The organism is Candidatus Zixiibacteriota bacterium (genome assembly GCA_040756055.1).
Lineage (GTDB): Bacteria > Zixibacteria > MSB-5A5 > GN15 > FEB-12.
Map to the genome: position 1 here is coordinate 519,044 of JBFLZR010000002.1, position 57,671 is coordinate 576,714.

Annotated in this window: 40 protein-coding genes (2 of these 40 running past the window's edge); 19 read left to right on the top strand and 21 right to left on the bottom strand. The window is 53.5% G+C overall.

The window, feature by feature from the left end; genetic code table 11:
- From AB1483_05565 to AB1483_05575, 3 genes are all read right to left on the bottom strand, one after another.
- Positions 1-138 carry the beginning of a methyl-accepting chemotaxis protein gene (locus AB1483_05565; protein ID MEW6411926.1) on the bottom strand. The gene continues 1,665 nt to the left of window position 1, outside the view, so 138 of the gene's 1,803 nt are visible here — the first part of the coding sequence; the start codon lies at positions 136-138; its stop codon lies off the left edge, out of view.
- 43 nt (positions 139-181) lie between these two features.
- A complete protein-coding gene (locus AB1483_05570) occupies positions 182-763 on the bottom strand; it encodes a chemotaxis protein CheW (protein MEW6411927.1) in 582 nt (193 codons plus the stop codon).
- 64 nt (positions 764-827) lie between these two features.
- On the bottom strand, positions 828-3,068 hold the full coding sequence (locus AB1483_05575) for a chemotaxis protein CheA (protein MEW6411928.1): 2,241 nt from the start codon (positions 3,066-3,068) through the stop codon (positions 828-830).
- 610 nt (positions 3,069-3,678) lie between these two features.
- On the opposite strand from AB1483_05575, the gene AB1483_05580 reads away from it, so the two are divergent.
- Positions 3,679-5,955, top strand: a complete 2,277-nt coding sequence (locus tag AB1483_05580; protein MEW6411929.1) for a sugar-binding protein — start codon at positions 3,679-3,681, stop codon at positions 5,953-5,955.
- 97 nt (positions 5,956-6,052) lie between these two features.
- Here the strand turns inward: AB1483_05580 and AB1483_05585 are convergent, their stop codons facing one another.
- Complete coding sequence (locus AB1483_05585; GenBank protein MEW6411930.1) at positions 6,053-6,460, bottom strand: hypothetical protein; 408 nt, start codon at positions 6,458-6,460, stop codon at positions 6,053-6,055.
- Positions 6,461-6,717: 257 nt separating this feature from the next.
- On the opposite strand from AB1483_05585, the gene AB1483_05590 reads away from it, so the two are divergent.
- Positions 6,718-8,868, top strand: coding sequence for a DUF2339 domain-containing protein (locus AB1483_05590; GenBank protein ID MEW6411931.1), 2,151 nt, complete (start codon positions 6,718-6,720; stop codon positions 8,866-8,868).
- Here AB1483_05590 and AB1483_05595 read toward each other — a convergent pair.
- The 4 genes from AB1483_05595 to AB1483_05610 all read right to left on the bottom strand — a co-directional run bounded on the left by AB1483_05595 (position 8,861) and on the right by AB1483_05610 (position 12,498).
- Entirely contained in the window at positions 8,861-9,772 is a 912-nt protein-coding gene (locus tag AB1483_05595; protein ID MEW6411932.1) for a hypothetical protein, read from the bottom strand. The genes AB1483_05590 and AB1483_05595 overlap by 8 nt on opposite strands.
- A gap of 129 nt (positions 9,773-9,901) precedes the next feature.
- A complete protein-coding gene (locus tag AB1483_05600; protein MEW6411933.1) occupies positions 9,902-10,309 on the bottom strand; it encodes a hypothetical protein in 408 nt (135 codons plus the stop codon).
- Positions 10,310-10,499: 190 nt separating this feature from the next.
- The gene (locus tag AB1483_05605) at positions 10,500-11,693 is read right to left on the bottom strand and encodes a metallophosphoesterase (GenBank protein MEW6411934.1); all 1,194 of its coding nucleotides are present in this window, start codon (positions 11,691-11,693) and stop codon (positions 10,500-10,502) included.
- A gap of 61 nt (positions 11,694-11,754) precedes the next feature.
- Complete coding sequence (locus AB1483_05610) at positions 11,755-12,498, bottom strand: hypothetical protein (GenBank protein MEW6411935.1); 744 nt, start codon at positions 12,496-12,498, stop codon at positions 11,755-11,757.
- Between the two features lie 372 nt (positions 12,499-12,870).
- On the opposite strand from AB1483_05610, the gene AB1483_05615 reads away from it, so the two are divergent.
- Together AB1483_05615 and AB1483_05620 are read left to right on the top strand one after the other, a co-directional pair.
- On the top strand, positions 12,871-14,121 hold the full coding sequence (locus AB1483_05615; GenBank protein MEW6411936.1) for a 4Fe-4S binding protein: 1,251 nt from the start codon (positions 12,871-12,873) through the stop codon (positions 14,119-14,121).
- Between the two features lie 47 nt (positions 14,122-14,168).
- On the top strand, positions 14,169-14,675 hold the full coding sequence (locus AB1483_05620; GenBank protein MEW6411937.1) for an isoprenylcysteine carboxylmethyltransferase family protein: 507 nt from the start codon (positions 14,169-14,171) through the stop codon (positions 14,673-14,675).
- 69 nt (positions 14,676-14,744) lie between these two features.
- On the opposite strand, the gene AB1483_05625 is transcribed toward AB1483_05620, so the two are convergent.
- Positions 14,745-15,062 (bottom strand): RNA-binding protein, encoded by a 318-nt coding sequence (locus AB1483_05625; protein MEW6411938.1) that lies wholly within the window; start codon positions 15,060-15,062, stop codon positions 14,745-14,747.
- 466 nt (positions 15,063-15,528) lie between these two features.
- Between AB1483_05625 and AB1483_05630 the strand changes: the two genes are divergently transcribed.
- From AB1483_05630 to AB1483_05655, 6 genes are all read left to right on the top strand, one after another.
- A complete protein-coding gene (locus AB1483_05630) occupies positions 15,529-15,741 on the top strand; it encodes a helix-turn-helix transcriptional regulator (protein MEW6411939.1) in 213 nt (70 codons plus the stop codon).
- A gap of 55 nt (positions 15,742-15,796) precedes the next feature.
- Positions 15,797-16,399 (top strand): hypothetical protein, encoded by a 603-nt coding sequence (locus AB1483_05635; GenBank protein ID MEW6411940.1) that lies wholly within the window; start codon positions 15,797-15,799, stop codon positions 16,397-16,399.
- A 232-nt stretch (positions 16,400-16,631) separates the two neighbouring features.
- Positions 16,632-17,924: a pitrilysin family protein gene (locus AB1483_05640; GenBank protein MEW6411941.1), complete on the top strand. Its 1,293-nt coding sequence runs from the start codon at positions 16,632-16,634 to the stop codon at positions 17,922-17,924.
- Complete coding sequence (locus tag AB1483_05645) at positions 17,921-19,240, top strand: pitrilysin family protein (GenBank protein MEW6411942.1); 1,320 nt, start codon at positions 17,921-17,923, stop codon at positions 19,238-19,240. The genes AB1483_05640 and AB1483_05645 overlap by 4 nt, the downstream gene beginning before the upstream one ends.
- 200 nt (positions 19,241-19,440) lie before the next feature.
- Complete coding sequence (locus AB1483_05650; GenBank protein MEW6411943.1) at positions 19,441-21,501, top strand: ankyrin repeat domain-containing protein; 2,061 nt, start codon at positions 19,441-19,443, stop codon at positions 21,499-21,501.
- A gap of 232 nt (positions 21,502-21,733) precedes the next feature.
- Entirely contained in the window at positions 21,734-25,042 is a 3,309-nt protein-coding gene (locus tag AB1483_05655) for a fused MFS/spermidine synthase (protein MEW6411944.1), read from the top strand.
- Between the two features lie 24 nt (positions 25,043-25,066).
- Here AB1483_05655 and AB1483_05660 read toward each other — a convergent pair whose 3' ends face one another.
- Together AB1483_05660 and AB1483_05665 are read right to left on the bottom strand one after the other, a co-directional pair.
- Positions 25,067-25,543 (bottom strand): NifB/NifX family molybdenum-iron cluster-binding protein, encoded by a 477-nt coding sequence (locus AB1483_05660; protein ID MEW6411945.1) that lies wholly within the window; start codon positions 25,541-25,543, stop codon positions 25,067-25,069.
- Positions 25,488-25,835 carry a DUF134 domain-containing protein gene (locus AB1483_05665; GenBank protein MEW6411946.1) on the bottom strand — a complete coding sequence of 116 codons (348 nt, stop codon included), beginning with the start codon at positions 25,833-25,835 and terminating at the stop codon, positions 25,488-25,490. The genes AB1483_05660 and AB1483_05665 overlap by 56 nt, the downstream gene beginning before the upstream one ends.
- 237 nt (positions 25,836-26,072) lie before the next feature.
- On the opposite strand from AB1483_05665, the gene AB1483_05670 reads away from it, so the two are divergent.
- On the top strand, positions 26,073-26,993 hold the full coding sequence (locus AB1483_05670; protein ID MEW6411947.1) for a DUF6599 family protein: 921 nt from the start codon (positions 26,073-26,075) through the stop codon (positions 26,991-26,993).
- Between the two features lie 23 nt (positions 26,994-27,016).
- On the opposite strand, the gene AB1483_05675 is transcribed toward AB1483_05670, so the two are convergent.
- From AB1483_05675 to AB1483_05685, 3 genes are read right to left on the bottom strand one after another with little or no spacing between them, the layout of a single operon-like run.
- Complete coding sequence (locus tag AB1483_05675; protein ID MEW6411948.1) at positions 27,017-28,243, bottom strand: aldo/keto reductase; 1,227 nt, start codon at positions 28,241-28,243, stop codon at positions 27,017-27,019.
- Positions 28,244-28,284: 41 nt separating this feature from the next.
- Positions 28,285-29,514 carry an aldo/keto reductase gene (locus tag AB1483_05680; protein MEW6411949.1) on the bottom strand — a complete coding sequence of 410 codons (1,230 nt, stop codon included), beginning with the start codon at positions 29,512-29,514 and terminating at the stop codon, positions 28,285-28,287.
- A 38-nt stretch (positions 29,515-29,552) separates the two neighbouring features.
- Positions 29,553-31,124, bottom strand: coding sequence for a hypothetical protein (locus AB1483_05685; GenBank protein ID MEW6411950.1), 1,572 nt, complete (start codon positions 31,122-31,124; stop codon positions 29,553-29,555).
- Between the two features lie 404 nt (positions 31,125-31,528).
- Between AB1483_05685 and AB1483_05690 the strand changes: the two genes are divergently transcribed.
- From AB1483_05690 to AB1483_05705, 4 genes are all read left to right on the top strand, one after another.
- Positions 31,529-34,576: a GAF domain-containing protein gene (locus tag AB1483_05690; GenBank protein ID MEW6411951.1), complete on the top strand. Its 3,048-nt coding sequence runs from the start codon at positions 31,529-31,531 to the stop codon at positions 34,574-34,576.
- 318 nt (positions 34,577-34,894) lie between these two features.
- The gene (locus tag AB1483_05695; protein MEW6411952.1) at positions 34,895-35,455 is read left to right on the top strand and encodes a sigma-70 family RNA polymerase sigma factor; all 561 of its coding nucleotides are present in this window, start codon (positions 34,895-34,897) and stop codon (positions 35,453-35,455) included.
- Between the two features lie 414 nt (positions 35,456-35,869).
- Positions 35,870-36,466, top strand: coding sequence for a penicillin-binding protein activator LpoB (locus tag AB1483_05700; GenBank protein ID MEW6411953.1), 597 nt, complete (start codon positions 35,870-35,872; stop codon positions 36,464-36,466).
- Between the two features lie 6 nt (positions 36,467-36,472).
- Positions 36,473-37,873, top strand: coding sequence for a hypothetical protein (locus AB1483_05705; protein ID MEW6411954.1), 1,401 nt, complete (start codon positions 36,473-36,475; stop codon positions 37,871-37,873).
- A 7-nt stretch (positions 37,874-37,880) separates the two neighbouring features.
- On the opposite strand, the gene AB1483_05710 is transcribed toward AB1483_05705, so the two are convergent.
- The 4 genes from AB1483_05710 to AB1483_05725 all read right to left on the bottom strand — a co-directional run bounded on the left by AB1483_05710 (position 37,881) and on the right by AB1483_05725 (position 43,324).
- The gene (locus AB1483_05710) at positions 37,881-39,638 is read right to left on the bottom strand and encodes a DUF2207 domain-containing protein (protein ID MEW6411955.1); all 1,758 of its coding nucleotides are present in this window, start codon (positions 39,636-39,638) and stop codon (positions 37,881-37,883) included.
- A 19-nt stretch (positions 39,639-39,657) separates the two neighbouring features.
- Positions 39,658-40,215, bottom strand: coding sequence for a LemA family protein (locus AB1483_05715; GenBank protein MEW6411956.1), 558 nt, complete (start codon positions 40,213-40,215; stop codon positions 39,658-39,660).
- 140 nt (positions 40,216-40,355) lie between these two features.
- Entirely contained in the window at positions 40,356-40,637 is a 282-nt protein-coding gene (locus AB1483_05720) for a DUF427 domain-containing protein (protein ID MEW6411957.1), read from the bottom strand.
- Positions 40,638-40,846: 209 nt separating this feature from the next.
- On the bottom strand, positions 40,847-43,324 hold the full coding sequence (locus AB1483_05725) for an FG-GAP-like repeat-containing protein (protein MEW6411958.1): 2,478 nt from the start codon (positions 43,322-43,324) through the stop codon (positions 40,847-40,849).
- Positions 43,325-43,772: 448 nt separating this feature from the next.
- Between AB1483_05725 and AB1483_05730 the strand changes: the two genes are divergently transcribed.
- Both AB1483_05730 and AB1483_05735 read left to right on the top strand, forming a co-directional pair.
- Positions 43,773-46,418 carry a S8 family serine peptidase gene (locus tag AB1483_05730; GenBank protein ID MEW6411959.1) on the top strand — a complete coding sequence of 882 codons (2,646 nt, stop codon included), beginning with the start codon at positions 43,773-43,775 and terminating at the stop codon, positions 46,416-46,418.
- A 136-nt stretch (positions 46,419-46,554) separates the two neighbouring features.
- The gene (locus AB1483_05735) at positions 46,555-47,544 is read left to right on the top strand and encodes a zinc-dependent alcohol dehydrogenase family protein (protein ID MEW6411960.1); all 990 of its coding nucleotides are present in this window, start codon (positions 46,555-46,557) and stop codon (positions 47,542-47,544) included.
- A gap of 17 nt (positions 47,545-47,561) precedes the next feature.
- Here the strand turns inward: AB1483_05735 and AB1483_05740 are convergent, their stop codons facing one another.
- From AB1483_05740 to AB1483_05750, 3 genes are all read right to left on the bottom strand, one after another.
- Entirely contained in the window at positions 47,562-49,304 is a 1,743-nt protein-coding gene (locus AB1483_05740) for a serine hydrolase domain-containing protein (protein ID MEW6411961.1), read from the bottom strand.
- Between the two features lie 160 nt (positions 49,305-49,464).
- Complete coding sequence (locus AB1483_05745; protein MEW6411962.1) at positions 49,465-53,118, bottom strand: PAS domain S-box protein; 3,654 nt, start codon at positions 53,116-53,118, stop codon at positions 49,465-49,467.
- Between the two features lie 169 nt (positions 53,119-53,287).
- A complete protein-coding gene (locus AB1483_05750) occupies positions 53,288-54,637 on the bottom strand; it encodes a replication-associated recombination protein A (GenBank protein MEW6411963.1) in 1,350 nt (449 codons plus the stop codon).
- A 429-nt stretch (positions 54,638-55,066) separates the two neighbouring features.
- Here AB1483_05750 and AB1483_05755 point away from each other — a divergent pair, with 429 nt between their 5' ends.
- Both AB1483_05755 and htpX read left to right on the top strand, forming a co-directional pair.
- Positions 55,067-57,274: a cation:dicarboxylase symporter family transporter gene (locus AB1483_05755; GenBank protein ID MEW6411964.1), complete on the top strand. Its 2,208-nt coding sequence runs from the start codon at positions 55,067-55,069 to the stop codon at positions 57,272-57,274.
- 188 nt (positions 57,275-57,462) lie between these two features.
- Positions 57,463-57,671, top strand: the start of a protein-coding gene (gene htpX / locus AB1483_05760) for a zinc metalloprotease HtpX (protein MEW6411965.1). Its footprint extends 661 nt past the window's final position; the window shows 209 of its 870 coding nt (coding positions 1-209); the start codon lies at positions 57,463-57,465; its stop codon lies beyond the right edge, outside the window.

The following is a 57,671-nucleotide window of genomic DNA, read 5'->3' on the forward strand; positions in this document are numbered from 1 at the left end:
GGTGACGAACATCGGAGCGGCCACAGAAGCAAGAATATTTTCGAGCTCCCATACTTTTCTCGCCGCGTTGGCCGTCGTTTTACCCTTCGCTTTGCTCTTGACGGCACGTCCTGACTTGGGTTCTGACTTTCGAGACATTTCAATTCTCCTTTTAGTCTATTTATTCTCTTGCTCTTTTTCGTTACTGTGCCGATTCAGCGGCTTCTTCGGCAACCATGCCGCCTTCGACAGCCGGTGGCGCCTGATCGACTTTGTCCGCAATCGCGACATCGCTGGCCGTAAGGACCTTGTCGATATCGAGTAGAATTTTTACTTCATTCTTAACCTTCCCCATACCAAGAATGAAATCGGTATTTACGTTGCCTCCGAAACTCGGCGCTTCCTCGATGTCGCCATCCTGGATGTCCAGAACTTCAGACACGGCATCGACGAGGATTCCCATTTGAACGGAACTGTCCTTCCCCACGACCTCCACCACGATAATACAGGTTTCTTCGGTGTCAGCCCTGTTGTCCATACCGAACTTGGAGCGAAGGTCCAGTACCGGTATGACTTTACCTCTTAGATTGATGACGCCGCGGATATAAGGCGGCGTTCTTGGCACCTTAGTGATATCCATCAATCCAATAATTTCACGGACCTTGAGGATCTCCAGGCCGTATTCCTCCGCGGCCAGACGGAAGGTAAGGTATTTGCCGGCCTTACTTTCCGCACCTGATGAGGCCGCTCTGAGGGCTCCGTTTACATCCTGTGCCCTTGCCATTAAGTTTTTCCTCCTTTTGCCACGTTGGCTTTGCTGTATTTTAGATCCTGTGCTGTTTGCCGCACTACGTCTGTTCCATTGCCGTGGTGGTGGGCACGGTGCCTGCTTTGGTCAGACTCCCGTGTCCGGTCATACCGGCAAGCTCCATCAGTCCACTTATATCGATAATCAATCCTACATTACCGTTCGAGAGAATAGCGCCGCCCGATATCCATTTCTGTGTCATAAATATCGGACCGAGGCTTTTGATGACTGTTTGTCTTTGGCCGAGAAGTTCATCGACTATCAACCCTACGACTTTTTCGCTCTCCTCCACCACGACAACGACGCCTTCGGTAAACTCGCTGCTTTCCGGCTCCAGGCCGAACAGATCGGCGGTTTTCACCAGTGGCAGCGGCTTGCCGCGCCAGTCGATCATCTGACTGCGCCCACAGACGGTGAAGATCATATCCGGTGTCAGATTCAAAGACTCGATTATCGACATGGTGGGTACGATGTACCGGTGCTGGGCTATGCGGACCAGCATGCCGTCGATAATCGCGAGCGTGAGAGGCAGCTTGATGGTGAATTTCGTGCCGTCACCCGGCGAAGATTCAATCTCGACGTGTCCGCGCATGGAGTCGATGTTTTTCTTAACGACGTCCATGCCGACGCCGCGCCCGGATATGTCCGTTACCTTTGCAGCGGTTGAGAAACCAGGAAGCATAATCAGGTTATAGATTTCACGGTCGGTGAGATCCCGTCCGGTCGGAACGAGTCCTTTTTCCCTGCCTTTGGCCAAAATCTTGTCTTTATCGAGCCCGCGTCCGTCGTCCTCGATCTCCATGCAGATATTGCCCCCCTTGTGGTAGGCTCTTATCCAGAGATTGCCCTGAAGCGGTTTCCCCACCCGGGCTCGCTCATCGGCGGTTTCCAAACCGTGGTCGATAGAGTTGCGGACCATGTGCATGAGAGGATCACCGATCTTTTCGACGATGCTGCGGTCGACTTCGGAATCCTCACCGGAAAGATGCAGGTTGACGTTTTTGCCGGATCTTTTCGAGAGATCCCTCACCGCGCGGGCAAGTTTCTGGAAGGTGGATTGTACCGGCACCAGTCTCATGGCCATTCCCATTTCCTGGAGTTCGCGCGTAATCTTGTTCAGGTGAGAGATGTTTTTTATTACCTGGGTGGACGCGACGGCCAGTATCTCTTCGTTCTGACTTATCATCGATTCGGCTATTACCAGTTCGCCGATGGTGTCCACGAGTCGATCCAGACGACGGGTGTCGATTTTCACCTGTTCTTTTACGGTGGTTCCGCGGCGGGAACGCTCCTGATCCCTCAGGGCGTGAATTACCGCTTTCGAAGAGACCTTCCCCTGTTTGACCAGAGTCTGACCGATCTTTTCATCGGGTGATTGTTTTCTTGCCAGCGCGTCGTCGATATCGGCCTGGGACAACGCACCCATGTCGACAAGAACGTCACCCACCCGATCGGACAATTCCGCTTCAATAGAGTCGAGGTCAGTATCATTCTCAGCGTTCGCGATCAGGTACTTGAGCTTCTCAATCAGTGAAATTACATTGCCGGCGGCATCGAAAGATTCACCGGATCGCATAACATCCCTGACGCCGGTTAACATCGCCCGCATGGCATCAATGGAACTCAGGATGGCGTCAGCTATCTGTCCTTGAATGATTACTGTTCCCTTCCGGGCAAGATCAAGGAGTGTTTCCGACTCGTGGGCCAGCATGGAAATCGGCTTTAGTTCGAGAAAGCCGGCGGCGCCCTTGATAGTGTGAAAGCTTCGGAAAATGGCATTAATTGCCTCGGCGTTACCGGTGTCGGATTCGAGATCCATGAGCATTTGTTCCGCGGTAGCGCAGTGCTCTTCGGCCTCGATAACAAAATCCTCAATCAGCGAGGTGTTGGTGCTGTCGACGGTTATAAGCAACGGCTCGGACTTTGCTTCGTCTGCCTGCGGAATTTCGGTCTTTTGAGTAGCCTGATCCGGACCGAAACCATCCGGAAACTTGACTTCGGACAGGTCGCGTTTTTCGACGATAATTTGCTGGAGGGCGTTAAGGGCTTCGCCGACATTCGTCAGACAGTCCGACCGGTCAGGGACATCGTTGAGAATTATCTTCTCCAACTGCTCGGCGCATTTCTGCGTCGCCGATTTGACCGCATCGGGGCTATCTTCCACGTGTGTGAGGAGGGTGAGGAAGTCTTCGTGCAACCTGGCCAGCGCCGGTAAATCATCGACCGATGCCAGTACCAAATCAGATGCAAGCGATTCGACCCGTGTTTCCAACTGGTCCATTTTTTACCTCTCGGATAAATGTCCAGCCACACTTGGTCATCTTACTAACGAAAACGACTAGCGATAAAAACCTGAGTCCTTCTTAGCCGGGGAATTTTGCTCTTTGGTTCACTGTTGTTCGCCGGGCTGTCTTCAAAGAACCAGTATATCTCTCATGTCGCGCATAGTACCCTCCACCGAGATGTCTTCAAGGTGGACCTATGTGCCTTATGCAGAGTCTTCGTCACTTGAAACAAGAACTTAACGATTTTCTAACGAATTCTTAACAATCAAGACACTTTTCTTGCATCCCCACCGTCCAACTGCTCAGCATTGAGAAAGGCTCAATTGAACAAACTAACCGGTGTCGCGATAATCACTTATCGAGCCGAACCTGACGGCCCATTATTAATGTGGAGAACTCTGGCGTGGCATTTCCTTGAGACGTAATGTCGGACGACTTGCCGGGATCTGCGACGGCAAAGATTGCGAGGGCCGCAACCGTTGCCGGCTGTGTCTCGTAAGGCTAAAAAGAGCAGAAAGTTGACGTCAACAGTGGGCGGTCTTTCGCCGATTGTGTAGTGAGTCGCGAAGGACCGAGTTTTTCAGTACCGAAACATGGAGATCCAGCATGTCAAGAGTATGCGTAGCGGTCGTGTGTCTGCTTCTGATAGCATCGACCTCACAACCTTCCTCGGTGATAACCGAAAGCGATTTCGTTCCACAATTCAATCCGACACTGAAAGCTCATCGCGTAAATGGTGAGATTAAAATCGATGGTCAGTTAAATGACGCCGGATGGCGGGGGGCACTGCCGGCCGGCAATTTCACCGAACACTCTCCCGGCGATGAGATCGCTCCGCCGGTTCGGACGGAAGCTTTCGTGGCATACGACGAGGACAATCTTTATCTGGCGGCTGTCTGCTATGCGGATTCGAGCAAGGTGCGCGCCAGCATGTGCGAGCGAGAACGCATCTTCGATGATGACAATATCGGGTTCTTTTTCGACCCGTATGGCGACGCCACCAGGGCATATATCATTAACATAAATCCCCACGGCATACCGTACGACGCTCTGTGGTCAGCCAGCTACGGAGAAGATGACAATTTTGACCTGATGTTCGAATCGAGAGGAATTGTGACTGACTCGGGTTATCAGGTGGAACTGGCTATTCCCTTCTCAAGTCTTCGCTTTCCCAACAAGCCGGTGCAGCAGTGGCGGTTCGATTTTTACCGCCATCACCTTCGCGAAGTACACTATTCGATGTCGTGGGCCACATATGATCAGAACCAATCGTGCTGGCCGTGTCAATGGGGTACGGTTACCGGCATCGAAAACGTAAAACCGGGCAAAGGACTGGAGCTTTTGCCCAGTTTCGTGGCGCATCAGTCAGGATCGGTGGCGGACGCCACTTTTCCTGATACCTCGTTTGCCAACGGAGATATCTACGGTGATTTGTCCATCGGCGGCAAATATGCCGTATCTTCGAATGTAGTGGTCGAGGGAGCTTACAACCCTGATTTCAGCCAGATCGAAGCGGATGCCTCGCAGGTGGATGTCAATACAACCTACGCGCTGCAGTACGAGGAGAAGCGCCCCTTCTTTCAGGAAGGGATGGACCTCTTCCTGACCTATTTTAACGCTGTCTATACCCGATCAATCAACAATCCGGATTATGCGGCCAAGGCCTCGGCCAGATTCGGTCGTACGGCATTTGCGGCGCTCTCGGCCCACGATGAGCAGAGCCTGAGTATTCTTCCTTTCGAAGAGCACTCGTCGTATGTTCCCCTTAGCAAGACCCTGACGAATATGTTTTCGCTCAGACAGTCGATCGGCGCCAGCAGCTACATTCGGGGCCTGATGACTGACCAGCGCGTGGACGGCGGCGGTTCGGGAACGCTATCGAGTTTCGACACGAAGTTGCATTTGAACAAATCGGTTTCACTGCGCGGTCAGTTCATGGCAACCCACACCGAGGAACCGGATGATACGTCGATGACCAGTCATCTGGAAGACGGCGCTACTTTTGACGACGGCAAGCACACGGTTGCTTTTGACGGTGAATCGTACTGGGGCATCGGCGCTCTGGCGGGGGTCATGTACAATGTAAAGAATTTCTATGCTTACAGTCGCGTTTACGAAAGAACACCCACCTATCGCGCCGCCAATGGTTTTCAGCCGCGCAATAATGATCGGCGCTGGATGACCGAGGCCGAATATACGATCCGCCCATCCGGAACGATTTTCAGCAGTATCGAACCGGGGGTGGACTTCGCGCGGATATGGAATTTTGACGGTTTGCGCAAGGATGAATGGATAAGATTCGATTGCGAAACGCAACTCCGCTTCGCCCAGGGCTCTTTCTGGGCCGAGTATCTTTTAAGCCGGGAGCGACTGGGTGGAATCGATTTCCGCGATATTCGTGTCTTCACCATAAGCGCGCAAGCCTGTCCGGTGAGGCTGGTCGAAGGCGGATGGACTCTCAGTTACGGCAACATGATCGCCCGCAACTATCTGAGGATGGGACGCGAAACCAATGTCAATGCGTGGCTGAAGTTGCGGCCAACCGACCGCGTGCTGGCTGAGGTCGATTTCACTTACAATAAGAGCCACGATGTTGAGACCCGGGAAAAATTCTTCGAAGGACACATCTTGTGGACCAGGCTGGGTTATCAATTCAATCGAGAGCTGTCATTCAGACTGGTGACGGAATACAACGGTTTCGGCGACCGGTGGAGTGTCGACCCTCTGATTACCTACCGGATCAACCCCTTCTCCACCTTTTACGCCGGGGCCACTTACGATTATGACAAGTATCTTGACTGTGGCGTGACGAATGACAGGACCATGACCTGCCTTTCGCAACGTCAGTTTTTTATCAAGATACAGTATCTTTTCCAGACGTAAGAATTTCCATCGACCCCTTTTCTGTATGATATTGTGGCCGCCTTGGACGAGGCGGCCGCGGCTATTTCGGCGGATTGTTACTGGTAGGCTCAGAGAATCATTGTTTTTTGACGCGAAAACTGACCGTGCCAGTGAAGTCTTCCATGGCCACCACTACTGTCCATGAACCCGGGTTGCCCGGTGCGGAAACATCGGTGACACCCGATTGAAGATTTGCCTGGTACACCTGGATACCATCGTTGTCCAGCAGGATCAGCGCGGCAGAGCCACCCAGGCGAGCGCTGGAGTGATCGATGAGGGCGGAGGTGCCGGTATTGGTCCAGCTATAGGTCAGGCGGGCGGTAACGGTGTACAACTCGCCTGCCCAGAAGGAAAACGTATCAACCTTGCTGAGAACCTCGGGGTCGAGATTGTTGGTGTCTTCGTCGGTGGCTCCACATCCAAAGAGCGCCAGTATCACTAAGAGGCTTACAAGGAGTATCGAAATCCGAAAAAAGGGGTTCATTTCAAAGGTTCCATCTTCAACGCTGTTCAAATAGTAACCGAAAAAGTCGGGTATTCTGTTGGTGAATATAACACATAATCTTGCTTTCGCCAATTTAACAATTATACAGTCCAAAACAGCCAGTGGCTGACTGGTTTCAGGGAGTTTCGAGATGCTGGAGCCGTGTCCGGTTACCGCTCTTGATTGTTGTTGATTCAGCGACTTCAATTGTCGCAACTTGATAGTGGGAACAACCTGTAGCCAATAAGGAGTGGGGGATGGAGAATAACGAAGACAAGTCACTGGACCAGAGAGTCCTGCGTCTTGAAAAAACTGTTGCAGACCTGAAACTGATGATCGAGCAACTGCTTGCCGGGCAGCGTCAGCAGCAACCTCAATACAGCACGCAGGTTCCCCCTCCACCGGCATTCACTGCCAAACCGGCGCAGTCTGCCACACCGCCCGTAGCGTCAGCCGCTCCGGATACGACACCGAAAAGACGCAGCCCTGCCCTGTCTTTCGAACTCCCGGATCACATGAAGAAGGTCGAGTTCTGGCTCAACAAGGTGGGCATCGGATTGCTTTTGTTCGCGGTAGCTTTTCTGTTCAAGTACTCAATTGATAAAGGATGGCTGACACCGTGGGTTCGGGTTGCCTTCGGTCTGGGGCTCGGTGTCATTCTTGTGGCGCTGGGGTTTCGCACTTACGAAAAGCGACGCCATTTCAGTCTCGTGTTTATGGGCGGCGGGATAGCCACTTTCTATATCACCGCTTTTGCGGCTTTCCAGAGGCTGGCGATTGTCTCACACACCACCGCCTTCGCCTTCATGACGCTCGTAACCCTTTTTGCGCTGCTGATTTCATTGAGACAGAACGATTCGATACTCTCGCTCATTGGAGCGGTTGGCGGGTTTGGAACACCTTTTATGCTTTACACCGGCAGCGGGAATATCCCGGCTCTCGTTCTCTACAGCAGTATCCTGGCAGCGGCAACGAGCGCCATCTACTTTTACCGCGGCTGGCGATCGCTCATGTGGTTGACTGTCATCAGCGGCTGGAGCATACTGCTCATAGCCCTGATCAATGGTGTCTATGATGTGTCTTCAGTGGCTCTTGCCGACCAGAGGGCTATTCAAGCCGGAGTACTTTTCGCCGTCGTAGTTTTCTGGATCGTGCCATTGTTGCGACAGGTGATGCGTGGAACCACTCCAGCCGCTCTTTCAATGCCCGAGGGGAAATTGCCAACGCTGAAGCAGGTCTTCGGGGCGGTATCTGACGGCCAGACTCACTGGCTGACGATTTCGACTCCCCTGATCGCCCTGGGAATGTCGCGGCTCACCTGGCCGGAGCCATCCGATGTGTACTGGGGATGGGTCACGATGGTCGGCGCGGCTGTGTATTGGATCGTGGCTTACTACCTGAGCCGGACAGAAAGACTGAAAGATATTTCATACATTCACACCCTCGTGGGTGGGCTTTTATTTACGATTGCCCTGTGTCTTCTTTTCGACGGTGACACCTTGTTCTTCGCCGTCGCCACGGAGGCAGCCGTGCTGCATCTGATTCACCATCGCACGGGGAATCTCGGCGCCTCGGTGGGCGGACACGTCCTGTTTGCCATTCTGGCGATGCTGCTCATACAAAGAATAGCCGAGCCGCTTAGAGACGCCGCGCCGCTTGTGAACGCAAGGGCGCTGGCTGATATCTGGACCGTTGCCCTGGCAGTGGGACTCTCCTACGTATTTAAGCCGGTCATTCTAAAACGGATTTATTTCATAGCCGGAGCCTTTTGCCTGGCGGGATGGTTCCTCAGGGAACTCACCGGCAGTCTTCCTTTCGTCATCATAACCGTCGAGGCCTTCATATTCCACATCGAGGCAAAACGCGTCGAGGATGAGACTCTCCGGATGGGAGCGCACGTATTCGCGGTCCTTCTCGGCCTGTGGCTGATTGGTCGTCTGGCCGGAAATCACCCCGACACAACCGCTGTATTCAGCGCCTACGCGCTCAGCAACCTGCTGGCAGTAGTAATGGCCGGTGTTGTCGCATGGCTCTCGAAGAAAAGGGTAACGCGAGTTTCGTACGGTCTCGCCGCTCACGCCCTCTTCATGGGCTGGCTTCTCAGTGAGCTGGTAACACTTCACGAAGGACAAGGGTACGTGACAATTGCCTGGGGCGTCTACGGCGCGATACTTCTTATACTCGGGCTCCGGCGAGCCACGCCCGGACTTCAAACAGTGGCGCTGGTGACATTGCTGGTAGTGGTCGGCAAACTCTTTCTGGTGGATTTGGCGCACCTTCAGGCGATATTCAGAATATTTCTCTTTATGGGGTTCGGCGCCGCATTTCTGGCGCTGAGTTATTATTTCAGGGCGCTCTGGAAATCTGATAAAGACAAGGGGGGAAATTCGAGCCGGACGCCTACCTGATGCGTTCTTTCAACCAGTCTATTTTGTCCTGCGGTCCTTTCAGGCGAGTAGGCCAGTCTTCACCCATATTTTCTGAGGAGACGACGCATCTCAGGGTGACAACATTTTCGATTGAGTCGAAAGGTCTGACGGCACCGTACTGCTTTTCGAAAAAGACGGGATAGTTGTAGCTTTCAGGAAGTTGCCGCATTTCATCACGATTGATGCTATTGAGCACAGCCCCGGTTAAAGCTGTCTGGTGGAGGAAGACATTTTTGGTTCGGTCCGAGGCGCACATCTCCGCGAGAGCCTCGTCGCGACACAGTTTTTCAAAATCTTTGACCCATCGGCGTAGAATCCCGCACTGCGGTCTCACCACTGCCAGACCGCAGTGGAAATACGCGCGGATCGTCTGCTGGTCAGCCGGAGTGACCATCGGAAAGAGCATATCATCGGTCAGTCCCAGCAGAGTATAAATGCGGCCCCAGAAATCATCCGGCGGAGCGCCATACAGCGAGCCGGACCGATTGTGCATGACCGGAACATAGGCGAGTTTGATGTCCGGTGCGAAAGAGAAGTCATCCGGCTCGGATAGTATTATCGTGTCCTCATCCATCCATATTAAAACGGACTTTCGTCTCTCGGCCTCGGCCTCGGCCTCGCCCGCCGCATAGACTTTCCCGGCGTAGAAAAGCTTTCGGGCCTGCGCCGGTACGGCGCAGGCGGTGCTTTCGATACCAATCCCATCCAATTTTTTCAGTGAGTCGCTATCAATCGAGGCGTGATCGGGATAGTATATGCTTATCGGTGTACCCTTGAACCCACCGCCAAATTCATTGAGACTGTCAAATAATCGGATGATGTTTTGAATGTCCGACTGTGTTTCGATATACGACGCCAGCATGAATCGGTCCGCTGTGGGCACACTTCCTCCTCAGCCGTTGATTGGTGGCATGACTTTATATACAATAGTCGTGATATCCGGGCAAGTTGTGCATTACAAATCGTTGCCCGTGTCCGGGCAACTGGCCGCTTGCGTCGCTGACAGCTGAAGCTACAACTTCTCGGCCCGGAAATTCGAGGTACCATCGAATTTGACGAATGTTACCCTGATCGTCCAGGCGCCGGCCGCTCCGACCGAGGTCGTCTCCACCCCGCTCGGTTTCAGAGCACTGGTGTAAACCTGCACACCATTGGCGTCCAGGATGGTTACAGCCGCGCTTCCGTCCACGGTCGCTGTCGAATGGTCGATGGTTGCGCTAGTACCCGTGTTTAACCATGAGTAATTCAAGGTTGTGCTGACATCGGTAGCCGCGGTGATCTGAAATTCGAAAGCATCCTGGTTGTTGACGATTTCCGGTTGAAAGGCGCTGATCGGATTTGAGTCGTTACATCCCGCCAGCAACACTACCGCCAGCAAAACCAGTGGTGCCGTCACGATTGCTGCTAATTGCTTGTTCATACTTAGTCCCTGCCTGAATTAGAGGTTCCACAACTTCTTGCGGTGCGGCAACGGCCACAAATTGGACCGGCCAAGACCACTTTAGTTTATATAACAACGGAATGTCAGCGGTGGTGCCCGGCCGACCAAAGATGACACGTAACAGATTGTTTAACTGCGGGTTAGATCGGCGGCTCGGGCGCGGATTTTTCTATGCTCCGACGAGGGTGTGGACGGTGATTTCGGAGCGGGCCCCGATCCGAATTTGCGGGCCCCAGTAGCCGGTTCCACGGCTTACGTAAATGCGAGTGCCGTTGAAGTCGTGAAGACCCGACAGGTACGGCTGGCTCATTCGAGTCAGGAAGTGATACGGCTCGTACTGTCCGCCGTGAGTGTGGCCGGAGATGACATAGTCGTATCCGGCTTTCGAGGATTCGAAGATACTCTTCGGCTGGTGGGCCAGAAGAATTCGCGGCAGATTAACCGGAGCGCCGGTTATCGCTTTGTGCGGATCCGATAAATGACTGGGACTGAATTGCCCGCCGGAGTAATCGGTAACGCCGGCCAGTATAAGCTGCCCCTCTCCCCTTTGGACAATCCTGTGCTCATTGAGCAAAACCGTAAAGCCCAGCCGGGCCGTTTCCTCCACCCATTGCTCCACTCCGGAATAGTATTCATGATTGCCGGTGATGAAAAACATCCCGTGCGGCGCTTTCAAATCAGCCAGCGGGGCAGTATCGTGCCCGAGCTGCTCGACCGAACCATCCACCAGGTCACCCGTCAATGCAACCAGATCGGGTTTCAGGCTGTTGACAGTCTCGACCACATACTGGACGAAGGGCCGTCTGATAGTCTGGCTGACGTGGATGTCGGTTATTTGAACGATACGCAGACCCTCGAGGTCTTTCGGCAGATTCTTAATAGGAATTGTCAACTCGACAATAGCCGGTTTGCGAAGGGCTTCATACATTCCGTAGGCCATAAGACCACCGGTCACCGCCAGCAGCCCGGCATTGACAGAATTCATAACCAGCGCTCTTCGCAAAGGATCGATCGCTTTGGCCGAGGCAGCTCCCGCGCCGATCAGGTGAGAGGAGAACTCAACTGTCTTCTGGACGATGGTAATCAGGGCGTAGGCGACATCGCGAAGAAATACTATCGCGAACAATAGAGTGAAGAATCCGAAACTGAGGTAACCGATCCAGGCGATGATGTTGGTCCATTCGCCCTCGATATTGTTGAAACGGAAGACAACCGGCATGAACGGCAGCACAAGCAGGACAATCAGCAATCCCCACACGAGGATGTTTACCGGTGTACTGAACGCTGCCGGGACTATAAAACGCCAGCCAACATAGCCGTACATCAGGCTCAATACCAATATGACGACAAGGAAAAATGACATAACTGCTTAGAGGACTAAACGCACAGTCGGGTCCGGAGGTTCCTTACGGCCGACACCCGTCCTAAAACCTCCACACCGTACCAATCGTCAGATAGTGAAACAACGCGAAATTGTAAACTTCGTCGTTGTCGGCGCCGCCTTCGAGTACCCGGTAACCAATTTTGAAGTGGGCTTTCTCTGAAGGTTTCACATACAGGGCGAAAAGAACATCCTCGGCTCTCCCCTGCGGCGCGGCCAGAGCGTCACCTTCGAGCAAAAGGCTGGTCTTTTCACCGATTTGCCAGTCAGTTTTGAAATTTATGAGCGGGACGAAACCAACGTTGGTCTTTTCACCGACTTTGCCATCACCCCACAGCGTTATAGCGGCGTCGCGGATCTTGGCGGTCACGCCGATTCCGAGATTCAACCGGGAATTCCGGCGGAAATCGTATCTGTAGGTGAGACGATAGGAGTCGAATCTGTAGCGCGAGTCGATGAAGCTGCCGGCCGCGAATTCTTCGCCCGCGAACTGTATCGTTCGGTCGATGTTACCTTCGGAGTCGATTCGAAGCGGGGCTGCCAACACGGAAAGACTGTGTTTCTCGCCGGCGTAGTAGGTCAGACGGATTCGTCCGACAAAACGGCTCTGAGCATCAAGGTCTTTCGAGAGCGAAAATTCGGTTCCCGTGTTGCCGGGTATGCGAACATCGTTGTAGCCCGGCATTACGTACGCCGTCTCGAAATCCATCTCCCACTTCACCCGGGCGCTTAGCGATGCAGCCGCCAGAATCAAACCTATCGATAGTAGTACTGAGCGAACCAACATAATAGCCTCCCTTGCTAATCTTATTCTCTCAAAACAATAGCACACCGGGCATCACCACGCCAGCTAATAATCATTCGAGTCCGTTGAAAACAGACCCCGCTTAGTATATATAGCGGTGCTGAAGCTATGGCTCCAAAGAGGTCGGGGCAAGAATTCGAAAATAGTATCTGGATTTCGTCGAAGCGACGTATTTAATTGTGTCATGAAGGATAAGGCGGTCATGCCCCGCGCGGCGTTACGATACGCGATTAAAAAGATGCCCGCCCCTTTGCGAAAACGGGCCATGGCCAAACGATAAATCACAATCTCGTCACACTCAGCAACAAACGGACATCCCGAAATGACGGGAGCAAGAAGGCAAGGAGCGATGCCATGGGACATATGGCAGGTAAAGATCTATATCGCAAGCTGGGTCGGAAAATCGACGGCCTGACTCTTCGCGCCCCCTGGAGTGATAAACTTTACAATATCCTCAAGGAGCTTTATACGCAGGAGGAAGTGCAGCTGGTCGTAAAGATGCCTTACGGGATATCGGATTTCGACAAGATTCAACGGGTGACCAAATACGAACCGGGCAGACTGCGAAACCTCCTTGACAATCTGACCGAAAAAGGGCTGGTAATGGATATCTGGATGAACGGGAGCTACCGTTACATTATCTCGCCTTTGGTAGTGGGGATATTCGAGTTTACCATGATGCGTACTCGCGGCGAGCTGGATTATAAGGAATGGGCCGGGCTTTTTAACGATTACTTACAGGATGGCGGCAAGTTCATGGCCGCAAACTTTGGTCGCGGCCAGCAGGTCGGACCTCTCCGGGCCCTTCCTTACGAAGACAGCATAGATGATTCGGACTATGTTGAGGTGCTCGATTATGAGAAAGCCTCGGCTATAATCGACAGCCAGGATAAGTTCGCGATCGGTATCTGCTCGTGCCGGCACGAGAAGCTCCACGCCGGGCAGAAAAAATGCGAGGCCCCTCTGGAGACCTGTTCGACACTTGGCCCGACAATCGAATACATGGTACGTCACGGTTTCGCGCGCGAGGTTTCGAAAACGGAGATGAAAGAGAACCTGGCTCGTTCGAAGGAGATGAAGCTGGTTCTGTGCGCGGATAACACCAAAAGCAATGTGTCGTTTATCTGTCATTGCTGCGGGTGCTGCTGCAACGTGCTCCTGGGAATAAGTCAATTCGGATATCCCAATGCGGTCGTGACCTCTTCTTTTATCGCCCGTTGCGATGAAGATACCTGTATCGAGTGCGGTGACTGCGTGGAGGGTTGTCCGATAAACGCCATAACGAACGGCGTCGATTCCTCCCCGAAAATCGATGAATCGGTCTGCATGGGATGCGGCGTCTGCGCACTGACCTGCAGCAGCGGCGCGCTCAAGCTGGTGAAACGCGAACAGAGGGTCCTGCACCCCGAGGATACTTTCGAAAGAGTGATTCTACAGTGTCTCGAAAGAGGGACACTGCAGAACCTGTTTTTCGATGAGCCGGATCGATTTTCCCACAAGTTCTTGCGCGGGGTCGTAGGTGGCTTTCTGAAACTTCCGCCGGTGAAGAAATCGCTGATGAGTGATACCCTGCGTTCGAGATTTCTTCACACGCTCAGAAGCTGACGAGGTTGTGGAATATGGGCCAATTCGGGGAATCCGGAGGTTGAATTATGCTTGAACGCAAGGCTCATCACGACCGGGATGACCTGGCCGGTGAACACGAATTCGGCGATGCCGGTCAGGTCTTGTTGCTGGTCGTTTTCCTCGTAGTGTGGATAGGTGATTCTTTTATCCGGCATTATACCGATTTCCTTGCGCGGTGGGTCCCTGTCTACGGGCGCATCACGGCGGGAGCACTCATCCTGATTCTCTCCGGCTACATCGCGAAATCCGGACTGAGCATTGTCTTCGATGACACACGGGTCCACACGGGCGTTATCCGGGAGGGCATCTTCGGGCGGGTGCGGCACCCGGTCTATCTCGGATCGCTGCTTTTTTATCTCGGGCTGACGGTGATTACCTTTTCAATCGCCTCGGCGGTAGTACTTCTGTTGGCAATAGTGTTTTACAGCTACATTGCGAGCTATGAAGAGCGGCTGCTGATCGAGAAGTTCGGCGATGAGTACCGCAAGTACCGGGGCGAGGTACCCCGATGGTTTCCGCTATGGAAAAAGTGATTTTGCGGGAATCAGTTGAAAAAAAAAGAGACCGGGGATACCGGTCTCTTTTTTGATGAGCTTTGGCGATTACCAGCCACCGCGGTTGCCGCCGCGGCTTCCGCCACGACCGCCACCGCCACCGCCGCTACGCGGGCCTTTGTCGGCGCGCGGACGAGCTTCGTTGACGTTGAGCGTGCGGCCGTTCATATCCTGACCATTGAGGCCATTGATAGCCGACGTCGCTGCGTCCTTGCTGGACATCTCTACGAAAGCAAAGCCTCTCGGTTCGCCGGTATATTTGTCCTTGATAATGTTCACGCTTGATACTTCGCCATAGCCTTCGAAGGCCTGACGTAACTGCTCTTCTGTCGTATCGAACGACAGGTTGCCGATGTAGATATTCATTCTACACTCCAAAAATGTCTACCCCAACCTCCATGCTCGTCCCTGCGGACTGCGTCAGTCGAAATAAACCCGTTCTTGCGCACTATTGCGCGTCGGTCCCCAACTTCAGCTTTCTCTTAGATTTGACCTAATGAACAAAGCCTTGATAAAAGCGTGTACGGAAACCATAAATTGATGGTGAATTATACAGGTTGTAACCAATAAAGTCCACAGATATAAACAACGGTTTGCAATATTAATAAGTTCCCCAGACAACCTCCTTACATCAGGCCAGAATATCCGCTTAAGAGAAACATCGGTATCGACCCTCTGATGGTTTCGCAACTGTCTGTTAAACAATGAGTTGGCCCGGGCAGTGATGGCTGCGCCCCCTGCGAGAGGCCGCACATTATCTATAGGGTAATATTTTTTATGTTTTACATAAAAAAATCCTTGACAAGCATAAATACTGGCCATTTATTGAGGCATGCCTATTCAGATAAACTTGGATGTCATGTTGGCAAGACGAAAAATGTCACTGACCGAGTTGAGTGCCAGAATCGGGATTTCAATGACCAACCTGTCGCTTCTGAAAACCGGTAAGGTCAAGGGTGTGAGATTCAGCACCCTTGAGGCAATTTGTAAAGAACTGGAGTGCCAGCCCGGCGATATCGTAGAATACATCCCCGAGTTCGTATGATCTCTCAGACCTGACCGGGCGATCAGCAGCATCTATTCACTAAGGAGAATTTGCGATGGATGAAAACCAATACTCAACCGCCGGATGGCTGGCTATCGTGCACGCTATCCTCTTTCCGCTGTCAATAGGGTTGGGTTTTTTGGAGTATGGAATCAGCATGGCCCGCCACCGTGAGGCTCATCTTCAGTGGGGCATTAGTGACATACTCGGCATTATGGCGACCATAGCGATCGTGTATGTGCTCGTTGTTTTCAGAAAGCTTCTAAATGAACGCTACAATTATCGCGGCATAGATTTTCTGATTACTGTCTCGATCTGGTGGGCCATCATTTTTCAGGTGGTAGGCACGATGATTACCGGTCTTACGGTAGTCATGTCGCCGGTCCCGGAGATTTTGCTCACCATAGTGCTGGTGTCATTCTTCGCGCTGGCCATGATCATTATTGGTATCGTTGATATCCTGGTCGCCGTCAGGCTCTTCAGGGCAAAAAGTGAGCTCAACGACCTCATTATCGCTTTTGCGGTGATAACCGTGGCCGCCGGGGTTTTTGAAATAACCGTCATTCTCTCACCGCTGTCGCTGCTTCTGGTACCGGTTTCATCGGTACTTCTCGGCGTGATTCTACTCAAGGAAAAAGAGACGGTGGAATTTGTGTAATTTGCGTCAACTGCCATCAGATTCCAAATAAACCGTAGCGATGGCCGCTCTACCACGGGTGTCGGCCCGCCTTCGGCCAAACTCAAGGCGCCGCAACAAATACTCCCTCTGAACGTATATCAGAGAAATTGCGTCATAAACTAAAACGCTTGCGTAGTGACAGGCGAATCGGTTTCATAATCGAATAATGTCAGCAGCAATCTGTGAGAAACGCAAAGATAGGAGTTTCTGAATGCGAGTAGTGGTCCTGATTTGCTGTCTGGTGTTGTTTTTGCCGCTCGCGGCCCTCTCGGCCGACTGGCACATTCAACATCTTGACAACGGTCTAAAAGTCATGATTTTGGAGAACCATCAGGTTCCGCAGGTCAATATCTCAACAACCATCAGAGTCGGCGCCAAGAACGAGTCGGAATATTTTGACGGCGCCACGCATTTCCTCGAGCACCTGATACTCTTTCGCGGCACCCAAGAGATGACCGGTGAGGAGCTTGGCGACGCGATGAAGAGTCACGGCGCTTATTTCAACGGCTACACTTCATCGGATTGGACCGATTTCGTGATCTCTCTTCCCGGCGAAAATCTCGATTTCGCGCTGAAGATTCACGCCGACATGCTCTTCCGCTCCAATTTCCCGGCCGCCGAGATGGATAAGGAACGGCAGGCCATTTTGGAGGAAATAAATATTTCCGAAGACAGGCCCTTCTCAACAGCCTACCGGTCATCTTTGTCGGCGCTTTACGGCAAACATCCTTACTCGAAGAACGTGCTGGGCACGAAAGAAAACGTAAGCAGCATTCCGCGCGATTCCATTTACGCCTACTACAAGCGCTACTACGCGCCCAACAATATGACGATGGTCATAGTGGGTGATGTCGCTCCTGAGTCGACGACGGAGTTGGTGAAACAGTATTTCGGCGGTTTCCCGGAGGGAACGGTGCCGAAGGATAATTATGCCGAACCTCCGAAGAGAGGCGAGGTGGTCGCTCAGGAAATCAAAAAGGATGTCGGACAGGCTTACCTGATGATGAGCACAATCGGTCCGGATATAGCAAGTTCCGACCAGTTCACCTGCGACATCATGGCGGCCCTTCTGGGGACCGGCGAATCGAGTCGCCTTTTCAAGAAACTGAAAGATGAGCTCGGTCTGGTTTACAGCGTGGGCTTCTCGTTCTATACCAGCAAGTATGAAGGCATGCTGTTTTCCTTCGCCACCCTGGATCCATCGAACCTGGCATCGGTCGAAGAAACGATCAACGAAGTACTCAACGAGGTGCGCGAAAACGGCTTCACCGAGCAGGAGCTTCAGAAAGCCAAGAACTATATCAAGACCAGTCACTACACCTCGCTGGAGCGCGGTCTTGATCTCGCGGACAAGTACACGCAGTACGACGCCATGTACAGCCACGAATTCGTGACAGCCTACCCTGACAATATTGAGAAAGTGACGCTGGCCGAACTCAACGCGGCGGCTCAGAAGTATCTTAACACCGACTCATATGTCAAAACGACGGTGGTGCCCAAATGAAGAAGACAGCAACTTACACGGTAATGGCGGTTCTTGTAGCGATTGTTCTCGTCGGGTGCGGACACAGGGCCGGCCAGATAGAGATGGGAGCCGACAACTACGGCAAAGCGGTTCTCGATAACGGCATCACCATACTTGTCAATTACGACGAAACCACATCGCTGACCGCGGCCCGGGTTCAGATCGGTGGCGGCGTGCTTACGGAGACCGCAGAAAACAACGGCATCACCAATCTGATGACCAACATGCTTCTCAAGGGCAACACCGAGATGTCGGCCTCCGAGATAACCGAACGGCTGGATTTTCTCGGCGCCAATGTCAGTGTCGACTGTTCGAGGGACTACAGTTACATTTCATTCGTCTGCCTCTCGGAAAATCTCGAGGAAGTGTTCGACATTATCGCCCGTTCGATTACCTCGCCGACCTTCCCCGAAGCTGAGTTGACCAAGCTGAAACTGCAGGTCGAAGGAAACATAAAGGCCGAGGGCGATAACCAGGCCCAGGCCTGCAGCAAGCTGTTCTTCGCGACCATGTACGGCAACGAGGGTTATGGCCTGCCGGCGCTGGGAACGGTTGAATCAATCGAGAATATCCATATCGAGGATATCAAAGAGCATTATCGAGCCTTAATTGGAGGCAACAATATCATATTCTCGATAGCCACGAATCTGTCGCCGCAGCGCATCCCGGCGCTGGTTGACAACCGGCTGGGCGGAATTGAACCCGATATCGACTCGAAAATCGAACCATCGCTGAAGCTTCAGGAAAACAAAGAAGGTTTCATTTCGTTCGAGCGTAATCAGTCTTTCATTTACATGGGTTTTGCGCTGCCTCATCTGAGCCTGAAGGAGGCCGCTTACATTACGCTGCTGAACGAGGTGATGGGCAACAATGTCGGCTCGCGGCTTTGGTATCTTCGTCAGAAGGAAAAACTGGCCTACGCCGTTTACACTCAGTATGCCTTTGACAAATACGGCGCCATGTTTCGGGCTGCTATCGGGACTGACACCAGCAAAGTCGCGCAGGCGCTCAGCTCGCTGGATAGAGAGTGGAATCTGCTTGCGGAGAAAGGACTGGCCGAGCAGGAACTCGTCGATGCGAAGGTCAATATGAAAAACAATCTGATCTACCGCATCGATCGCAAGAGCAGTCGCGCCGCCAGCATGGCAACATCCGAATGGTCAGGATACAACTACCGCTTCGTACTCGAGCTGATTGACGCGGCCGACGCGATAACACTCGATGAGATCAACGAATTCGCCAAAAACAAGCTGACCGTTGAGAACAGATACGTTTCCATCGTCGGCAAAAAATAGACAGTCACAGTCTGACAACGGCAGGCCGACAAGGCCTGCCGTTTCGTCATCGCAAAAACCCCACCCCTCTGGTAGTCTTTCATAATCCTAAATGCCACAGATTCTGCGCCCGCTGTGTCTGCCGCTTGGTTAGAAGACATCGGGGTGAGCGTCTATAAGGCAAGTATGTTCTCTATTCTCATATAAACCAGGGAGAAATTATGAAAAAAACCGCACTGCTCACCGTTTTCTTGTTTGTTCTCATGGGTTTAGCTTACGCGGGTGAGATTCACGACGCCGCCGAGATGGGCGATCTTGAACGGGTCAAGTCCCTTCTCGAGGGTGATGCCGGTTTGCTCAGCGCCAGAGCGGCTGACGGAAAGACGCCTCTTCTGAGTGCCGCCTATATGGGCAACGCCGACATTGTGGCGTATCTTCTCGATATCGGCGCTGACATTAACGCCCGAACCAATTCCAACAGCACAGCATTGCACGGAGCCGGTTTCCATGGCCGTGATGAAGTGGTCCGATTACTTATCGCCAGAAAAGCGGATCTCAACGCCGCCAACAACTACGGCTTCACTCCCCTGCTGAGCTCGTGCGCGGGCGGCCGTGTCGCCAATGCGCTCATGCTGATTGAAGCCGGGGCCGACATCACCGCAAGAAATCAGGACGGTGTCGATGCTCTGCTTTTCTCAGCCTATGGTAGAAGTATCGAGTTGGTGGACAAATTGCTGACGTCCGGTGCCAGTATCGATTCCAAAAATAACAAAGGCGAAGGCGTCTTACACTATGCGGCTTTTGGCGGTAATCTCGAGTTGGTAAAGAAACTGGTAGACATGGCACAGGACCCGCTGGCAAAATCTACCGAGGGTTCGACGCCCCTGCACTCGGCCACCGGAGGGGGCTGGCCATCAGTGGTGGAATATCTGCTTGCGAAGGGAGCCGATGTAAACGCCGCGGACGCGGAAGGCGGCACGCCCGTCCTGAATGTTGTCTGGGAACTCTACCGGCTGGAAACCGACAGTGCCGTCGCCACTTTGAGACTTCTTGTCGACAAAGGAGCAGATCTCAACTGCAAGACAGTCAATCAAGAGACTCCTCTGGTAATTGCGGTTTACCGCAGTAACCCTGAGGTGGTGAGTTTCCTGCTCGATAACAACGCCGATCCGAACATCGCCAATCCTGACGGTAATACACCGCTCATGCTGGCAGTGACTCGCGGTGATGACGACATCGCCAGGCTGCTTCTTAACAAGGGCGCGAGTGTCGATATAAAAGACAACCATTACGGCGCCACCGCGCTTCACATGGCGGCGTGCAAGGGGAATCTCGACGTTGTCAAAGTTATGCTCGAACTGGCGACCGATATAAACGTAAAGGATAACGATGGCCACACTCCCCTTTACTATGCCGGCAGATATGGACATAAACAGATTGCGCAGCTACTTCAGTCAAACGGCGGCACGGCATCCAATTTGAACGATAGGTATGACCTCTCAGCTGCGCTCGCCGCGCAGGTCCAGCCGGGAGGAGCCATGCTGTGGTATCTCGATCACTGCGGGTGGGCCGTAAAGACCGCCAATCACTTTATCATATTCGACTACTGGCAGAGGGGGCTCCCCACTGATCCGTCGCTGGCCAACGGATGTATTGTTCCGTCGGAAATACTCGACCAGAATGTCGAAGTGTTCACGTCGCACACTCATCGCGACCATTATGACTCCGCTATCTTCGACTGGTACGGCACCCTGCCGAAACTTACCTACTATTTCGGTTTCCAGGCGGAGCTTCTCCCCGAAGACGCCAGGATGGGTTACAACGGTCAGCCGTATGAGTATATCGGACCTCGAGAACATCTGAGTTCCGACGGCATGGAGATTCACACTATCAGGGCCAACGACGCCGGGGTTGGGTTCCTGATTGAAACCGATGGGCTGAAGATTTATTTCGCCGGGGATCATGCCGGGTGGCGGGAAGCTCAGCGGGATGGGTTTATCTCGGAAATAGACTATCTTTCGGGATTAGTCGAAAATGTCGACTTTGCCTTCGTGAACGTTACCGGCTGTCATGCCGGAGACACCATTGCTCTGGCCGAGGCAACATTCTACACGTTGGATAAGCTCCAGCCAAAGGTCATGGTGCCCACCCATGGGAGCGGACGTGAGTGGGTTTACCAGAATTTTGCGGATAAAGTGGCAGCTCAGGGTTACCAACTGGAGATCATCTGTCCTCGGGAGAAGGGTGACAGATTCTGTTACAGGGAAAACCAGATAATGTGAGGTTTACCTGGCCTCTTTGCCACTACCTGTAGAGAGCGCCCCGGGGGGGACAGGCATCAACCTGTCCCCTCTTTCGCTGTCATGACGAAACATTCACAGAGGATGCCGAACCCTGTTTCTACTTGCGAAATCGCCGTTCGCGGGTTATTTTTAATGGGGATCTTCCCTGTGGATTATCGACGAATCGCTTGAACGCTGTCATGGTGGGCAGGCTCACCATAATAATATTAGCATGAACAGTCAGAGTCCAACGCGCATTATCGCACGCCGTTTATCACTGCTGATTACCACCTGTTTCTTTTTGTCGGGTGTCAGCGGGCTGATTTACGAGATCCTGTGGACGCGCATGATCGTGAAAATAGTCGGCGGCGCTCCGTTCGCGGTTGCGATTATCCTGACAATCTTCATGGGAGGCCTCGGCCTGGGCAGCTATTTGGCGAGCGGAAGGATAGACCGCATTGAGAATCCTCTGCGACTGGTGAGGCTCTACGGTGTCCTGGAGCTTGTCGTCGCCGCCTATGCGTTGGTCTTCCCGTTTCTTCTAATGGCGTTTGAGCCACTCTATTCGATTCTGTACAACAATCTGTTTGAGCACTTCATGCTCTACAATCTTCTGACATTTCTCGGCTGTGACCTACTGCTCATCGTTCCGGTGACCTGTATGGGAGCGACCTTGCCAATTCTCTGCCGGTTTTACGTCACGCACCTGTCGCACCTTGGCACCAACGCGGGGAGGTTATACGGGCTCAACACCATTGGCGCCGCGGTTGGCGCTTTGGTGTGCGGCTTCTGGCTGATCAGCGCTCTTGGAATCTGGGGCACACTGGCGGTGGCGGTGGGCATAAATGCCCTGATAGGGCTTCTTTGCATCAGGGCCGCCGGGGGTACCAGGCCGGTCGGCGGCGCGGGAGAGCGTGAAAAGGCGGCAACGGAGATTACCCGAGAGTCGGCACCGTCAGTTCATCGCGGCGCTGTCGGCGCGGCGCTGATAATTTTCGCCATATCGGGCTTCTGCGCGATGGCCTATGAAGTTATCTGGACAAAGCTCCTTGGCCTTCTGGTCGGCTCCACTACCTATTCGTTCACGATAGTGCTGGTGACATTCATACTCGGATTGGCGCTGGGCAGTATTCTTTTCGGCCGTCTTGCCGACAGGGTCAAAAATCCAACCATGCTCTTAATAGGCACTCAAATCGCCGCGGCGGTTTTCGCCCTCGGTGTCAGCCAGTTGATAGGTAACAGCCAGCTCTTCTTTGCCAAACTGCTATATTACACGAAGGATGAATTCGCATTGCGAAGCGCGCTCAAAGCAGCAGCGCTTTTTGTAATAATGATTTTTCCCACTATCTGTCTTGGCGCCACCTTCCCACTGGTCGGCAAAATATTTACTCGCTCTATTACCAGAGTCGGGAGGTCAATCGGGGTAGCTTATGCTATCAACACCATCGGCGCCGTAAGCGGCTCGTTTGCCGCCGGTTTCATCCTGATCCCCCTTCTTGGTAAAGAAACCAGCCTGAGCAGTGTGATCGCCTTTCAACTGGGCACGTCTCTTATAGTCACGGCGTGGCTGCTGGCAAAGAACAGGGAGAGCTTGATTAAATGGCTGCTTCTAATCATTCCCGCGGCAGCCGGTATCGCCGCGTGCTTTTACTACCCGATGTGGGACCGTCACGCCCTGTCTTTGAGCAGGGCCCACAGTGTCGATGAGATCGCCAACGCGGTCAGGTATTACAGTTGGCCCGAGACGATTCTTCACGGCGAGCAGATCATGTCGGATATGAACAAGGGACGGCTGGTATACTATGGCGACGGTGTTGGCGGATTCACGACGGTTCTGAGAAATTACTACGCTATGGGCGATACCTGCTATTCGATGGCCAACAGCGGTAAGGTTGACGCCTCAACTCTCGGAGACATGGGCACGCAGACGTTGCTGGGTAATCTTCCGATGCTTTTTCACCCGAACGCCCGCAATGTGATGGTGCTCGGGCTCGCGAGTGGTATCACCGCCGGCGAGGTGCTCAATTTCCCGATTGAGAGGCTGGATGTCGTTGAGATAAATAGCCAGGTGATTGACGCCAGCGACTTTTTCCTGCCCTGGAACAATAACGTATTGAAAGACCCGCGCACCCATCTGATAATACAGGACGGACGGGCGCACCTGGCATTGGGCGACCGGAAGTACGATGTTATAATTTCGGAACCTTCCAATCCCTGGCTGGCGGGTCTGGCCACTTTGTTCACCAGGGAAATGTTCCAATACGCCTGCGACAATCTCAATGAAGGCGGCATTTTCGTGCAGTTCTTCCACTCCTACCAGATGGATTGGGAGTCTTTCGCCCTTGTCGGACGAACCTTTGCCGATGTGTTTCCAAACGCCCTTCTGGTTTCCACGGCGCCTTCGGGCGAAGGGCCGGACTACCTGTTCGTAGGCTTTCGCGGCAACGGCCGCCTGTCGCTTGAGACGGCCATGCGCAATTTCAAGTACGTGAAGCGATCTGAGAACGTGGATCTACGCGACCCGAGGCTTTTGTACCGCATGATTCTTTCGGAGGACCTGGTGACCCTGTTTGGAACGGGCGAGATTACCACGGACGCGCACCCACGGCTTGAATTCAGCGCACCGAAACTCCTTTATGAAACCGACCATCAAACGACCGTCAGAAATATCAAGACCCTGGGACGGGTAAGCGCACTTACGAAGGCGATCGCCGACAGCGTGTCTTCCGACATCGATGCCCGCATTGATTTCGCCGCTTATGCTCTTTCCGTAAATCTCCCCTTCCCACGAATGGTAGACTTGCCCGCTCTGTCGCCGTCGCAGCGGGAGCGCTATTTAGATATCGCCAGGCAGCATGTAACGAATCGTTCAACCAGTTATCTTCATTTGATCGATGAAGAGCTTAAACACCATCTGCGCCTCTTCCAGATTGAGACCCTTGAGAAAGAAATTGATATTGTCGGTAATCCGGCGCTTTCCAATCGGTATCTCGCTGATCTGTACTACGAAGAAGGAGATATCGACAAAGCCGTCGAGCGTTATCGTCAGTCAATTGGCATGAGGCCGACGGATGGCGAGGCACACCGCAAACTAGGCGTGGCACTGACCAGGCAGGATCGCCTGGGCGAGGCTATTGCCAGTTTCGAAGAGGCAATTCGTTTGACACCGCATCTCGGTGAAGCGTACACCAATCTCGGCTTCGCGCTGGCTCTTCGCGGGGAAAACCATCTGGCCAGAGAGCAATTCATCAAAGCAATCGATATCACCCCGTCTGATGGTCGCGCTCACTATAATCTCGGGCTGGCGATGGCAAAGGGCAGTGAAACCGACGGCGCCATAGAACACTTCAGGGAAGCCTTGAGACTTGACCCGAATTTTGTCGACGCCCACTCGAATCTTGGTACCGCGCTCATTCAGAAGGGTCAACTGGATGAGGCTGCTGCACACTTCAACGCCGCCTTAAAGATGAATCCCAATTTCGAACCCGCTCAGCGTGGTCTTGAAAGGGTTAACTTCCTTCGCTCGGTACGCGGCAATTAGATGACTCCGCTCAGGCCATTGATGTCAGTTGCGTCCGCCCTGACCTCGTCCTCCCCCCTGGCCGAAGCCTCCACCGCGCCGACGCTGCTGTTCAATCTCGACGATCGATGTCCTGCCGCCGTGGTGCGCGCAGCCGCCGCGCTGTCCGTGACCGTGACAGGCAGTAGCGGGATCAATTTCTTCGAGGTCACCCGTTTTGATTTGCACTACGATGTCGCGCACACGCGTGCTTTCACAGTGATAGATCTTGATGCCTTCACTGTTCAGGGCCTCGATTGCTCGCCGGCCCATACCGGAGCATACCACGCAGTCGATCTTGTATTTCGCCAGCTGAGCCATCGGATGACAGGTTCCGTGGCTGTGATGCGCGTTGCGGTTTTCAAGCACTTTCAATTCGCCGGTGGCGTCGTCATAAAGCGTAAAAAAATGAGCCGAACCAAAATGGTCAGATACGGTGTCGTCCAGACCGGTGCTTCCGTTGGTGGGAATGCATGCCAACATGACAGCCCTCACTTTCTCTTAAGTTCACGGCGATAGCATCGTTGTTGATGATCGCCTCGATTATTTTCTTGCGGCCGCTGTGGACCAGACGCTGAACTGTCGCCCGGGATACACCCATGATAAGTCCGGCCTGGTACTGGTCGAGCTGCTCGACATCGCACAGGCGCAGGGCCTCGAATTGGTCGAGCGAAAGCACGCTGGTTTGGATTTCCCCCAGCGGTATCCCCCGGGGCTTATAAATCCGATCGGCATCGTATCGGCGGCAAAAACGGGTCTTCTTCGGCCTGGCCACTTGCGGCTCCTCTCTCGTTATGTGCATATGCACATAATCATTATCGGCCACACGGGCATTTTTGTCAAGGGTTTATTTACGGTCTCGAAAATAGCTCTCCCTGACAAAAAAACTGTTCATTTGCACGCTCGGGCCACCGGTCGTATATTCCGGTACCCGGCGCGGGTGGACCAACCCCGATTGGCGGCCTCTCGGCCGGTTACAACTCAAAGCGATATTCAGAGGAGTATGATATTTATGAACTTGCGACGACTTCTTACTCTTGTTCTTGGCACGATAGCCGTGCAGGCGGCTCTTTTGGGATGCGGCAAAGAGCCGGCTGATAACGGCAGTCCGGCCGATTATCTGGTTGCCGAGGTTGATTCCATCGGGCTGCAAAGAAACTCCGAGATCAGAACCTTCGTCGGAGACTCGCTGTATGAGTATATCGATGGCGGCGCGGAGTTGTACCACGCCTATGATTTCGTCGACGTGTCGACGGCAGATTATTTGACCAACGGCAGAGAGATGGTTGTGGACATCTACAGATTCGACTCGGAGGATAACGCTTTCGGCCTGTTCTCCACACTCCGTCCCGACGGTGTCGCCACGGCTGGTACAGGGGCGGCGAGCTTCGCCTCGCCTACCAATGTCGTTGCCGTGAAGGGCGTGTATGTGCTGATGGTTATAGCTTACGAGGACTCCGATGAGACCCGCGAGGCCATTTTGAGAACGGCGTATTATTTTGGCAACACGATGCTCGGGACCACCAACATCCCCAAGACTTTTGACCTCTTCCCGAAAACAGACGGAGTCGCGGCTACTGAAAAGATGTACGCCGAGTCCTTTCTCGGCCGGAGTTTTCTTACCGATGTTTACAGCCGAACGTATTTGTTCGGCACTGACACCCTCATTCTGTTTTTGACTCCGGACAAATCGGGCCAGAAGTACCTTGAGTGGACCCAGCAGCTTAAGCCCTCGGACACGGCAGGTATCGCCCTGCCGGCACTTCCCTTTGATGCAGACTATTCTCTGAGATTTCAAGACAATTACTACGGTGTGATTGTGGCCGGCTTGAAATCGGGATGGCTGGCCGGGGTGGTGGGTTACACGCAAGGTCACGAGCCGGAGATCGCCGATTGGCTGAATTCACTCTCCGAGCCTGTTGGTCAGTATTGACCTGTGGGTCAAAGCGATATGGCTTACGTGTAAATAGCTTTCAGCTCGTCGATCCGCGAAGCAATCTCGACGCTGTTTGCGCATATCGCCCGGCAGGTGGAACAATCTTTACATACTCTGAGATCACTGCCTGAGGAGATGCTGTCGAGAGTCACACGGGCCCGATATAGATCGCCGTACTGGGCCGCATACATGTGAACACGCATCAGGGTTGGTATGTCGACTTTTTTCGGGCAGTAGGCCAGACAGCTTTTGCATTGCCGGCAGAACCCCATGCCGAGCTTCACACTGTTATCGCTGAGGAACCGTTCTTCCTCGGGTGTGTACTCCAGATCGCGGGCGACAGAGAAATCCTGCCTCATGTGTTCATAACTCATGAAACCCGGCACGCTTGTACTGACAGCCGGGTTGCGCAGAACCCACTTGATGCACGCGGTCGCTATCGCGGCGCTGGAATGGTCACGGCGCGATGACTCGTTGGGCCAGCGGCTTCCCCCCGCCATCATCTTCATGGCGATAACGCCGACTCCCTTTGCCGCGGCGTTTTTTATCGCGGCGAGAAGCTTGCTATCATCGGACAACGTGAAATTGAACGTTGTCATAACGACATCAAAGTAGCCCCCGTCCGCTACGGCATTGATCGCTTCAGCCATGTTGGAGTGCATAGACACGCCGGCATGGCGAATCTTTTGTTGCTGCTTGAGGTACTCCAACGCCTCAAGCATGGCCGGGTTGTGGGTGTTTCGGGGATCGTGACCCTCCCAGACATAATAAATGTCGATGTAATCGGTCTTGAGACGGCTAAGACTGGCCTCACACGCGGCAGTAATTTTCCTTTTGCATTCTGATGCCGACAGGCCGGCAAACGCTTCGACATCGTCATTGCCCGTGCCAATGATTACCTTGTCGCGCACTTGCAGTTTATTGAGCACTCCGGCGGCAACCGTTTCGATACGACCGAGCTGATAGTTCCCGGAGAGATTGAAGTAACGCACACCAATCTCATAGGACGCCTGTATGATCTCGGGATTCTCGGAATTCATCACGCCAATGGACACGATGGGAACGTGAATATCAGTGCGCCCGAGCTTGCGATAGATTATTTCTTTGCTGGAACCGTCGGCCTTATCATCAGCTCCCTCAGCCAGGGTTATGGCGGGATTCAGATTGAGAAGTCCTGCCGAGAGGAGGGAGCCGCCCGCCGCGGATAGAAATCCGCGTCTGGAAATAGTCCTCTTCGATCCCGACATTCATCCTCCTTAGCCAGGCACTGACCCTATGCCCGGGCTTGCTAACAGTACATGGTTTTGAGCTCGTCGATGCGCCGGGCAATATCAACTGTGTTGGCGCATTCGGCGCTGCACAGTGAGCAACTGCTGCAAACATTCAGTCCGACGTTATCAGAGATTTCCTCAAGGGTAGTCCGGGCGTGGTGAAAGTTGCCATACTGGGCGCCGTACATGTGTACGCGCATCAGGGTCGGTATGTCTACACCTCCGGGACAACTCGCCAGGCACTTCCGGCACTGGCGGCAATAGCCGAGGCTCATCCTCACATTGTTATCCGAAAGGAATTTCTTCTCCTGTTCGGTGTATTCCAGATTGCGCGCGACAGAAAAATCCTCGCGCATATGCTCGAAACTGGTGAAGCCGGGAATACTCGTATGAATGTGTTCATTGCGCATCACCCATTTGAGGGCGGCGGTGGCGATAGTCGAGCCGGAGTAGTCTTTTCTCGAAGCCGGGTTGGGCCAGCGGGCGCCGCCGGCTTGAGTCTTCATAGCCACTATACCCACGCCTTTTTGAGAGGCGTTCTTGATTGCTTCCAGCAGGGCGGTGTCGTCGGCCATAGTGAAGTTTATGGCGGTCAAGACAACATCGTAGAAGCCGCCATCGACGACCGCGTTGATGACATCCGCCATATTCGTATGCGTCGACACCCCAACCCAGCCAACTTTCCCCTGCTGTTTCAGTCGGGTGAGTCCTTCGATGAGTCCGGGGTTCTTTACCGTCTCAGCATCGCTTACATCGTGAATGTAAAGTATCTCAACGCGATCCGTTCCCAGTCGCCCCAGGCTCGCCTCGCAGGCGGTGATCAGCTTCTGCGTTAATTCATTCGGCTGAAGCCCCTGGCGTTGTCCCTGCGCCATGACTTTCGTGCCGATGATTACCTTGTCTCTGACGCCAAGCTTTTTGATCACGCTACCCACCATCTGTTCGTTGCGCCCGAACTGATAGTAAGCGGCGGTATCGAAATGGCGGATGCCGAGTTCGTATGAGGCCTGTACTATTTCCGGATTGTCGGCGTTCATCACACCCATCGAGACAACGGGCATTCTCAGGCCGGTTCGGCCCAACACGCGTTCGATAATCCGGCCGCCGGCACTCGAGTCGGCCGACGCTGAAGTCGTCTGGGCCAGGCCCGTTCGAGCCGAAAGGCTCACCACACCCGCTGAAACAAGACCGGTCGCGGCGGTTGATAGAAACTTACGCCGGCTAAAGTCTGAGTTGCGTTCAGGCATTTTTTTCTCCCAGTGTATTTAAATTTCCTTATTGATATCTACTGACCCTGGCTCTCGAGAAACTGCCTGGCGTTGTTTACAATGATCTCTTTGGTAGCATCGGGGGTGACCGAATCTGTCGGTATAACCTCCAGCACTTTCCGGTAGCACATGGCAGCCGTCTCAATGTCACCGTTGGCGATACATCCATCGGCATAGCTGTCCCACACGTTGGCGGAATTCTCAAACGCCTCGGCATTGAGCTTGAACAACTTGACCGCGTCTTCGATCTGATTGGATTGCAGCATCCGGTATGCCATCACGTTGATGGTCGCTTCCTGGAAGAAGACATCCCCCGGACGGGCGGCCTTCAGTTGCTGATATATTTCGATAGCCCGGTCGATCTTCCCCTGCTGAATCAGATCGACAAACTCGAGTTCCGTTGGCGGAGGTTTTTGCCCTAACATATGTTGAACAAGCAAGTTGTCGGCGTATTCAGAAACCACGGCGTCGAGAGCCGCTAGAGCTGTCTGCTCACCGCTCACATATGCGTTCAAAAAGCCGAGGACATACTCACAAACAGTTGCATAGGAAGGGCCGTCGTCCACCGATTCGCCCGCCGCCGAATCCGGCAGCAGGGCCGGATAATGCGTAAAATCCGGGTGCGTGAATCTTTTGAGTGCCGCGAAATACCTCTCGGAATAAGGCATTGCTTCGCAGACGGATGGATCAATGGCGTCCGGAAGTCCCGGATACATCTGCAGCGACGGTACTTTCACACCGGTAAAATCAAAAGACGGGTTTTCTTTTATCAGCTCAGCGTTGTCCTTGTATAAATACGCACCGTCGAGCGTAACGATTGCATCAACATCAGAATTACGCATCTGCATCATCAAAGCTTCAACGCCCCCCCATCCGCACCCAATCACGGCCAGCCTGTCAGTATCGGCGTTAGGGTAACCGTGGAGCTGGGCCAGCGCAAACTCACGGTCTCTCACCTGTGTTTCCAGATCACCGGCGGTCAGAGCGGCATTCAGACTGAGAGTGCCGACCGAGTGGGTAGCCGCAACGATGTAGCCCTGGCTCGCCAGATATTCACACAGCACGGAATTTTCCGAGAATCCGCTCTGAAGGTCGGCGAAATATATCACGATCGGAAAGGCACCTTCTTGAGGCGCGGCATTTTTGACGGCGCCGACCGTCATATTCATCACGTCCGCCACGGGCGCCGCCCGGTTGCCGGCCGCCGCCATCAGGTAGCCGAGTTCGCGACCCTGCAATTGAGAAAGCAATCCGTAGAACCGGCTGTCATCGGGGGCGGGAAAAACATACTCGCCGTAGACCATCGGGGCTGACTCCACGGCGGGTTCGGCCGGATACCAAATGCATACCTGCACCGGTCTTGCTCGTTCCCCCTCGCGCGGGTCACCATCGTAATCGACCTTACTCTGGAAAACGCGCGAGTAATCGTATTTTTCGATAGTCGTGAAACCGACCGGGTATGGTCCTGAAAAGAGATCCCCCCACTGAACGGGTGGATCTGTCGACCGGGCCGGGGTTGAAAATACTGATATAAAAATGATTATCAGAAGCACGGCCACGTAGCGGGCCGGAATTGATGGGTTCTTCATCGTTCCCCCAATTTTTGCGCTTGTTTGGTTCTCGCTTGGTGTTACCGCTTGTTACCCACTAATGACGGACCAGATATATTATCCGTTAAAACGGATTTTATTTCAAGCAACATCTGAGGCAAAGCCCGGCGTAACTGTCGCCCGGTAAGCGCGTTTGGTTTTATGCGACATCGGCAAATTACCTTGCGGAACACCTAAGCTTGTATTAGATTTAAACTTAGTTCATTTGGCGCCTCCTCGAGCAGGCCTGTTCAGGTAATTCCGCGAAAGGCCTTGTTAAAAAAGAGGGGGGTCATTATCGTACTTTTTAAGCACCTTGTCATGGCGAGATAATCACAGGCTGCCCCTATCAAGGGGTGGCTAAACAGGCCCGCTGGCAGGCTTGGAGAAGCCGGGGATTCGTTATGGATCGTAGACCTGATAAAGAGAACGACAACTTTTCCCGCAGGGCCGAGGATCACGGTAGAAACAAAAGGAGTCTGCATGAGACAGCGCTGGAATCGCTGACTCATCCATTTTATATCATCAACGCCGATGACTATACGGTGCTTCTCGATACCGCCTCGCCCGGCCTGACGCCATCGGCGAACTCCCCCAAGTGCTATGCGCTGTCACACGGAAGAAACAGCCCGTGTTCTCAGGCCGGAGAATCCTGCCCTCTCGAAATCGTGAAAGAGACCAAGAAGTCGGTGGTCGTTGAACATGTCCATCTCGACCGGAGTGGTCAGGCCAAACATTTCGAGATTCACGGTTACCCGGTTTTTGATGAAAATGAAGCGGTCACCAGCATAGTCGAGTACTGGCTGGACATTACCGAACGCAAACTTGCCCAGGAGCGGCAGAATTTTGCCACGCGGCTTTTAGAGCTGCTGAATAAATCCAGTGACAAGATTGACACTATCCGTGCCATTCTGCGCCTGATAAAGGAATTCACGGGATTCGAGGCGGTCGGCCTGAGGTTGAGAGAAGGTGACGATTTCCCGTACTACGAGACCATCGGGTTCCCCTCGCTGTTCGTTGAGGCTGAAAGACATCTGTGCGCCAGTGATGAACATGGCCGCCCTCTGCGCGATGCCGTTGGAAACCCTGTGCTGGAATGTATGTGCGGCACAGTCATCTCCGGCAACACTGACTCATCACAGCCCTTCTTTACGGAGTTCGGGAGCTTCTGGACGAACAGCACGTCCGATCTGCTCGAGAGCACCACGGAAAATGACCGGCAAGGGCGGACACGCAACTTATGCAACCGTGAGGGCTTCGAATCCGTGGCGCTGGTACCGCTTCGTATGGATTCGGAATGTATCGGATTGTTGCAGCTCAACGACCGGCGTCGGGATAGGTTCACTCCGGATTTGATCCACTTTTTCGAAGAAGTTGGGGCGAGCGTGAGTATTGCTCTGGCACGGACGAGAGCCGAGGAAGCTTTGAAGAAGGCTCGCGATGAACTGGAGGTCGGCGTCGCCGAGAGGACGATTGATCTGCTGAAAATAAACCAGCAGTTGCGGGCCGAAATCGCGGCTCGTCGACAAACCGAGAGCGCATTGAGAAAGACCTCCCGGGCGCTTAAAGTGCTCAGCCTCTGTAACAAATCACTCGTGCACGCCGAAAACGAGATCGACCTGCTGCAAAATGTCTGTGGGATACTTGTTGAAGAGGGTGGATACCGGCTGGCCTGGGTCGGTTGCGCCGAACAGAGCGAGCAAAAACGTGTGAAGCCCGTGGCTCAAGCCGGATTCGAACAAGGTTATCTGGAGCAAATTAACGTTTCATGGGCTGACAACGAATACGGGCAGGGGCCGACCGGCTCCGCCATTCGCATGGGTCGGCCGGCAATTGCCAGAGACATTCTCGACGATCCTAAGTATGCTCCGTGGCGCGATGAAGCCACCAAACGCGGCTATGCTTCTTCAATCGCACTGCCCTTGAGAGGCGACCGACAACCGATTGGCGCCCTGAACATCTACGCTTCCGAGCCGGACGCATTTGACGACGACGAGGTTTCGCTTCTGGTGGAACTGGCCGAAGACCTCAGCTACGGGATATCGGCCCTGCGCACCAGCGCCGATCACCGGCGCGCCGAAAAAGCCCTTCGAGAGAGCGAGTACCGTTATCGCGAACTGGTCGAAACCACCGACAATCTGGTTGTGCAGGTCGACCGCAACGGTCTGATAACTTTCGCCAATCGCACGGCCGAAAATATCTTCGGACTGGAGCCATCAAGCTGCCTTGGCCTGAACTATCTGGATTTCGTCCATCCGTCAGACCGCGAGTTCACCCGCAAAACAATTGATGGCGCTGTTGAAGAAAAGGTCAGTCACGTTACGGTCGAGAATCGGATCATCAGCCGCGACGGTCACGAGTCTCAGATGATGTGGACCATCGCTTTCCACCGCGATCCATCCGGCAATATCGAATGGCTGAATTGTATCGCCCGCGACATCACCGAAAGAAAACGATCCGAGGCCGAATTGCGTTACCGTCTGAATTTTGAGGCGCTGATAGCCTCAATCAGTAACAACTTCATCCATCTCAGAGCCGAAGAAATCGACGACGGAGTCGATTCGGCGCTTTCGAGAATAGGTGAGTTCACATCTGCCGATCGCTGCTACCTCTTTGAGTTCTCTCCCGACGGCGAGATTATGGACAATACTTTCGAATGGTGCCAGCCCGGCGTGAGCCGTCAGATCGAACACCTCAAGAATTTGAAGACGACGCGATTCCCGTGGGCGCTTACCAGGCTTCATCGATTCGAGGCAGTCAACATACCGTCGGTATCCGACCTCCCGCCTGAAGCAGCCGCCGAAAAAGAGAATTTCGATTTCCAGAGCATCAAATCACTTTTGCTCGTTCCCATGGTTTACAGCGGACAGCTGCTCGGTTTTGTCGGGCTCGACTCGGTCAGGCGCCAGAGAGAATTCGACGACGACACCATTTCACTTTTGCGTACCAGCGGCGAAATTTTCGTGAACGCCCTCATCCGTGCCCGGGCCGAGAAAGAGTTGAAAGAAGTCAACGAGAAGCTCATTGTCGAAGGCAAATCGCTCGAGAACAAAAATATCGCGATGCGAGAGGTGCTGGCCAGTTTCGAGGAAGAAAAACAGAAAACGAAACAGCACATCCTCACCAATGTCGAAGAGTCGCTGCTTCCCCTGTTAACCCGAGTCAAAGAGGGGACCCGACCATCGCACCAGAAACTCATCGATCTGCTCGAGCAATATCTGAAAGAAATCACATCGCCATACATCGACGAACTCAAATCCTCATACTCGAAACTCACCCCGCGGGAACTCGAGATATGCCGGATGATCAAAGTCGGCCGCCCATCCAAAGACATAGCAGCCATTCTGAATGTCTCTCTTCTGACGGTGCACAAACATCGTGAACAGATCCGCAAGAAGTTGGGGATTAAAAACTCCCGGACCAATCTCAGCAGTTTTCTTCAGTCACTCTAACCATTTAGTCGAAAATTGGATTCACTTTGTCCCGAATGTGAATCTTCTAATAGGCAAAGCAGGTTCTACTTTCCAACACTCTGTTCAAATCGGCGGACGGTCGCCGTGAAGCGTTATGTTGTTATCAGACATATGATTAATGAGTTTATATGACTTCAATTTATGACTATCAAGACCAAATCGATTTCGAATTACGTATTTTTTATACGTATTATGACCGTAACTTAGTCGCATTGACACACACAATTAATAGCGGTAAAATGCGTTTGTGTACAGAGTGCTATCAAGCTTAACCAGATTGTCCAGAGGGGGGATATTATGACGGAACTTGACAAAAGAAGAACCTTTGAGGCAGAGGCTTTGCCGGCGATGGATGCTCTTTATCGGAGCGCTCTTCGTTTGGCGAAAAATCCCTCAGACGCCGAGGACCTCGTACAGGAGACCTATGTCAAGGCGTATCGTTTCTGGGACAAATTCGAACCCGGTTCGAACTGTCGGGCATGGCTGTTCAGGATAATGACAAATGTCTTCATCAACGAATATCGCTCGCGCTCGAGAAACCCGGTATCCGCCAGCAGCGATGAAATAGACGACCGGTTTCTTTACGCCGATGAGGACAGCCGGGATCCGGAGCAGCTTTGGGTCACCAGGACGGTGGGCAGCGATGTTCTCAGGGCGATCGACAGTCTTCCCGATGAGTTCCGGCTGGTGGTGGTGCTTTCGTTCGTGGAGCAGTTTACGTACAAGCAGATTGCCGATATGACCGGTTTACATCTTGGCACCGTAAAATCGCGACTTCATCGCGGCCGTAAACTGTGTCAAAAGATTCTGGCGGGTTACGCCGCCGATTACGGTCTGACGCCGGCCGTAACAGGTTGACTGGACGGATGCTACCGGTTGGAGATATCAGCCGCGGCGGCCCACACTAACGCGGCCAGGGGGACAGAGTAAAACCCGGGGACAGCGGTCACGTGCTCTCGGAAAAAACCCAGGGATGCATGGGAACCTCAGAAACGGAGGGCGGCTCGCAACCGCCCTCACCGCATTAATGAGACTTCTCCAAATCAGCTAATATGCTCATCGAAGAGATTGCTCGATGAATTGAACGCCAGTCGCCTCAACGGCTCTCGCCACTCGACAGTTACCCAGAAAAATGGTTGAAAAAAAGCCGCCGCTCCCTATAAATTCCGTTGGTACCGGTATCGTATAATGAAAAAAACTGGATGGTTACCGGCATCAACGATTTGTAAAGTAATAGAATGATCGATAATCGCGAACAAAAAAGGAGTTGAAATGAAGAATCTGTTGGTCTTTGCCCTGCTGGCCATTCTACCGCTCGGATGCGGTGGTGGCAAAACAGTCACGCGCCTCGACACCGAAAGCGTGACCGACTTGAGCGGCAAATGGAATGACACCGACTCGAGGTTGGTGGCCGAAGAAATGATATCCGACTGTCTGTCGCGCCCGTGGCTGACGGATTTCGCCGCCGCCCAGGGAGCCAAGCCGGTGGTGACAGTTGGAACCATCCGCAATCTCTCCAGCGAGCACATCCAGATGGAAACATTCATCTCGGATTTCGAAAGAGAACTGATAAACTCGTCACAGGTCCGTTTCGTAGCCAGCAAGGAAGCCCGCTCGGAAATTCGCGAAGAACGCTTTGAGCAACAGGAGTTCGCGTCGAAAGAAACCGCCAAGAAACTTCGCGAAGAAACCGGCGCCGATTTCATGCTGCAAGGAGCCATCAAAACCATCACCGATCAGGAAGAAGGCAAGAGCGTGGTTTTCTACCAGACCGACCTCGAACTGATAAATATCGAGAGCATGGAGAAAGTCTGGATTGGCACCAAGAAAATCAAGAAGGGTATCGCCCAGTCAGGCACCAAGTGGTAAACAGCTGTGATCGGTAATCTCGCTACAAAACGGATACTGATAACTCTGGCTTTAATCGGCTTGCTGGGGGGATGTGGCTCGCTGAAAACACGGCGCGGATTCTATGATCCCATCACGGCCGAACTTCGGAGCGGCAACCTTGACAGCTCTCTCGCCCTGCTCGAAAAAGCCAGAGAAGAAAACAAGTACGGCGAGAAAGACCGGTTCATTTATTTTCTCGATGCCGGCATGCTCAATCACTATGCCGGTAACTACCGCGCGAGCAATGATAAGCTGGATTTAGCCGAGGCCGCCGCCGAGGAGTTGTTTACAAAAAGCATCTCCCGGGCGGCGGTATCGCTTCTGCTAAACGACAACGCCCTCGAATACGCCGGCGAGGATTATGAGATTCTCTACGCCAATTTGATCAAAGCGCTCAATTATGCCGAGGGTGGCATGTTCGACGAGGCCTTTGTGGAAATCCGCCGGGCCAATCTCAAACTCGAATTGCTGGAGCAGAAATACGGCGATGCCGCGGCGCAGCTTCAGCGTGGCCTCGAAGACGACACGAATCGTGTCCAAATTGACTATGCTATTGAAAAAGTGCGGTTCCACAACGACGCCTTTGCCCGATATCTGAGCATGCGCATGTATGCCGCCGATGGAAAGATGGATGACGCTCGAATCGACCTGGATTATCTCAAGACCGCTTTCGAAACCCAGCCCCATGTGTACGACTTCGCTATGCCCGAGGTGAAATACCGCTCCGACAGCGCGGCAATTCTCAGCGTGATCGGCTTCGTCGGATTAGCACCCACCAAAGAACCGCTTCGCCTTCGCATCAGAACCGACAAAGACCTCGATCTGGTACAGATACTCTATGATGGTCCCGGAAAGGAGGATGTCGAATACGGGCATATCCCGATGCCGGTTTCGGCAGACTACTATTTCAAGTTCGCCATTCCCACGATAGTCCCGCGGCCCACCGAAGTTGATCGCATCAGGGTACTTGCCAACGGGAGTGTTATCGGCGAGCTGCAACTTCTCGAGGATGTCAGCAAAGTCGCACAGGAAACGTTCAATGCCAAAAAGTCGCTGATTTATTTCCGTTCGGTGGCCAGGGCCGTAGCCAAAGGGCTGGCCGGTCACCAGCTAAAAAAGAAGGCTGACACCGGCGGTCTTGAAGGATGGCTGAAGAAGGCGGCTATCGATGTTGCGACTGATGTCACCGAGGATGCCGACCTTCGGTCAAGCCAGTATCTTCCCGGAAGAGTTTATGTCGGGGATTTCGAGGTCGCCCCGGGCAGCTACGACCTGACGGTCGAATTTTATGATTCGATCGGCAATCTTATCGAGTACAGTTACTATGAGGACTTCACCGTCACCGATGGTGGCCTAAACCTGGTCCAGGCTTTTACGGTCCGTTGAAAGCCGGCTACCAGCTACCGCCGCCGCCTCCTCCCCTGCCCCCACCGGAGAAGCCACCACCGCCGCCACCACCACTGGTTCCACTTGACCGCGGACGGGAAAACGTGGCTGAACTCAGGCTACCCGTAACCGCACCCATCGAATGCGTGAACGCTACGGGGCTGAAAGTCCTGAAACCGCCGGAGGCTACATACCAGTTCGGCGGTTCGTTGAAGATTCCTTCAAACGCTTCCGCCCAGTGATCGACAACATCGAGCGCAATCGCGTAAGGCATGTATTTACAGAAGACTTCTTTTCCCATACGCTCGACACGGTCCTTATCGGCGCGGTTCATGAATTCCTGAAAACCGATAACTTCCATGTAGGCAGCGGCTCCCCGGCGGGTTTTGACAGGCATCGCGCCTGCAAACGCCATCACGATTACACCGCTGAACACGGCGGCGATAATTCCTCTCAGACTATAATCGGGATCGAAAATTACGGCTCCAAGAATACCGAAGACGATAAACACTACCCCGATTCCCATATAGGAGCCTCTCACAGTCGGGGGACTCATGGCAAAATATTTCTTCTGTTTTAGTCCGCTCCAAAGAGTGTCGCGCAGGGATTTGAGATTTTTGTAGAACCTGTTTTTGAGATAGGACACCTTGACCGCGCCGGCACCCGCTTCAAAAAGATCGTTGAAAAGCGTTTGTTCAAACTGATCCAACCCGGCATCGGCTTCCTTGAGTTTAATCAGATCGTAATCCACGCTTTTGAACAGTGACAGGAAGCCATCTATCTTAATCTCCTCAATCCTCAGGTATCCCTTAACGGCGAGACCTACGATAGAGGCAGTCAGGTCCCTGGGGTCAAAGCGCTCATCGATAAGCGAGCCTACTTCTGCAGCAGACAGCGGTTTGCCGTTGTGCTTCGGCGGCTCGTACATAACCGTGACAGCCTCGCGGACCCGGGGGTCTCTCCCCTGACGCCACCAGTGAAACAGCATAAAAACGAGCACGATGACAGGCACGATGAATACCCAGTTCTGCCGAAGATTATATTTATAAACAAAGCGCTCCAGTGCGGTCGGTGGCCGGACTATGCCCTTATCCCAGCCGTAGGCGACAGTCAAACCTTCTCGGGCACCCAGACTGCGTGTAGCTTTGTAGGTCACACCATTCTCGTAAGTTTCCGAAACGCAGGCTGATTCGTTTTGCCCGTATCGGCCGGTGTAGCAGCCGGTCAATTGCTGCTGGGTCTTTTTGTCTGTGTCAAGATTGATCGTCGCCGAGGCTGACTCGATGGCGGCATCCCAATACGTACCGGTCACATTCCAGTAAAGTTCGTCGTGATCTTCCAGAAACAACAAGCCGTTCTTGACGCGGTAGGTGACGACATAGGACTGTCTTCCGCTCACATAAACATCGGGATGTCCGATTCGAATGTTAACAACCGAACCTTTCCTGCTTACCTTATAATCCCACTCTTTCCCGGTTTTGTCTGTGACAGCCATGACATCAAGCGGAGTGCGTACGGTGCTGCCCAGTTCGTCTTTGTACTGGTATGGGATTTCACGGTAAATGCCGTGGCGCTGACGATGGAAGGTGAGCTCGATGGTTTCGGTTACGACAAAAGAGCCGTCCTCGTGGACATTTATATCCGAGTGGAAGCTATTGATAGTAAAGTACTCGGCGATCGCATTCGGAGCGGCAACGGCCACCGCAGCCACCGCCATAAGCGCCGTGAGTACCAACCGGGCAGAGTACATATTTAACCTGTTCACACGCTACCCCCTTGCACTTTCAGGACGAGAAGTCGGGTTTGATGGGCTTGCGCTCGGCTTCGGATTCGAGCTGGAAGAACTCCTCCTGCTTGAAGTTGAACATCGAGGCCACGATATTCGATGGTACCGATTCGATGACAATATTGTAGTCGCGGACTACCGCATTGTAGTACCTTCGGGCTGACTCGATACTGTCTTCGAGGGCCTGAAACTGATTCTGGAGCTGGACGAAATTTTCATTGGCTTTCAGCTCCGGATATGCTTCGGCCACGGCGAACAGACTCTTGAGGGTGTCGCGGAAGATGTTCTCTTTCTCGGCAGCCTCTTTCGGCGAGCCTGCCTGCATGGCGGCGGAGCGGGCCTGGGTCACTCTCTCAAAGACACCCTTTTCATGAGCAGCATATCCTTTGACCGTCTCAACCAGGCTCGGCACCAGATCGAACCGTTTCTTGAGTTGAACATCGATATCCGACCACGATGACTTCACCGTGTTTCTGAGTCTGACCAGCCTGTTGTATATTGTGACGAAGACAATTATCACGATGGCGATTACACCGACGAGAATTATTGAACCCATGAGTTCCTCCGATATTTTTTTGGATTATGCTTAAGACTATGGATTTCAAATAGTCTTGTCAAGCCGGATATGCTCGAAGGAGTGGGGCTTCTACCGGCCCTGTGAGACAGGCGCTGTGAATCTGTCGCGGGCGCGGCGATTCAGGGAAGAATCTGCACGCCTTTCCAGAATGCGATATGGTCTTTTATTTCCATCGCGGCGCCCTTCGGCTGGGGATAATGCCAGGCGGCATCGCGGTTCTCACGTCCATCGACAACCACATCGTGATAATACGCCATCCCCTTGCGGGGACAAATGGAGAGCGTATCCGACGGTTTCAGAAACTCTTGATTCACCGAATCCAGAGGGAAATAGTGATTTCCCTCAATTATGATAGTCCTCTCGGATTCAGCTATTACCTTACCATTCCATATCGCCTTCATCTGGTAACCTTCCTGCTGGTTTACTTATCTCCAGATATACGCTGAGAACTCTCGCGGCGTTGAACTCCTTCGAAGCAAAAATCAATTCCGTTATCCTGCAAACACTTCGGACCGAAATATCGGTCAAAAAAAATCCCCGACAGGAGGTGCATCCTCTCGGGGACTTGGGGGACCGTCATACAAACGGTATAAAACCGCTTATTATGACTTTATTTTATAAGCAGCATCTTCCTTGATTCCGAGTAATCTCCGGCAGTGATTTTATAGAGATAGAGTCCCGTGGCAACGGATCTGCCGTTATCGGTTTTGCCATCCCACACCAGCTCGTAGTTGCCGGCGGTCTTGAGACCTTCGTCGAACTGCCGCACCCTCTGACCCAGAAGATTGTAAATATCCAACCTGACCTCTGCCCGCGTCGGCAGACTATAAGCGATGGTGGTGGTCGGGTTAAACGGGTTGGGATAGTTCTGCCGCAGCATGAATTTGTCCGGCACGGGATCGCCATACACGATCTCCGTTACGGGGGTAAGGATGGTGTAACGATTCAGCATCACCGAGATATTATCGTGATTATAGTTGGAAACCGCGACATCGGGATAGCCGTCGTTGTTGAAATCGGCAATCGCCATACCCTCGGAGTCATCGCTCGTGATACCGTAGTGCATCGGCTCCCCAAAATTGCCCGCACCATCGCCAAGGAAAACCGAGAAATTGTATGATTCGGTGTTCAATACCACGAAATCCATGTTCCCGTCGCAGTCGAAGTCGGAAACATCGATTTCATATTGTTCATAACCGGCGTAGTAATATTGGGTCGCATCGAAGCCCGACCCGTTATTCATAATCACGCACACTTCGCTTGAGTCGTAGCTGCCCACAATGATATCAGCGTAGCCGTCGCTGTCGAGGTCATTGACACAAACCTGGTACGGATAGTAAATATCGCCGATAGCAATGTTGCCGCTGGTGCTGAAATCGCCGCTGCCATTGTTGAAAAACGCCTGAACGCAGTGGTTGGTGTAGTTGGGAATCACCAAGTCAATAGAACCGTCACCATCGAGGTCCCCCCCGTCGATAGCGCTGTGGCCGGGGGCGCTTATGACCGGATAATTGGTGGCCGCCGCAAACGTACCATTGTTGTTGTTAAACAGGACGGAGATAGTGGCGCCGGTCGAATTGACGGTGGCAATATCCGGAAGACCGGAGCCGTTCAGTTCTCCCACGAAAACTCCCCTGGGTCTCAGGTCGCACGCGTATGTAGCCGGCGCCCCAAAGGTTCCGTCGGTCCTGCTCAGCAAAACGGTAATATAGTTCTGGGTGGCATCGGAATGACCTATAATCAGGTCTTCCTGGTTCTGGGCGTCGACATCAGCGGCCACAATCTCGTAGGGGGAATTGCCTACTGCGGTTATTTGGAATCTGGCGAAATGGCCGGTGCCATCACCAGTTAACACCAGAACGCTGTCGTTCCACCAGTCCAGCGTGGCGACGTCGATGTTACCATCGTGATTGAAGTCGGCCATACACAGCGACTGAGGACCGTCGTTCGTATAGCTCTGGGCCGGGTACTCGAAGTCTCCGTCCCCCTGAGTATTGAACAGCAACGCCACGTAACTTGCGGCGCTGCCGTAATTACCGGGATTCAGGCCGATCGCCAGGTCGTAGTTGTCATCATCATCGAGTTTTCCAACAGCAAGAGCTTCTCCCCCATCCCCGAAAAAGTACCTTCTGGTGGATGTGAAGGCGCCGGAGCCGTTGTTATAATAAACATATACGGAGTCATCGACCGCCGCCAGATCGGGACCATTCACTCCATCCAGATCAACAGCGCTAAGACCATAACCGGAGCCCGTGACACCGGAAGAACTGTGGCTGCTGAAAGCGCCGTTACCGTCATTGGCATATACGGCCAGGCCGTTGTACCAGGTAATGGCTATGTCCAAATCGGTGTCGCCGTCAAAGTCAGCCGTACATATACTGCTGGCGTAATTGCCCAGCGCGTAGGTGTTGTCGACGACAAAAGCGCCCGACCCGTCATTTAGAAGAATACTGTAATTCGGAACGCCGGTACTCACCGCGATGTCCGGGAACGTATCGCCATCGAAATCGGCCACGACGAGGTTGCTCTGATAAGTACCCACGGTGTAAGCGTTATCCAGGGTGAAATTGCCGGACCCGTCGTTGGTCCAGACGGTCAGGTCGGTGAAGGCGTAGTCGTAGTGGGCTACGATCAGGTCGTTATCGGCGTCGCCATCTATATCCGCCAGCTTAAATTTCCTTGGCGAAGTAGTTAATCCGGATATCTGAGTCGCCGCGCCAAAAGTGCCATCCCCGGCATTGTCGAGCGTATAGATGTTGTTATAGGTGGCGACGACCAGGTCAATATCCGAATCATTGTCGATATTAGCCGCCTCGATGTAATACTGAGAAGTACCGATGGTATAAAAGGCGGCGGTCTCGTAAACACCGTCTCCTTGGCCAATCAAGACGGCGATACTGTCACCGCTATACTGCGCACAGGCAAGGTCATTGATGCCGTCGGCGTTGAAATCCGCGATGCAGATATCGATTGGCTCATAACCCACCGGATAATGGACGCTGGCTTTGAAAAGCGGCCCCTCAACGGCCGCCTCGGCGGTAAACGCAAACAAAACGCAAATCGCCCCCGCTATTACCAAATTTCTCATAGCTCCTCCTGCGATTTCTATTACTTTTGAGTAAACTTTTGTAATCGGACCGGTGCGAATCATTAGAGATTGCCCCTGAGTAATCTATTGGTTGGACTTTCTTGCAACAATTTGTCACATAAGCACATTGTTGTCAACCTCGAACAGCCTCATTTTCTGGAAAATCGACCGGTAGGTCTGCCGCGGGTGCCAGTAGGTCCAATCCGGCAAAATTGCCTGTCTGGCCGGAAGATTTTCCTTGTATTAAATTTGAGTTAAATGTACTTTTAAATGTTAACAGTACAATTCCAAAAGCGACAACTCAAGAGTACATTACAGAATTTGGCAGCACGTTCTATTAACATTCAAAAAAGATCGGGGAGGTGATATCGCACAGTGAATCTTGGCGCGATTTCGCGCGCATTCCAAGCAAATCCGCAGTACTTTCAACAGTATATCAGGAGGAAAAATGAAAAGAACCGTTATTATCCTTGTAGCGGTTTTACTAGCTACCAGTAGCCTTTTCGCCGCCGAAACTGCCCAGCAGATGCGGGCAGAAAATGTTCCTTCCTTTGTCGGGTACGCCCCGAACATGATTATCGTTCAACTTAAAGATGACGCTGTTTTGGAACTCAACCCATCAGACTTCCATTCCGGAAACGCCTTCCGCGGCATAGCCGAGCTTGATGCCGTAGGTCAGCGCCACGGGGTCGAACGCGTTGAGAAGAGATTCGCCGGCATTAGCCTTGACAGAGCCAACACGCCCCAGGAACGCGCTCTGACGAGATTTTTCGGCGTTTTCGCCGAATACGGTGACCTTGACGCTATGGTCAGGGACTATGAGAGCCTTCCGCAGGTAGTCGAAGCCCACAAGGTCCCTCTTCACCAGATGGATGCTACCCCCAATGATCCGCTCTATTCGAGCCAGTGGCATTATTACAACACCTACAGTGTTAATGCCGACCAGGCTTGGGATATGGAACCCGGCGACGCGACTGTCGTAGTCGGTATTCTTGACTCCGGCGTAAAATATGACCATGGTGATCTCGGCGGTTCGAACCCTCCCGGTCCGGCTGACAACAGCACCAATGGAAATATCTGGGTCAACAGCCTTGAGGTTCCCGGTAACGGCATAGATGACGACAACAACGGTTATGTCGATGACGTGGTCGGTTGGGACTTTCTGGCGACAAGCTCGCGCTGCAAAGACGCCGATTGCTATACGCCTGACAACGACCCGATGGATGGTCTGGGCCACGGCACCCACTGTGCCGGCACGGTAGCCGCCATCAACAACAATGCCTACCGCGTTGCCGGTGTTGCCGGTGGTTTCAGCAACGGCACTTTTGAGAGCACCGCTAACGGCGCGAAAATTCTCTGCTGCAGAATCGGTTACAAGACCTCCAATAGCGGCGTGGTCGACATGGCCGCGGCCGCCGAAGCGATGGTCTATACCGGTCAGCTGAAAGCTCGCGGCGTTAACGTTGCCGCCATCAACTGCTCGTGGGGTTCCTCGCTGACCACCGACCTGGCGGCCGCTGTGGACTACCTCGTCTCGCAGGATGTTCTCGTCGTCGTCGCCGCCGGTAATGACGGTCAGGACATCGTGAGATACCTTAACTCCCGCTCAGACTGCATGAGTGTCGGCGCCACCGACGTCAACGGCAACCCGGCTTCGTTCTCGAACTATGGGACCTGGGTTGAAGTTGCCGCTCCGGGTGTTGGCATCATCAGCACCGTGACCGGTACCGGCGACCTCACCGCCACCTACTCAGGCACCTCCATGGCCGCCCCGCACGTTTGCGGTGTTGCCGCTGTTATAGAGTCTTATGACGCCAGTCTGTCGCGCCAGGACAAGTGGAACCTGATTTGTGATCCGGCCAATGTCAATGCCTACAACGTCACGAAATACGTCGGTGTGGGTATTGCCAGCGCCAAGAAGTGTCTCGATGCGATAGCTGAGCCGGTTACCGACCCGCCGGTTGCCAATTTCAGCGGCTCGCCGACCAGCGGTAACTATCCGTTGACGGTCAATTTCACCGACCTTTCCACCAACAGCCCGACCTCGTGGGATTGGAATTTCGGTGACGGCAGCGCGCACGTTTACACCCAGAACCCGTCGCACGTCTACAGCACGGCCGGCACCTACACGGTGACCCTGGTTGCCGCCAATGCCTATGGCTCGGATGCGGAAGTGAAGACGGGCTATATCACGGTCACGGCTCCGACCAACCCGCCGGTCGCGGCTTTCACCGCCTCGCCGACCAGCGGCACGGCTCCTCTGGAAGTAGCCTTCACCGATCAATCTACCGGTGGCGCTACCTCGTGGACCTGGAACTTTGGCGATGGCAGCGCTCTGTCATACGTCCAGAATCCCACCCACACCTATGCTTCGGCCGGCAGCTACGATGTTACCCTGACTGTCAGCAACGCCTACGGCAGCGATTCCGAGACCAAGTATGATTACATCGTTGTCTCCACGGCCGGTGAACAGACGATGCACGTCCACGACATCAATGTCTGGCGTGTCCTCATAGGCTGGAAATGTGACAGCTACGTGCAGGTCTGGATATACGACCAGAACAATCAGCCGGTCGAAGGTGCGGCGGTAACGGTCGCTGTGAGCGGCCCGGTCACCGGCTCCGGCACCTTTACCACCCTTGCTGACGGTTCAATCACTGTCCACACCGGTACTGTTACGAGCTGCTCCGGCGATTTCTGCTGGGAGGTCACCAACGTCGTCAAGACCGGTTACACCTACAACTCGGCCGCCAACAACGAGACCAAGGTTTGCGAAAGCGGCGTGGTTTACAAAGGTGATCCGACCAACGCTCAGCAGTTGACTCTCCCGAACGAATACGGCCTGGGTCAGAACTATCCCAACCCGTTCAACCCGACCACCGAGATCTTCTTCTCCCTGCCGGAAAACAGCCGGGTGAAACTCGAGGTCTTTAACATTCGTGGTCAGAGAGTCACGACGCTTGCCGACGGTATGTACACCGCCGGACAGCACTCCGTGACGTGGGATGCCTCCAGTGTCGCCTCGGGCGTTTATTTCTACCGTCTCGAGACTGACAATTTCGTCGACCAGAAGAAGATGCTTCTGTTGAAGTAAGCTCTTCAAATAGAGACCATTTGGGGACAGCCATGAAAATGGCTGTCCCTTTTTTATCCATGAATGCCTGGAACAAATAGGTTGTCCCGAGACAAAGCCATATATAGATTCTGTGATAAAGAAAGAGGGATGCGTTTTGCGAGCCATGATTCTGGACAAACCCGGCCGGCCCCTGCGCCTGACCCAAGTGTCCGACCCGAAGCCTTCTCGCGGACAGGTGCTGATACAGGTGAGCGCGTGTGGAGTATGCCGCACAGATCTTCATGTCGTCGACGGCGATCTCACCGAACCAAACCTTCCCATAATACCCGGACACCAGATTGTGGGAAGGATTGTCGATGCCGGCTTTTCTCAATCGGGCTTCAAGAAGGGTGACCGGGTCGGTGTGCCGTGGCTGGGGGGAAGCTGTGGGCACTGTGACTATTGCCTTTCGGAACATGAAAACCTTTGCGACGAATCAAAGTACACCGGCTATCAGATAAACGGCGGGTTTGCCGACCTGTGCGTGGCCGATGAGCGGTTTTGTTTCCCTATACCGGAAGACTACCCCGATCTTCAAGCGGCGCCACTGCTTTGCGCGGGGCTTATCGGGTACCGGTCGTTGCGTATGGCCGGGGACGGGCTCAGGCTGGGATTTTACGGTTTTGGCGCGGCGGCGCATATACTCATTCAGGTGGCCCGGTTTCAGGGTCGCGAGGTCTATGCCTTCACCAGAGAAGGTGACATGGAAAGTCAACAGTTCGCCAAAAACCTCGGAGCGAACTGGGCCGGAAACTCAAATGACAATCCGCCGGTGTTGCTCGATGCCGCCATCATATTCGCGCCGGTCGGTGAGCTGGTTCCGGCCGCCCTTCGCGCTGTCCGCAAGGGCGGGGTGGTCGTCTGCGCGGGAATTCACATGAGTGATATACCCTCTTTTCCCTACTCAATACTGTGGGGCGAAAGAATCGTCCGCTCGGTGGCCAACCTCACCAGGCGCGACGGCGAGGAGTTTCTCGCTCTCGCGCCGAAAGTACCGGTAAAAACCGAGGTTCATCCCTACCCGCTCGAAAGAGCCAATGAAGCCCTCGAAGATTTGAGGGCGGGCCGATTCAACGGCGCCGCCGTCATCGTCGTACGCCAATAGCTCTTCTGCCCGAAGACCTAATGCCCCAGTACGGCTTTCCGCCCACTTTCAATATCGCCAACCCAGAGCGTGTCGCCCGTGAAAGTAAGAATAATATTGCGCGCGGCGCTTATATCGTAGGTGAAAAATTTGCCATCATCGATCGGCCGCAAAGTCAAGACCATCGCCTGTGGAGGCGGGACCGGCCCAAGCCCGATCATCTTGCCATCAAACCAGATCATGCGATAGAAAAACGCGCTCGTTGCTCCCTGAATCTTAACAATTGTCTCCGTGGCGCCGGGGCGATAGCCCGACATGGTAGAGTACATCACTTCAGCAGCGGCCAATGGTCCGGTCATGGAGGCGTATTGTTCTTTTCGCGTGTACCAGAGGTCTTTTAGCCGCTCGAGGCGATCATCATCGTTTACGAGAATCCGCATCGGCTCGAAATCGTCCTTTACGGCGGCCGTCATAACCTCAAGCGATCTCTTCTCATTACCTGCCACAACCGTCTTCAGACTGTCACCGGAGATATAAAGTGCCGTAAGCGCCCCGCCCCCGACCGGTGTCATGAGCATTCTATCGCCGGACTCGGCGACAAGATATGCGCTTTGTTCATCCAAAAGATAATTGCCCCGATATTTCGAGAAGTCACCTTTGATGTCGTCGATGGCAAAGGGCAGCTCGACATCCGCTCCGAACACGATGTCCGTTACTTTATCTCTGACACCCTGCTCGTGCAGAATCTCCGGGCCACTGACATTGGAGAAAAGCATGATAACGATATTCGAGTCCACGAAACGCTTGAAATCGGCGGCACAGCCGAGCATGCTGCCGCCGTCGTGCTGTATCAACATCCCCCGCTCGGTATCCAGAACATCCCATCCGTACGCGTAATCGTTGAGGAAAGGCGTGTACATTTTCTGTTTGGCTTCAGCCGACAGAATCTCGTCGCCCATAAGGACCCGGTGCCAACGGAGCATGTCAGCGGTCGTGGACAGAATGCCCCCGTTGCCGATGTAGTTCCAATAAGGATAGTCCTTGTCCAGGGGAATGCCGTTGTCGATATCGCCGTTATACCAGTGAGCAACGATCTTGCCGGTGTAATCGGGAATCCGGTATCCGGTGAAGTTCATGCCGGACGGCTTGAACAGGTACTCGTGCAGAAATTCTTCGTAAGACATCCCGGAGGCCAACTCGACGATTGCGGCAAGCATGGAGTAACCGAGATTGCTGTACTCGAACTCCTCGCCCGGGGCAAACCTCAGGGGTGCCTCAAGTATTTTGCGCATCGTCTCGTCGCGGTGCGCTATTTCGAAATCACCCCCCATGACATCGTCATTGACACCCGACGTATGTGTCAACAGGTGATGCAGTGTGATCCCAAGTTTATCGGGAGGAACGTTGTCGAAATACTTCGAGACGGGGTCCCCTGTGCTCAGTTTTCCCATCATTTCCAGCTTCATAATCGCGGCGGCGGTGAACTGCTTGGTGATGGAGCCGACACTGAATATCGTCTGCGGGGTGTTGGCGATACCTTCGGCCACATTGGCCAATCCGTACCCTTTGTTGAGTAGAACTTCATCTCCTTTGGCGATCAACGCGGCGCCGGAGAAACCGAACGGTACCAGTTTGGTGAGATAAACATCAACTCTTTCTCCTGCGCCTGCCGCAACGACCTGAGCTTCAGCATCCGGTCCTGCCTTTCGATCGCAAGAGTGAGCTGCCAATATAACCGCAAGCAAAAGAGTTATCACCGCGAGCACTTTGGTGGTCCGCATTTTTGGTCTCCCTGAGTTATCGATTGAATTTCCAATAAGAGATATTATCCACGCTGTCCGCAACGTCAAGCTTTTACTTGATACCATCGAGTCGCGCCGATGTAGCACAAAAAAAACGGATGGCGTGAGAAATTTGCCGGGCCGTGGCGTCCGGGGTCAATCAGGCGTGTCTCGCCTTTGATTTCTCCAGGGTATCGGGTGGGAGCATGGCGATTATTCGCTCGAAATCGGGGAGTTCTTTGAAGTTCGCCACGGAACCGTCGTGAAGACCGGCCAGTTCGTATTCCGAGGCCCCGCAGTTTACCATGACATAGGGAACCAGTGAGTCGCGGCACCGTTCGACCATTTTCAATAGCTCCAGCTTACCAATGAACCGCGAATCGCATATGACGATGTCGGCTATCGAACCGGGATCTTCCGGAATGGTCGAGATATCGTCGGCCGCCAGGAGCCTTGCATTCAACTGGCAGGCCTGGTTGTGGTAATGCGTCAGGATGCTTTTGTCCAGTGAGAACACAAGGGCCTGAAGTTCATCCTCGGGCGTGGCCCTGAAAGTGACGTGCTGCCGCTCCACATTTGTAACCGGAAGCGTCAAAGTAAAAGTCGTCCCGATGCCGACCACCGAATTGACTGTCAACTCGCCGCGGTACTCGCGCGCTATATTTCGACAGATGGACAGTCCCATGCCGGTACCAATCAATTCATCTTTGCCCCACACACCCTTGGTCGAGAAGAACGGGTCAAAAATCTTCTCCAGATTTTCGCGGGGTATCCCCACGCCGGTATCGGCCACACGAACCTCGACGGCATCACGCCGGGAGAATACCGCAATCGTTATCACGCCATGCTGTTTTATGGCGTGCTGGGCGTTAATCAGGAGATTGAGCAAAAGCTGTTGGATTTTGCTCGCGGAGACCTCGACCGGCGGAACCTCCTCGAAATAAGTGACCAGCTCGATGGACTGATTGCGCAGTTCCTTCTCGACCAGTTTTGCCGAACGGCGGATAAGTTTGCGAAGGTCCTCGGGTTGCTTTTCTTCCGGCCTCGCCTTGGAGTAAGTAAGCAGCGACATGGCGACATCGTTGGCTTTTTCACCCATCTCGATGATCTTGCTCAGTGTCTCGCCGGCCAGTTGACGGCCATCATCGCTCTCCAGTTCGTGCAGGGCGAATGAGGCATTGCCGATTATACCGCCCAGGTAATTCTTAAATTCATGCGCCACGCCGGCCGCAAGGGTGCCGATGGCCGAAAGTTTGTCCGATTGAATCAGCTTCTGCTGGGTTTTCAGTTCGTTCGTGATATCGCTGGAAACGGACAGGAAATTCATTATCTTGCCGTTGTCATCATAAATGGGCGTTATCGTTTTTCGCTCGAAATACAATTCCGAGTCGTGCCGCTTGTTTTTGATGATGCCGCTCCAGGTTTTCCCGGATGTTATCGTCTGCCACAGGTCACGGTACAGTTCTTCGTCATAATCACCCGACTTGAGTATGCTTACGGGCCGTCCCACGATATCGACGAGGCTGTAACCGGTAACTTTAGTGAAGAACGGGTTGACATATTCCACTATCCCGTTGACATCGGTGATACACACCATGTTCGATGACTGATTGACCGCCGCCGACAACATCCTCACCTCTTTTTCCTGCCTCATAAGTTCGGTGATATCGGTGGCATAGCAGTGTATCACGTTTTGCCCCTCGACCGGGTGGAACGACCAGGTCCAGGTGCGTCCCGCGATTTCGTTCAGTATGTTGAGCACGCCGGTTCCCGAGAGCAGACACTGTTGAATGATATCTCTTATGTTCACCGGAAGACACTTGATGGCATCCTCTCTCCCCAGGCCGATTTCGCCCAGACGATGTTCGGCTGCCTTATTGATATAAAGCACCTCGGCCTCGGGACTCAAACTCATCACGACATTGGGATTGTTGGCGGGGAATGCAGCCAGCCTGCCGAGATCGTATTCGGCCTGTTTGCGGTCAGTGATGTCAAGCATGTATTCGATTACCTGAACAACTTTGCCCTCGTCGTCGAAAACCGGGTAGCCGTGGACTTCGTGGTATCTCTCATTGCCATTTCGGTCAAGATGGACGTGTTCTACCACACACGGCTTGCGCTCCTCTTTTACGCGCTGCAGCGGGCAGGGGTGCTCCGTCGAGGTACAAGGGGAAGTTCTACCGTGACTCAATTCATAGCAGGTGATACTTCGCTCGGAGGGATTGGCCCCCGAGGCACGGTTGGCCACCTGAATCGTGAAATCGCTGGCATCGAGAACATAGAACGGGTAGGTCAGCGAATCCAGCACCGAATTCAAAAAGGCATTGTTACGTACGAGAGTCTCTTCTGTTTGACGGCGAGCGATGTGATTGCCTATCTGCCGTGCCAGGGCGTCGATGAGCTCGCGTTCCTCAAAAAGAAAAGGACCTTCGCTCTCCGCCGGCATTTGACTGAGATAGCAAACCTCGATGCAGCCCACTTTTTCATGGGCGTCGAAAATGTCCGCCCTCTGAACCCATGGCGACGCCTCGAAAGGCGCCAGAACGTATTCTCTGCCTCTAACAGTTATTCGTGCCCGGCAGACCTCGGGGTGTTTCCATGCCAATTGTACATGCTCAAGTACTCTTCGAAACGCCACATCGAGAGTCAGCGAGGAGTCCCTTAGTACCTGGGCAACGCCGTACAGACACTGCTGCTCCTTGACTCGCTCCTTCAATTCCTCGGTTCTGGCAACAAGACTTTCGGCAGATTCCTTGAGTTCGGTAATATCGCGATCAATGCAGTTGTATCCGGCAAAACAACCGTCATCGCCTCTGACCACGACTCGTTTCGACTGTATCCAGCGCCAGAGCCCGGCCTTCGTTTGCAGCCGGTATTGAAAGTCGAAACTGGACTGGCCACGCGGGCATTTCCTGAAGAATTCTTCGGCCAGTTCCAGATCCTCGGGATGGAGTATCTCGCACCACAGGCGTGGATTCTTCTGGAACTCCTTCGCCGAGTACCCGGTGACCTTGTTAACGGCGCGATTGAGGTCCGACACAGAACCGTCGGGCCACTGATAATAAATCATGTCATCCGCCGTCGAGATAAAGGTGCGCACTTTTTCTTCGGCTCGGCGCAGATCATCGAGAACTTTGTTGCGATGTTTCTCTTTGTTGGTGCTCACCACGAATACCGCTGTGACGAGTATGGCCCAAAAGCCTATAACGCCGAGCAGAATGACCAGCAGATTGTTTTTGCGACGATTCACTTCATCCAGAAGAAGATTTTCCAGCTCGTTGGTGGTAGCTACCAGAGCATCGCAAAGCCGGCCGGTTCTGAGCTCGAGCTGCGAAGCAATGAAACCGGACGAGTTATCATCGATTCTCTGGCGAGCCACCTCGACGAACAATTTGACCAGACTGTCGGCCTGCTGCATCATCAGAAGGTACCGGTCATGCAGCGGGCAGTCACCCAGAGACTCATCGCGCTCTATGATGGCAAGAAGTCTCTCCGATAATATAACCGACTCACTGAGACCGGCTATTATCTCTTCCGGCTGAATGTTGGAGTCGCCGCCGGCGAGTTGCTCGAGCATAACATGCGAGCGTGATACCAGCAGGCTTACGCGGTTGGTTTCCAGCATCAGCGGTACATGCGCGGAGGCGTGGTGCGCGGTCTGCAGATATACCCACAAAAGAAGGTAAGTTGATATCAACCCCAAAAGGAACACTACCGCGGCCGCCCAGAAGTGCTGGCTCAAAAAACGAACCCGGTTCGCGATATGACTTAACTTGCTCTTCAGCGTCAACTCATGCCCCTGACTGCACAGCATAACGTTCGGACCGGCCCGGGCGGGCCAATCCCATCTCAACTATTAGATTATCGGCAGACCGGGTGTTTTGCTTAATCCGCAAACCACTGACATTCAATAAAGTATGCGGGGCCCGATACCCTCAGGGCGTTTTCTCCGCTGACAGCCCGGTAAACATGATGGGAAGATTTTATTGGCGGGGTTTGCGCCTCAGTTCGTCACGGCGCTTTTTGAACCACTCGAGATATTCTTTGGCCTTTTTCTCCCTGCCCGACTCGCGCGGAAGATAATACTCCGCGCCTTCTATCTCATCGGGAAGATTCACCTGGTCGGTGACAGCATCGTCGAAGTCGTGGGCATACTGATAGTCTTTGCCGTAGCCGAGCGCTTTCATCAGCGAAGTCGGGGCGTTTCTCAGATGCAGCGGCACCGGTAGGGAGCCTTTCTCGCGGGCGTCGCTCATCGCCCGGCCGAAAGCAACATAGGCGGAATTTGACTTCGGCGCGCAGGCGAGATAAATCACGGCCTGGGCAATCGCCAGTTCGCCTTCGGGAGAACCAAGGAAATGATAGGCGTCGCGGGCATTCATCGTCACCGTCAGGGCATAAGGATCGGCCATGCCGATGTCCTCCGAGGCGAATCGCACGAGCCTTCTGACGATATACAGCGGATCCTCTCCCGCGTCGAGCATCCTTGCCAGCCAATACAGAGCAGCATCGGGGTCGCCGCCGCGAATTGTCTTGTGAAGGGCAGAAATGAGGTTGTAGTGTTCTTCGGCCGCCTTATCGTAAACGGCGATACTTTTCTGATGAATCTGCTTGAGCGCTTCGACGGTGATGGTGCCGTCCTGACCGACGAATTCGGCGGTATTCTCCACCAGCACCAGCGCTCTGCGAGCATCGCCGTCGGCCGCCGCCGCTATGAAACGAACCGCCTCGGGACCGAACTTGAGATTCATCGACCCCACCCCAACCGTGGTATCCGTCAGTGCCCTCTCGATAATACTCGTCAACGCCTCCTCCGTCAGCCTTTCCAGTACGTACACCCGCATTCGAGACAGAAGAGCGGAGTTGACCTCGAATGACGGATTCTCAGTGGTGGCGCCAATCAAAATTATCTCGCCGGATTCGACATAGGGTAGAAAGGCATCCTGCTGAGCTTTGTTGAAACGATGGATTTCATCGATAAAAACATAGGTGCGTCTTGAAGTCATCTGGTAGTAGTTGCCTGCTTTCGATATGACCTCTTTGACTTCCTTGATCCCCGATGTCGCCGCCGAGAAGGGCGTGAACTGCCCCTGGGTCGACCTGGCTATGAGCGATGCGAGAGTCGTCTTTCCGGAACCGGGCGGCCCCCAGAAGATGATGGAACCTACTTTATCCTGCTCGATCGCCTTGCGAAGCGGCGTCCCAGGTCCGATTATTTTCTCCTGACCGTAGAACTGGTCGAGATTCGCCGGTCTCATCCTGTCCGCCAGCGGTTTCAGCGCGGAACGAGTATTGGCGATACCCTCCGGCCGGTCTTTTCCGAACAAATCCATATTCGAATATAACCGTATGTCCCTGCTATATCAATCACAACCTCTTCCGCGAACAACCCTGAGTGCCGGCTGGCAGGCTGTTTCGGCGCCTGCTGTCGGCATCCGACATCTACCCCTATCACGTTATTATATAACGACATAGGCCCGGCGAATCAAAAAGCGTTGCTTAAACAGAGGTGAGGTAGTATTATTACCCGTCGTTAGAAACGCAGTGCGCTGCAGCGCGGGGCCATATGGCCAGGTGAGCCGGCCTCCGCAGTACTCCCATCGGGAGTAATCATTGAAAAGAACAGCCTCTGGTAGCTTCAACCATGCTCGCGCATTGCAAACGACAAGGAATTGTATCGCTGTTCTGTAGTTTAACCTGGTCCGGGAAGTGTTGATAAAGGTTGAAGCGGATTTCCCCGGACCGAACTGATGCAGGAGAAGATGAACAGTAAATCATCAACTTCACTACTTATCGCTACGGTTCTGGCCGTTATCCTTGGCGGATTTATCGGCTATTATTTTCCCGAAGTGATGTTATCGATTAGTTTTGTCGGACAGCTCTTTCTGAATGCGCTGCGACTGGTAGTGATTCCCCTCGTAATCGCCGCTGTTATAGTCGGCGTGGCCGCAATGGCCGATGTTGGAAGGGTCAGCCGAACAGTCGGGAAGACTCTTCTCTATTTTGCGGTTACCAGTGCAATAGCCGTCTTGATCGGCTTGGGACTGGTAACTCTGATTCAACCCGGCGCGGGTGTCTCCGCCGATAGTGCGGTTATCCCGCCCGAAGTTCTCAGTGTGACGTCGTTTTCGATCTCACAGTTGCTGGGTTCGATAATTCCGTCAAATCTTTTCGCAGCCGGCGCCGTGGGTAATCTGCTCGGACTGATTATCTTTGCCGTATTTTTCGGCGTCGTTTTGATCCCGATGGGTGATCGGGGAAAAGTCATTATTGATTTTCTGCGTGCCGTCAACCAGGCCATCATGAAAATCGTGACCATGTTGATATGGGTGGCCCCGCTGGGCGTGCTGTCGCTGGTTGGAACCGCGGTGGCCGAAAACGCCCTGTCCATGGACAGCATGCTTGGCTCGCTGGGGTTGTATTCACTCACGCTGGCGATCGCCTTTTTGATTCACGCCGCCGTTATATTGCCGCTCGCGCTCAGGTTCTTCGCGCAAAGACCTGTCATGGAGTATTTGAGCAATATGGCGCCGGCTCTCACAACTGCTCTTGGCACCGGCTCCGCCGCTGCCGCCCTGCCCATCACCTACGACAGCGTGGTTGACAAAAGCGAAATCGATGACCGGGCCGGCTCGATCACGGTTCCTCTGGGAGCCATGGTCAATATGAACGGCACAGCCCTCTACCTGATTATCGCGGCCCTGTTCTCCGCCCAGATCTTCCAGGTGGAACTTTCAATTCTCCAGGTCCTGATAGTAGTCGGCACCTCGTTTGTCATTTCGTTTGGAGCGTCACTGATGCCCAACGCTTCGGCCATGCTGCTTGCGGTAGTCATGTACGCCGCCGGATTCCCTGCCCAGGCTTATGCCGGTATCGGAATTGTCCTGATCATGGACTGGTTTTTTGACCGCTGGCGGGCTGTCGTGGACGTATGGGGCGATGCTGTCGGCGCGGCTGTAATTGGCGAGACGTTTGACTTCAAAACGGCCCGTCACATCAGACAGGAATCGCCCGACAGAAAAGCTCAACGCGGACCAAGACGGCCGGACCGTCCGCAACGCGATGCCCGACAAAAGCCACCCGCTTCGCAACAACAAGACAAGGCTCCTTTGCGGCAGGAGCGTAAAGGCCAGGAACGCACGGGTCACCAGCGCGACGCTGACCGCCGATCGAGAGGAGAAGACCGTGATCGCGATAAGAGCCGACGCGGTGATCACCGCTCGAAACACAAAGAGCGTCAGCCCCGGGCGGAGCGACCGGAAAACAGACAACAGCCGCCCAGACAACAGCAAAAGACTCGCGAAGAAAGAGCGTCGACCTTCGTAATGCCACCCGTTCCGTACCACGTGCTGGAGAACGAACTCCGCCCAAGAAAACGTGAACAGGAGCCGAAGGACACCACCGCTGAGGTCAAAGCGAACGGTGACGCGGGCAGGACTTCAGCTGATGTCGACACGACGCTGTCGAGTCAGACTATCGAGCGTGAACGGGCAAAAATCGCCGCCCAGCTGGCGGAACTTCGTCAGAACGAGACTTCTAATACCGGAGTCACGGACACCGAAGAGATCGTGGTTGAATCCGATGATACCCAGCGGGTTGAAGTATCTTCAAGCGAAAGACCTCAAACACAGGCTGATTTCCCGAAGATAGACTTCTACGCCGGTGACGACAAGCCAATCCCGCCGGACAGAGGCGAATCAACCGAGGAGATTCCAGCTCCGCCGGAGTCATACGAAAACGAGTCTCCCGCGGACACAATCGAAGAACCTTATGAAACTCCGGTGGAAAATCAGATAGAACAAGAGACAAGACCGCAGAGTTTCGGGCGGGGCAAAGCCCGACGCACTCCGCCGACCAAGAGCGAGCCAAAGTCTGAGCAGGAGCAAACCAGCCGGGAGCCGGAAAAACCGGAGTTCTCTTCGGAGAACATCTCTTTCGGACGGAGCAAACGCAAAAAACCAAGCGCCTGATAAGCGCCGCTCAGAGCCGGAGATAACATTCCGGCCCTTTTTTTGGCACAGACTGACGGGAAAAACCGCGGTGCCGGACTTTTGAAAACGGGAACTTTTGAATATGTCCTTCGCTATATAGGTATGAAATGAAAGTTGTTGACCAGCGCAACCTTCATTTGTTAGATTCATAAGGAGAAGATATTGCCATGAACGGACTTAAAGTTACTTTTATGATGCTTGGCCTGATGGCCATTTTTATGGGTGTCGGCTACCTGATTGGCGGACAGAAGGGCATGGTGATGGCTTTTCTCCTGGCGACGGCAATGAACTTCTTCAGCTACTGGTTTTCTGACAAACTGGTTCTAAGGATGTACCGGGCCAGGCAGATACAGGAACACGAACATCCCCGCCTCTA

Coding starts and splice junctions, on each gene's coding strand:
- AB1483_05570 (MEW6411927.1), bottom strand. CDS start 763: ATGGCAAGGGCACAGGATGTAAACGGAGCCCTCAGAGCGGCCTCATCA.
- AB1483_05575 (MEW6411928.1), bottom strand. CDS start 3,068: ATGGACCAGTTGGAAACACGGGTCGAATCGCTTGCATCTGATTTGGTA.
- AB1483_05580 (MEW6411929.1), top strand. CDS start 3,679: ATGTCAAGAGTATGCGTAGCGGTCGTGTGTCTGCTTCTGATAGCATCG.
- AB1483_05585 (MEW6411930.1), bottom strand. CDS start 6,460: ATGAACCCCTTTTTTCGGATTTCGATACTCCTTGTAAGCCTCTTAGTG.
- AB1483_05590 (MEW6411931.1), top strand. CDS start 6,718: ATGGAGAATAACGAAGACAAGTCACTGGACCAGAGAGTCCTGCGTCTT.
- AB1483_05600 (MEW6411933.1), bottom strand. CDS start 10,309: ATGAACAAGCAATTAGCAGCAATCGTGACGGCACCACTGGTTTTGCTG.
- AB1483_05605 (MEW6411934.1), bottom strand. CDS start 11,693: ATGTCATTTTTCCTTGTCGTCATATTGGTATTGAGCCTGATGTACGGC.
- AB1483_05610 (MEW6411935.1), bottom strand. CDS start 12,498: ATGTTGGTTCGCTCAGTACTACTATCGATAGGTTTGATTCTGGCGGCT.
- AB1483_05615 (MEW6411936.1), top strand. CDS start 12,871: ATGGGACATATGGCAGGTAAAGATCTATATCGCAAGCTGGGTCGGAAA.
- AB1483_05620 (MEW6411937.1), top strand. CDS start 14,169: ATGCTTGAACGCAAGGCTCATCACGACCGGGATGACCTGGCCGGTGAA.
- AB1483_05625 (MEW6411938.1), bottom strand. CDS start 15,062: ATGAATATCTACATCGGCAACCTGTCGTTCGATACGACAGAAGAGCAG.
- AB1483_05630 (MEW6411939.1), top strand. CDS start 15,529: ATGCCTATTCAGATAAACTTGGATGTCATGTTGGCAAGACGAAAAATG.
- AB1483_05635 (MEW6411940.1), top strand. CDS start 15,797: ATGGATGAAAACCAATACTCAACCGCCGGATGGCTGGCTATCGTGCAC.
- AB1483_05640 (MEW6411941.1), top strand. CDS start 16,632: ATGCGAGTAGTGGTCCTGATTTGCTGTCTGGTGTTGTTTTTGCCGCTC.
- AB1483_05645 (MEW6411942.1), top strand. CDS start 17,921: ATGAAGAAGACAGCAACTTACACGGTAATGGCGGTTCTTGTAGCGATT.
- AB1483_05650 (MEW6411943.1), top strand. CDS start 19,441: ATGAAAAAAACCGCACTGCTCACCGTTTTCTTGTTTGTTCTCATGGGT.
- AB1483_05655 (MEW6411944.1), top strand. CDS start 21,734: ATGAACAGTCAGAGTCCAACGCGCATTATCGCACGCCGTTTATCACTG.
- AB1483_05660 (MEW6411945.1), bottom strand. CDS start 25,543: ATGTTGGCATGCATTCCCACCAACGGAAGCACCGGTCTGGACGACACC.
- AB1483_05670 (MEW6411947.1), top strand. CDS start 26,073: ATGAACTTGCGACGACTTCTTACTCTTGTTCTTGGCACGATAGCCGTG.
- AB1483_05675 (MEW6411948.1), bottom strand. CDS start 28,243: ATGTCGGGATCGAAGAGGACTATTTCCAGACGCGGATTTCTATCCGCG.
- AB1483_05680 (MEW6411949.1), bottom strand. CDS start 29,514: ATGCCTGAACGCAACTCAGACTTTAGCCGGCGTAAGTTTCTATCAACC.
- AB1483_05685 (MEW6411950.1), bottom strand. CDS start 31,124: ATGAAGAACCCATCAATTCCGGCCCGCTACGTGGCCGTGCTTCTGATA.
- AB1483_05690 (MEW6411951.1), top strand. CDS start 31,529: ATGGATCGTAGACCTGATAAAGAGAACGACAACTTTTCCCGCAGGGCC.
- AB1483_05695 (MEW6411952.1), top strand. CDS start 34,895: ATGACGGAACTTGACAAAAGAAGAACCTTTGAGGCAGAGGCTTTGCCG.
- AB1483_05700 (MEW6411953.1), top strand. CDS start 35,870: ATGAAGAATCTGTTGGTCTTTGCCCTGCTGGCCATTCTACCGCTCGGA.
- AB1483_05715 (MEW6411956.1), bottom strand. CDS start 40,215: ATGGGTTCAATAATTCTCGTCGGTGTAATCGCCATCGTGATAATTGTC.
- AB1483_05720 (MEW6411957.1), bottom strand. CDS start 40,637: ATGAAGGCGATATGGAATGGTAAGGTAATAGCTGAATCCGAGAGGACT.
- AB1483_05725 (MEW6411958.1), bottom strand. CDS start 43,324: ATGAGAAATTTGGTAATAGCGGGGGCGATTTGCGTTTTGTTTGCGTTT.
- AB1483_05730 (MEW6411959.1), top strand. CDS start 43,773: ATGAAAAGAACCGTTATTATCCTTGTAGCGGTTTTACTAGCTACCAGT.
- AB1483_05740 (MEW6411961.1), bottom strand. CDS start 49,304: ATGCGGACCACCAAAGTGCTCGCGGTGATAACTCTTTTGCTTGCGGTT.
- AB1483_05745 (MEW6411962.1), bottom strand. CDS start 53,118: ATGCTGTGCAGTCAGGGGCATGAGTTGACGCTGAAGAGCAAGTTAAGT.
- AB1483_05750 (MEW6411963.1), bottom strand. CDS start 54,637: ATGGATTTGTTCGGAAAAGACCGGCCGGAGGGTATCGCCAATACTCGT.
- AB1483_05755 (MEW6411964.1), top strand. CDS start 55,067: ATGAACAGTAAATCATCAACTTCACTACTTATCGCTACGGTTCTGGCC.